Source organism: Pseudomonas reactans, from assembly GCF_013385825.1.
Lineage (GTDB): Bacteria > Pseudomonadota > Gammaproteobacteria > Pseudomonadales > Pseudomonadaceae > Aquipseudomonas > Aquipseudomonas reactans.
Map to the genome: position 1 here is coordinate 168,936 of NZ_JACAPG010000006.1, position 57,671 is coordinate 226,606.

Here is a 57,671-nt window from a genome sequence, read left to right on the forward strand (position 1 = left end):
AGCAACTGAGCGCCGACGTGCCAGACCACCCGGCGCTGATCCAGCTCACCGGCACCTACCACAACCTGTTGCGCCGCTGGGTCGAGGTCTGACATGGGCTTCTTGTTGCGTCGTGAAGAAGTGCTCAACGTCGAGCAACTGCAAAGCATGCTCGATGATTCCCCCGTGCGCGCCGCCCAGGCGATCCTGGTGGCGGCAAAGGAGGGCGTGGTCGATGCCCAGGCGCTGCTCGGGCAGATCCTGCTGGAAGGACGTGGCATTGCCCGCGATGAAGCGCTGGCATTGCGCTGGTTCCAGATTGCGGCAAAGGGCGGGCATTGGATGGCGCGCAATATGACCGGGCGGTGTTTGGAGCATGGCTGGGGGTGTGCGGCGGATGAAGCGGCAGCGGCGCGAGAATACCGTTTGGCCGCCGAAGCCGGCTTGGATTGGGCGCAATACAACTACGCCAATCTGCTGGCCACCGGGCGCGGTGTTGCCGAAGATCAGCCGCAAGCGTTGAACCTGTATCGCCAGGCCGCCGAGCAGGGCCATGCCAAGTCGATGAACCTGTTGGGCCGTTATCTGGAAGACGGTCAATGCTGCCCAAGAGATTTGGATGCCGCCGTGGATTGGTATCGACGCTCCGCCGAAGCCGGAGATTTTCGCGGGCAGTTCAGCTATGCGGCGGTGTTGGCTGACAGAGGTCAAATCGAAGCGGCGCTGGAGTGGTTGCGAGAGGCGTTGGCGGGCGGGAATTTGAAGTTTTTGCGCACGGCGCAGAAGGCGTTGGAGGCGGCAGACAATGCGCAAATCCGCGCGATGGCCGAAATATACAAAGATCGCGCTATGCACCTAAACCCGTAGGAGCCGGCTTGCCGGCGATGGCGATCTTAAGGACGCCATCGCCGGCAAGCCGGCTCCTACAAAGGTTGATCGCTCCCAGGAGGGATGATCAGACGTAGAAGGATTTCAGTGGCGGAAAGCCATTGAACTCAACCGCGCTGTAGCTGGTGGTGTAGGCACCGGTCGACAACCAGTACAGACGATCACCAATCGCCAGGTTCAGCGGCAGGCCGTACTTGTAGTTTTCGTACATGATATCGGCGCTGTCGCAGGTGGGACCTGCGATGACCACTTCTTCCATCTCGCCTTTCTTCTCGGTCCAGATCGGGAACTTGATGGCTTCGTCCATGGTTTCGATCAGGCCGGAGAACTTGCCCACATCCGTGTACACCCAACGCTCGACGGCGGTACGGGATTTACGCGCCACCAGCACCACTTCGCTGACCAGGATACCGGCGTTGGCGATCAACGAACGGCCCGGCTCCAAGATGATTTCCGGCAGGTCGTCGCCGAAATCTTCCTTGAGGAAGCGGATGATTTCTTCAGCGTAGGTTTCCAGGCTGTTGGTGCGGGTGATGTAGTTGGCCGGAAAGCCGCCGCCCATGTTGATCAGCTTGAGGTGGATGCCGTCTTCTTCCTTCAGGCGTTCGAAGATCACTTTGACCTTCGCGATCGCCGCGTCCCACACGCTGATGTCGCGCTGTTGCGAACCCACGTGGAACGAGATGCCGTACGGCACCAGGCCCAGGTCACGGGCGAGGATCAGCAGGTCCATGGCCATGTCGGTCTGGCAGCCGAATTTGCGCGACAAAGGCCAGTCAGCGGTGGTCGAGCCTTCGGTGAGAATACGTACATACACTTTCGAACCCGGTGCGGCCTTGGCGATGTTGCGCAGGTCGGCTTCGGAGTCGGTGGAGAACAGACGCACGCCCTTCTCATAGAAGTAGCGGATGTCCTTGGATTTCTTGATGGTGTTGCCGTAGCTGATACGGTCGGCGCTGACGCCACGGTCCATCACTTTGTCCAGCTCGTAGATCGAGGCGATGTCGAAGCTCGAACCCTTTTCTTTGAGCAGGTCGATGATCTCGACAGCCGGGTTGGCCTTGACCGCGTAATAGACCTTGGCGAATTCGAAACCGGCGCGCAGGTCATCGTAGGCCTGGCTGATCATCGCGGTGTCGATCACCACGAACGGGGTTTCTTGCTTGTCGGCGAACGCCTTCATTTTGTCAAAAGTGGCGCGCGCGAAATAATCTTCGACGTTGATCGACATGCTGGGAACTCCTAAGGGCAAACTAGATTGATCAATGGGTGCAAATGAACGTCCTCCGTATCCCCACTTTGGTTCGCCTACTTCCCAAGGCATGTCGCCGAAAGCAAAAAGGCCATGGGAATAACCGCTTCCCTTGGCCTTGCTGTCTCGTCGTCAGTACTTGAGCCGGATGGATCGTTTCCAGCATGGACGTTCGGCGCGAACTTTAGGGCGTGAGGGGCTTGAGATCAACTAAAAATGTCGCGTTTTTGCACGCGTTCGTCGCGCGAACCCGTGCAGCTACTTATGTAACCGACCGGTGTGACGGAATGATGTTCCCCGGATGGGGCAAATCAGCGGGAATTGTGGAGCCTTCATCGCCGGCAAGCCGGCTCCTACAGGGATCGGCGTCGTTGATGGCGACGCGTACAAATGTAGGAGCTGGCTTGCCGGCGATAGCGGTCTATCAGGCCAACGCAGTTTCCGCAGGCGAAACGATACTGGTCTTGCCCCCACGGGACTTACCCGAGCTCAGGTACTCGGCAATCGACTCCTGGGTCACTTCACCCAAGAACACCCGCTCCGCATCCATCACCGGCAACCACGACCGATTGAACTCGTACATGCGCGACAGCAGGATGCGCAGATGCTCGTCATACGCCGCCGTGGCGTTGAACTCGCGCAGGTACTGGCCGCAAGTCCCGGTCTGACGGTGCAGGTCGCGACGTCGTACGTAACCCAGCGCCTTGTTCTCGGCACAGGTGACCACCACGTAGCGACGGTCATGCTCGTCCATCAACTCCAGTGCATCGGCCACCGGCGTTTCAGGGCTCACCGACGGCGCGTTATCCGCCGCGTCTTCGGCCTTCACCAGCAGCAGTCGCTTGAGGGTGCTGTCCTGGCCCACGAAGTTGCTGACGAACTCGTCGGCCGGGTGCGCCAGCAGGGTATCCGGATGATCGATCTGCAACAGCTTGCCGGCGCGGAAAATCGCGATCTTGTCGCCCAGCTTGATCGCCTCGTCGATGTCGTGGCTGACCATAATCACAGTCTTGTTCAGCGCACGCTGCATCTCGAAGAACTCGTTCTGGATCATCTCGCGGTTGATCGGGTCGACTGCGCCGAACGGTTCATCCATCAGCAGTAACGGCGCGTCGGCCGCCAGGGCTCGGATCACGCCGATCCGCTGTTGCTGGCCACCCGACAATTCACGCGGATAGCGATGCAAATACTGCTTGGGTTCCAGCTTGATCATGCTCATCAATTCGCGGGCGCGGTCGTGGCATTTCTGTTTGTCCCAGCCGAGCAGCTTGGGCACCACCACGATGTTTTCCTCGATGGTCATGTTGGGGAACAGGCCGATCTGCTGGATCACATAACCGATGTTGCGACGCAGGGTCACTTCGTCGAGGTCGGTGGTGTCTTCGCCGTTGATCAAGATCTTGCCCGAGGTCGGCTTGATCAGGCGGTTGATCATCTTCAGCGTGGTGCTTTTGCCGCAGCCGGAGGGGCCGAGGAACACGCAAATCTCGCCTTCATTGACGGTCAGGCTTACATCGTTCACGGCGGTGACAGTCTTGCCGTTGCTTTGGAAGGTCTTGGACAGGTTTTGAAGTTCGATCATTTGAGCAATCCTTTTGGAGTCAGCGAGCGTTGCAGCCATTGCAAGAGCAGGTCGGCGAAGATGGCCAGGAGACTGACCAGCACGGCGCCAACGATCAGCATCGACATGTCGCTGCGGCTGATGGAAGCCAGAATAAGTACACCCAGGCCACCGGCGCCGATGGTGGCGGCGATGGTCATGACGCCGATGTTCATCACCACGGCGGTGCGCACACCGGCGAGGATCACTGGCACGGCGATGGGCAGCTCGACCATGCGCAGGCGCTGGCCGAAGGTCATGCCGATGCCGCGTGCGGCTTCGCGAATGCCCGGCTCCACGCCGGTCAAGGCGAGGTAGGTGTTACGCATGATCGGCAGCAGGGAGTAGAGGAACACGGCGGTGATCGCCGGCATCGGCCCCAGGCCCTGGCCGAACTTGGAGTAGAACGGCAGCAGCAGGCCGAACAGGGCGATGGACGGCACGGTCAGCAGCACCGTGGCGCTGGCTTGCAGCGGGCCGGCGAGCGTCGGGAAGCGCGTCATCAGGATGCCCAGGGGCACACCGATCAGGATCGCGAGGATCACGGCGATGCCGACCAGGGTGATGTGCTGCCCGGTCAGTTGTAGAACTTGGGCCCAATCAAGATGGGAAAAGGCGTTCAGGAATTCCATGTCTTCTCCTTATTGATTGATCGGATGTTGGCGCAGGAAGTCGGCGGCAACCGCGGAAGGGCTTTCGTGGTCGACGTCGACCCGCGCGTTCAACTGGCGCATGGTTTCGTCGTCGAACAGCTCGGCCAATGGCTTGAGGTCAGCGGCCAGTTCCGGGTGGGCGTCGAGATACACCTGACGCACCACGGGGGCGGCGGTGTAGTCCGGGAAATAGTGCTTGTCGTCTTCCAGCAGCTTCAATTTGAAGGCGTTCAGGCGACCGTCGGTGGTGTAGACCAGCCCGGCAAACACCTGGCCATTGCGCAGCGCGGTGTAGACCAGGCCCGCGTCCATCTGCCGGGTGTTTTTGCGCGTGAGGTTCATGTCGTACAGCTTGACCATGCCGGCCAGGCCGTCGGAGCGGTTGGCGAACTCGGTGTCCAAAGCCACCAGGCGGTTGCTCTTGGCGTCTTGCGCCACGGCTTGGGTCAGGTCGCTGATGCTGTTGATCTTGGGATGCTCAGCCGCAACCTTCTCCGGCAGCGCCAGGGCGTAGGTGTTGCTGAAGCGCGAAGGGGAGAGCCAGACCAGGCCTTTTTTCGCGTCGAGTTCTTTCACCCTTGCGTAGGACTGTTCGCTGTCGAGTTTCTCGTCGACGTGGTTGTAGGCCACCAGCGACACGCCGGTGTATTCCCAGATCAGGTCCAGTTGCCCGCTTTCCTGGGCACTGCGCGCCAGGTTGCTGCCCAGGCCACCGGTCACGCGGGTGTCATAGCCCTTGGTGCGCAGGTACTGGGAGGTGATTTCGGCCAGCAGGGTCTGTTCGGTGAACACCCGGGCGCCGATGCGGATCACGGGTTTTTCGGCGGCTTGCGCAATGCCTGCAAACAGCAGGACGCAGCTCAGTATCAAGGTCAGTTTTTTCATGTCGATTCCTTAAGACGCACGCAGCCCGCGTTCCAGCCAGAGGCGGCTGGCCAGGGTCACCAGGCCATCAAGCAGCAAGGCCAGCAGCGCGGTGCACGCGGCGCCAAGCAGCAATTGCGGCTGGTTGTTCAGGGCGATGCCGGGGAAGATCAGGCTACCCAGGCTGTTGGCGCCAATCAGGAAGGCCAATGGCGCGGTGCCGACGTTGATCGCCAGGGCCACGCGCACACCACCGATGATGATCGGCACGGCGTTGGGCAATTCCACGCGAAACAGCACCTGGCGCGGCGTCATGCCGATGCCGGTGGCGGCTTCTTTCAGAGAACCTTGAACGTTTTTAAGGCCTTCGTAGGTGTTGCGCACGATGGGCAGGAGGGAGGCGAGGAACAGCGCGAAGATGGCCGGGCCACTGCCAATGCCGAGGACGCCGAGGGCGATGGCCAGTACGGCCAGGGGAGGGACGGTGTTGCCGATGTTGAAGATCTGCATGAAGCGTTCTGCGCGCCCGACCATGTGCGGTCGGCTGAGCAGGATACCGGCGGGGATGCCCACAACGAGGGCCGCCAGCATGGAGACAAGAACGAGGATCAGATGAGCTTGCAGGTAAAACAACAAATCGTCGCGGTACAGTTCGATCGTGTTGATGCCGATCCAGTGGACCAGCAGGGCCAAGAGGGCGACGACAACCGCTCCTCCTATCAGCCCTTTGCCATAGCGAATAGCCACAGGCGGACTCCTTTTTTCTTCTGTCGGCGTCCACATTTCCGAGCGGCAATGCCATTCCTGGCTGTCGGCAAATGTGGTCGCGAAATGCAGCTCGTCGATACCGGCAACGCGGTAAAAATCCGAGCCATGAGCGCAGCCTCGTCAGGCTAACTTGCTGATTTATCAGCCCCTGTTCCGAGTGCGGTAGCAGGGGAGTGGACGTCTCGACCTTTTAAAAGGTTCCATACTTGGCAGCATTTAGCCACCCCTAATCGGGTGAACGGTGGTCCGGCCCCTGGGGTTTGCGCTATACTCGCCGCCCTTTTTTGACTCACCTGCCAGGCGATTTCCCATGACCCACCAGGCCGCCGAAGTCGCGAAACGCCGCACTTTCGCCATTATTTCCCACCCCGATGCCGGTAAAACCACCATCACCGAGAAACTCTTGCTGATGGGCAAGGCAATCGCGGTGGCCGGCACGGTGAAATCCCGCAAATCCGACCGCCATGCCACCTCTGACTGGATGGAAATGGAAAAACAACGGGGTATTTCCATTACCACGTCGGTCATGCAGTTCCCGTATCGCGACCACATGGTCAACCTGCTCGACACCCCCGGCCACGAAGACTTCTCCGAGGACACCTACCGCACCCTGACCGCGGTGGACTCGGCGCTGATGGTCCTCGACGGCGGTAAAGGCGTCGAGCCGCGCACCATCGCGTTGATGGACGTGTGCCGTCTGCGTGACACGCCCATCGTCAGCTTCATCAACAAACTCGACCGCGACATCCGCGACCCGATCGAGCTGTTGGATGAAATCGAAGCCGTCCTGAAGATCAAGGCTGCGCCTATCACCTGGCCGATCGGTTGCTACCGCGACTTCAAGGGCGTGTACCATCTGGCCGACGACTACATCATTGTCTACACCGCCGGTCACGGTCACGAGCGCACCGAAACCAAGATCATCGAGAAACTCGACTCCGACGAAGCTCGCGCCCACCTGGGTGACGAGTACGACCGCTTTGTCGACCAGCTGGAACTGGTGCAGGGCGCCTGCCATGAGTTCAACCAGCAGGAATTCCTCGATGGCCAACTGACCCCGGTGTTCTTCGGTACCGCCCTGGGCAACTTCGGTGTCGACCACGTGCTCGACGCCGTGGTGGATTGGGCCCCGCGCCCATTGGCCCGTGTCGCCAACGAACGCACCGTGGAACCGGTCGAAGAGAAATTCACCGGCTTCGTGTTCAAGATCCAAGCGAACATGGACCCAAAACACCGCGACCGTATCGCTTTCATGCGCATCTGCTCCGGCAAATACGAAAAAGGCATGAAGATGCGCCACGTGCGCACCGGCAAGGACGTACGCATCGGCGACGCCCTGACGTTCTTCTCCTCCGAGCGTGAACAGCTTGAAGAGGCCTACGCCGGCGACATCATCGGCCTGCACAACCACGGCACCATCCAGATCGGCGACACCTTCACCGAAGGCGAAGCCCTGGGCTTCACCGGTATCCCGCACTTCGCCCCGGAACTGTTCCGCCGCGTGCGCCTGCGTGACCCGCTGAAATCCAAGCAACTGCGCCAAGGCCTGCAGCAATTGGCGGAAGAGGGTGCCACCCAGGTGTTCTTCCCGGAGCGCAGCAACGACATCATCCTCGGCGCCGTCGGTGTGCTGCAGTTCGATGTGGTCGCCAGCCGCTTGAAAGAGGAATACAAGGTGGAGTGCTCGTATGAGCCGATCACCGTGTACTCCGCGCGCTGGATCGATTGCAGCGATAAGAAGAAGTTGGAAGAGTTTTCCAACAAGGCGGTGGAAAACCTGGCGGTCGACGGTGGTGGTCATCTGACTTACCTGGCGCCGACCCGGGTGAACCTGGCGTTGATGGAAGAGCGCTGGCCGGATGTGAAATTCCGTGCGACCCGTGAGCACCATTAAGGTCTGAGCGGTAAAGAAAAGGGCGAAGCTGTCATGGCTTCGCCCTTTTTTGTGGCGCCTTCTGGTGAATGCGTGTAGTGGATATATAGAATATTGCTTGTAGTTATTTTCCCAAATAAGCGTAGGCAAAAGCACTCAATGTAAGTGGTCAGATTCCGTTTTGCCGTTGGCTTTCATTTTTATGGCGACAAGGTCTATTCCTACGTCTAGCTTCCATATTGTATTTGAACTTTGTGGAGGTTAAGGATGGGGCAGGCTAATGAGTTAGGTGCGTTAAAAAAATTAGAAGAGCACGGCGATAAAAATAAAAGGGTCGCCATTCTCGATCGCTATTATGATCGCCTTGTGAAAAGTACTGCTGACTTTGAATTGTCTTGTCTCAATAGTGAGTTCGAGCCTTTAATGGAGCTTCCTATATTAGATGGGCGTATGCGTCAATTTCTTTCAGTGGCAACGGCACAGTTTTATGAGCTTGGAACGTATGGCGGCGTGCCCCTGCGGTTGCTTGACCTGAGGGGTAACCCAAATACTCAAACGACGAAAACGCTGGCGTCGACTTTAATTGTTGCCCGTGCAGTCCGGCATATTCAGAGGACAGGAGAAAGTATTCTACTGTTTTCACCGTCATCAGGGAATAAAGCTATTGCATTGCGTGATGCGGTATTGCGCGCACTACAAGCAAAGCTGGTTCATGAAGAACAGCTGCGAATTGTCACGCTAACTCCGATCCAGACAGTAGAAAAGCTTCGCTGCAACGAGCTATATGAAAATCCGAGGCTTCGGAAGTTAAATCCAATCTTTGTGCTCCATACGGATTCACCAGAGCGGGTGAAGGCTGTGGGTCAGGAATTTAAGGAGGGGTTTTCTGGTGTTGAGCGTACGGGAATAAGATTATGGCATTCACTACGCCTTGAAAATTACCGGTTCTCCGATCAGTCACGAGCTTTTTTTGATTTTGAATACGGAGACGCATGGGATGTAGATCGTAAGACAGTCCATGTGCATGCTGTCTCCAGTGCATATGGTCTATTAGGGTATTTGTCAGGAATAAAAGCCTTAAGGAAGAGCAATCATTCCGTGGCGTCTCCATTATTTATGTTAGTTCAACATTTGGCTACAAGTGACATGGTGCTGCACTTGTTGGACGGTGATTTCTCTGGCATGTCCACGCCTAACTATTCGCTTGTGTCGGGCGGATTGTGGGTGCAATCAGAGTCCCCGCATTTCCCTGCGACTACCTGGAACCCTAATGATGTTCTTGAGCCGACTTTTTACACGCATCATCCTGCCACTGCTGATGAGATGAGTGCAGCGATAAAACAAAGCGGCGGTTCAGGTATTGTTGTATCTCTTCATGAGTGCTTGCAGCGCTATAGCGAGTGCGTTCACCTCTTAGCCAAAACGCCGGTGAGATTGCCCTCTGATCCTAGGGACCTTAAGGAATGGTCGTTAGTTATGGCGATTAGTGGATGCTTGAACGCAATTGATCGAGGCCTTTTAACGGAAGTTGATGGATATACCATACATGCTTCGGGAACCTACTCGAGCCAAGATTACAAACCCGTTCCTGATGAGGGACTGATTTATGTAAATGCGGTCGAGGAAATGCTAGCGTATTTTCGCTAGTGATGGGCAAATTCGGCTATGAGTATATCGATAGTTACATTATGCCATTTTCGAGTCGTTAGAGGTCTTTCCAAAGTAGGGGAAGAGGTTGAGATCGCCTATGTAGGTGTCAGTGAGGGTTTAGTTTATGTCGAGCCTTTTATAGAAGGATGTTACTTCGAACGCTCGTCGATAGTAAGTCAGGGCACCTTCGAGTGGAAAGATCTTGAACGTTTTTTGAGGAAAACCAAAAGCGAGTTAGTGGTTATGATGGCTCCTGTACCGACCATAAGCCAATTTGTGTGTAAGGCTGATGTTGTTGGTGTATGTCGTATACACCAGGAGGTCGATGTCTCGCGAGGGTATGATCATATAAAGTGCCAGATATCCAGAAGAGAGGGCAGGCGTAGAAATCAATGTATTGCGCAGGGATTTTATTACAATGTCTCAGCTGAAGATCGTGATTTTTACGAGTTTTATCATTCGATGCATTTGCCAACGATGAGGAATCGTTATGGAGATCTTGCACGAAGTTTGAAGGAAACAGAGGCATATACCAACTTGTTCAAAAAAGGTGTGTTGTTTCGCGTGTACAGAGCTCAGGAGTGGGTCGCGGGGAGTGTTTCGCAAATTGATGAGCCTGGTAGAATACTTAATGCTCGGCTGATAGGCGTTAAAGAGGGGTGTGATATGTATCGCACTGATGGTTCTCAGGGCTTTGTTTATCACTCAATCATAGAGTGGGCGGCCGATAATTCAAATATTGACTGTGTTGACTTTCAAGGCTGCGAGCCATTTTTGACCAAGGGGACATTTCAATACAAAAAGCGTTTTGGCGCGCGCTCAGTTATTCCTAAAAATAAATTTGGTGATTGGCGTTTGCTTATCCGTGTTGCATCGTTAAGCCAATCGGCTCGACATTTTTTAATAAATAATCCTTTCTTGGTGGAAGATGAACGAGGAGGGTTGAACGCACAGTACTGCTTTGATGCAACTAATGGTCCGCGTAAAGATATTCCGTATGCCTCAGAGGGAATAAATGGCGCAGTATATCTCAATTTGGACAGTCTATATGACTAGATTAAAATTAATAATGACGCGGTGGGCAAGGTATTTCAGTCCAGTGGCTTGGGTGCTCGCATCGATTATTTTCATCAATCGAGTGAGTGCCATGGTCAAACTGTTCATGGCGCTGTATCTCCGTCAGGTGCTGGATTTGCCTATTGAGTGGGTCGGTTGGATGTTGTCTGGGTACGGCGCAGGTCTTTTGTTGGGGTCACTAGCGGGTGGGATATTGAGTGACTTTTTTCCAACTGCACGTCTTACTGTTCTGTTGTTATCAGCCTGTAGTATTGCGCTGGCTTCATTAGGGGTCGTGATCGACGTATATCTACTCGCTGGACTGTTGGTGTTGGGGGGGATTTTTGACGGTGCTGTTCGAACACTTCACCAACGTTTGATCATGGAGTATTGCGAAGTCTCGGATAGGCAACGGACGCAGGCGTTGAACCGCGTTGCAGCAAATTTGGGTATGGCAGTCGCCGGTTTGATGGGCGGTATGCTGGCGCAGATTGACTTTCGTTGGTTGTTCTTCATTAGCGCCATATTTATGGTTGTAGGACTTGTCTGGTTTGCACGTACAATTCTGCATCGCGCCGTACGGGTATATGCAAGCACTCCATCAAATAACGGCCAACAGAGCCCTCGCAACAAACAAGATTTTCGTTGGTTAATGGTGGCTACTATTTTTCTCGGGCTTGCCTTCGAACCTGTTTATAGCATGCTCGGCAACTACCTTGCAGACTACTATCAGTTTGGTACAAACGTCATTGGGTGGCAATTTGCACTGAATGCATTATTGATCGTAGTGCTGCAAGTTCCGATTTCTCACTGGACTGAACATTGGGGGGCGCGTCAGCAGATTTTAACAGGCTGCCTGCTTCTGGCATGCGGGCTCGGTATGCTGCCATTTGGATCCGGTCTTTTTTTTGTATCGCTCTCAACAATACTTTGGACTTTGGGAGAAATTTTATTTTTACCGGCGCTCAATATTCTTGTTATGCAATTCGCGCAATCAGGTAAAAGCGGACAGTACTTCGGCATTTTTTCGATGTGCTGGAGCGGTAGTGCTCTGGTATCGCCCACGTTGGGAGGGCAGATTTACGGTATGTTCGGTGGGCACGGTATTTGGATGATCACATCCTTATTGGCTTTGTTTTCAATACCCTTTGTCTATCTGGCCGTCCGTTTCGAACCTCGAGATGCAGAGGGCCTTGTTGTGCCGCATTCCGTGGGCCCAGTAGGAACCACTAAGCGTTGAACATTACAGGAGAAGGATGAAGCTTTTTTGTGGCGAGAGTGGCATATCGGGTCTAGCGTTTCGGGTGCGGGACTTGCCATTGATTGAGAAGGAGAACGCTGTGCCTCGTGTCAAACGCATCATCTGCTGGGTGCTGTTAGCCGGTCTGGGGCTGTCCACGGTCCCGGCCCTGGCGGGCGCTGGCGTTCCGCAATGGAAAGACACCGGCCCGGTCACCAAGAAAAAGCAACAAGAGGTCAACTCCGGCAGTTGGAAGCCCCAAGCCCAGCCCGCGCCGAAGGAAGACCAGGAAAACCCCTACAACGAGGGCGAGGACAGTGAAACCTATGACGACGGCGAAACCTGATGCCTGGCGCAAACCCGGCATCGGGACTAGCGTCAAGGCTGGCGGCGGTAAACGGCTGTCGCGTGGGATTTACCTACTGACTGGACGGAATCAACCATGAGTATTTTTCAACGCGTTGTGTTGTTGATAAAAGTGATGGTGTTGTTGTCGTTGGGAATGTCGTCGGCCTGGGCGCACAACCCGGTGCAGAGCGGTGTTGTGTCGTCGGGACATAGTCAGGATCTGCAACTGGCCAAGTCCGAGGCGGAGCCTGGCGACAAGGGGCAGGGTGGCAGCGAGGACGACGATGACTCCACCACCGACGAGCCGGACAGCGATGATCCGGACGCTGAAGGCGACAGCCAGACGTAGGCTACGTCCATAAGCACATCCGCCCGGCTAGCCGGGCGGAGTACGTTATGCGTTCCAATCGCTTCGATCAGAACGATGTGGTCACCGATGCAAAGTAAGCACGGCCGGGTTCGTTGTAGGTCTGGGCACCCGCGTCCTCGGCATTGCCTTTGCGATACAGGCGCTTGTCCAGCAAGTTGTTGATGCCGACGCGTACGCTGAGGTTTTTGTTGAACTCGTAACCGCTGCTCAAGCCCATCAACCCGTACGGGTCGACATCCTGTTGGGCGCTGCGATCGTAGCTGCTGGCGCTGCGCGAGTTGAGCGTCGGCGATTCCTGCTTGCCGTAATAAGTGCCGCTGACCTGGAACGAGAGTTTGTCGGTGGCTTGCCAGTCCAGCGTGGTGTTGACGGTGTACTTGGGAATGATGCTCAGCGGCTCGCCGGTGTCCTTGTCCTTGGAGTCGATCATGTAGGTCAGGTTGGTGTTCCAGTCCAGGTCGTTGCGCAGGCTCACGAACAGGTTGCCCTCGACCCCCTGCACCAGAGCCGGCCCGCTGTTTTCCCATTGCAGCACACGACGGCCATTGGCCAGGCGGAACGCCGCCTCGTTGCTGGCATTGATCTTGTTCTTGTAGTCATTGCGGAAGTAGGTCGCGCTGGTGCGCCAGGTGCCCTTGTCGTAGGCCAGGCCGATTTCCTTGTTGACGCTGATTTCCGGCTTCAGGTCCCGGTTACCCACCAGATAGCAACCGCCCAGGTTGGCTTCGCTGGCGTTGCACCCGTTGCCACGGCTGTACAGCAAGTAGTTCGGGTTCGACTGGTACAGGTTGGGCGTCTTGTACGCCCGGGCGATACCGCCCTTGAGGCTCAGTTCGTCCGTCAACTGGTGCGAAGCGTTGAGGCTGGGGCTCCAGTTGCCGCCGAACTCTTCATGATCGTCGAAGCGCAGGCCGGGGGTGACGATGGTCTTGCTGCCCACCTCGATGTTGTCTTCGGCAAACAGTGCGTAGCTCGACGCGGTAGTCTTGGTGCTGTTGCGATTGACACCCGGGATGCCCGGCACGCCGCCGGTGCCTGGGTCGTAGGTTTGTGGGCGCAACGAGCCAGGGTCGTTCATCGACTCGTAGAGGTACTCACTGCCCAGCGTCAGCACCTGCTCGGCGCCAAAGCTCAGTGGCAGGTTGACCTCGGCGGTGGCCCGGGTGTTACGCAGGCGCGATTCGAACCGGCCTGCCGTGGCGGAAGGCGCGCCTTCGCCGGAGCCGGCCAAGCCTTCATTGAGGCGCTCGTTGCGGGTCAGGTCGTGAGTCAGCGAGGCGAGGGTGGAACCCCAGTCAAATTCGCCGCGGTGAGTGGCGGAAAAGCTGCTGCGTTGGATCACACTGGTTTCCTTGCCCACCAGGCTGTTTACGAAGTTGCCACCGCCGTTGAGCATGGTGTCGCCGGCGAAGATATTGCCCTGGCGGCTGTAGCTGGCTTCCAGGTCGAGGGTCTGCTCCGGCGTGAATTGCCAACTCAGCAAGCCGTTGACGTCTTTGTTGCGCACGCCTTCGCGGCCGGCCACCAGCGAGTCGGCCGTCGCTTGCTCGGTGCGGTTGATGTCGGAATCGTCGGCGTCGGTCTTGCTCAGGCCGCCGTAGACGCGAAACGCCAGGGAGTCGGTCAACGGGCCGCTGAGGTTGAAGTTGGTGCGCTTGCTCGCGCCTTCGGCGTCGTCTTCGGGAAATGAGGTGTAGGCGGTCAGCGAGCCGTGCAACTGGTCGGTCGGTCGCTTGGTGATGATGTTGACCACCCCGCCCATGGCGCCCGAGCCGTAACGGGCGGCGGCCGGGCCGCGCAGGATTTCGATGCGTTCGACTTCTTCGGCCGGCACCCAGTTGGTTTCACCGCGGGTGTCACGGTCACCGCTCCAGCCGTAACGCACGGCGTTGCGTGAGGTCGACGGCTTGCCATCGATCAGGATCAGGGTGTTTTCCGGGCCCATGCCGCGCAGGTCGATCTGGCGGTTGTTGCCACGGCTGCCGCTGGAACTGTTGCCGGTCAGGTTGACGCCCGGCTCGCGACGGATGATGTCCGACAGGTCGTTGGTGGGCGGGCGCTTCTTGATGTCTTCGGCGGTGATGATCGACACGCCGGGGGCTTGTTTGAGTTCTTCAGCCGCCGTCCCGAGTACGCGGGTGACTTCCAGCTCCAAGGCCTGTGGCGTGCCGTCTACGGGAAGGTCTGTCGCTTCGATCGGTACTTTGTCGCGTTCTTTTTCCAGGGCATCCGCCAGCAGGGCAGGCGAGGAGAAGGCAGCGATAAACGCCAGGGAGAAATGGCTGAGCCTGAATCGAGACGACATGTCCACAAAGTCCTTTAGGGAGGGGCAGTTGAACGAGATGCGCCTGAGTCGCCGTCTTACAGCGAACGTGTATTCAGGCGCTCTCCTTGCGCCGTAATGGTATTGATTCTCAAATAAAAGTAAATTGCATTTACAATCTATACACTTTCAAAATACTGTTTTTCTCATGTTTTCAAGGCGCAAGCCCGCTATAACCAAGGGGTTTGAATGTGTATTTTTTGTTACAAATTGATCGGCAGGCCTCTGCGACGAGCACTGCCTGACGCTCTGTTTGCCCCCCAAAAAACAAAAAAGCCCCTCCGGCCAGACTGATGCGCAATCTGGCGGGAAGGGCTGTGGAACGCTGTGAAACTGAGCTTAAGCCACGAACTGCTCCGCATAGTGGCAAGCCACCTGGCGGTTATCCAAGGCGCGCAGTTGCGGCTCCTCGGTGCTGCACCGTGCTGTCGCATACGGGCAGCGCTTATGGAAGGCGCAGCCAGGCGGCGGGTTCAGCGGGTTGGGCAGTTCGCCGACGATCTTGATCTTCGGCTTGTTCGGGTCCGGGTGGATGGTCGGGGTGGCCGACAGCAACGCCTGGGTGTACGGGTGCAGCGGGCGTGCGTAGATGTCTTCCTTGGGGCCGACTTCCACCGGGCGACCGAGGTACATCACCATCACGTCATCGGCGACGTGCTGCACCACCGCCAGGTTGTGGGAGATGAACACGTAGGCGGTGTTGAACTCCTGCTGCAGGTCCATGAACAGGTTGAGCACCTGGGCCTGGATCGACACGTCCAGTGCGGAGGTGGGTTCATCCGCGACCAGCACTTTGGGTTGCAGCATCATGGCGCGGGCCAGGGCGATGCGCTGGCGCTGTCCACCGGAGAACATGTGCGGGTAGCGCTGATAGTGCTCGGGGCGCAGGCCCACTTGCTTCATCATCGCCTGCACTTTCTCGCGGCGTTCGGCGGCGGACAGGTTGGTGTTGATCAGCAGCGGCTCGCCGAGTTGATCACCGACTTTCTGGCGTGGGTTCAGCGAGGCGTACGGGCTCTGGAACACCATCTGCACGTCTTTGCGCAGTTGCTTGCGCTGGGCCTTGTCGGCGCCGGCGACTTCCTGGCCGGCGATTTTCAAGGAGCCGGAAGACGGCTCTTCAATCAATGTGAGCGCACGGGCCAAGGTGGATTTGCCGCAACCCGACTCGCCTACCACTGCGAGGGTCTTGCCGGCTTCCAGCTCAAAGGACACGCCATTGAGGGCACGCACCAACGCGTGGCCCTTGAACAGGCCACGGGACACTTCGTAGTGACGGGTCAGGTCGCGGGCGGTAAGAACGACGGCCATTACGCCACCTCCTGGTTCAAGGGGTAGAAGCAGCGCGCAAGGCTGTTGGTTTTTGGATCAAGCCCCGGACGCTGGGCACGGCAGGATTCCTGCACATACGGGCAACGCGGTGACAGGAGGCAACCTTGCGGGCGGTCGTAACGACCTGGAACGATACCTGGCAGCGTGGCCAGGCGGGTGGCGCCGAGGCTGTGCTCGGGGATCGCCTTGAGCAGCGCTTCGCTGTACGGGTGCGCCGGAATGTCGAACAGTTGCGGCACCTGGCCGACCTCAACCGCTTGGCCTGCGTACATCACGCACACACGCTGGGCGGTTTCCGCCACGACTGCAAGGTCGTGAGTGATCAGCACCAGGCCCATGTTCTGTTCTTTCTGCAAGGCCAGCAGCAGTTCCATGATCTGCGCCTGGATGGTCACGTCCAACGCCGTGGTCGGTTCGTCCGCGATCAGCAGTTTCGGCTCGCCGGCAATCGCCATGGCGATTGCCACACGCTGGCTCATGCCGCCGGACAGTTGGTGCGGGTAGGCATCCATACGGCTGGCAGCGCCTGGGATTTCTACTTTTTCCAACAGCTCAATGGCACGCTTGCGCGCTTGTTTGCCGGACATTTTCAGGTGCAGGCGCAGCACTTCTTCAATCTGGAAACCCACGGTGTAGCTGGGGTTCAGCGCGGTCATCGGGTCCTGGAACACCATCGCCAGGTCTTTGCCGACGATCTGGCGACGCTGGCGGTTGCTCAGCTTGAGCATGTCCTTGCCGTCGAAGTTCAGCGCGTCGGCGGTGACGATGCCGGGGTGCTCGATCAGGCCCATCAGCGCCATCATGGTCACGGATTTACCCGAACCCGACTCGCCAACGATCGCCAGGACTTCGCCTTTGTCGACCGAAATGTCGAGGCCATCGACCACCGGGACGGCGGTCTTGTCGCCGAAGCGCACGTTGAGATTCTTGATTTCTAACAGTGACATGGGAATCTCCTCAGGCGGCGTTCTTGAGTTTCGGGTCCAGCGCATCGCGCAAGCCGTCGCCCATCAAGTTGATTGCCAGCACGCTGAGCAAAATGGTCAAACCAGGCAAGCTCACTACCCACCAGGCGCGTTCGATGTAGTCACGGGCCGAAGCCAGCATGGTGCCCCACTCCGGGGTGGGCGGCTGTACGCCAAGGCCGAGGAAGCCCAGGGCTGCGGCATCGAGGATCGCCGAGGAGAAGCTCAGGGTGGCCTGTACGATCAGCGGTGCCATGCAGTTGGGCAGCACGGTGATGAACATCAGGCGGGGCAGGCCGGCGCCGGCGAGGCGGGCGGCGGTCACGTAGTCACGGTTCAGTTCGCCCATGACCGCAGCGCGGGTCAGACGGACGTAGGACGGCAGCGACACGATGGCGATGGCGATCACGGTGTTGATCAGGCCAGGGCCGAGGATCGCGACGATGGCAACGGCCAGCAGCAGCGAGGGCAAGGCCAGCATGATGTCCATCAGACGCATGATGGTCGGGCCAAGCAAGCGCGGGAAAAACCCGGCGAAGAGGCCCAGCAGGATGCCCGGAATCAGCGACATCACCACCGACGACAAACCGATCAGCAACGACAGGCGCGAGCCTTGGATAAGACGCGAGAGCAGGTCACGGCCGAGTTCGTCGGTGCCCAGCAGGAACTGGATTTGTCCACCTTCCAGCCACGACGGCGGGGTCAGCAGGAAGTCGCGGTACTGCTCGCTTGGGTTATGCGGTGCAACCCACGGGGCGAAGATCGCGCAGAACACGATCAGCACCATGAACAGCAGGCCGGCAACCGCGCCCTTGTTCTTGGAGAAGGCTTGCCAGAATTCTTTGTACGGGGACGGGTACAGCAGGCTTTGATCGACTGCTGACACTGGAGTAGGTGTGGTCATGGTCATGATCTCAGCGCTGGTGACGGATGCGTGGGTTGGCGAAGCCGTAGAGGATATCCACCACGAAGTTCACCAGGATCACCAGGCAGGCGATCAGCAGGATGCCGTTCTGCACCACCGGGTAGTCCCGCGCGCCAATGGCTTCGATCAGCCATTTGCCGATGCCGGGCCACGAGAAGATGGTTTCGGTCAAAACCGCACCGGCCAGCAGGGTGCCGACTTGCAGGCCGACTACGGTCAGTACCGGGATCAGCGCGTTACGCAGACCGTGCACGAACACCACGCGCGCCGGCGACAGGCCTTTGGCCTTGGCGGTGCGAATGTAGTCTTCACGCAAGACTTCGAGCATCGACGAACGGGTCATCCGCGCGATCACGGCCAGTGGGATGGTGCCGAGCACGATGGCCGGCAGGATCAGGTGGTGCAGGGCGTCGAAGAAAGCCTCCGGCTCGTCCGCCAACAGGGTGTCGATCAGCATGAAGCCGGTGCGCGGCTCGATGTCGTAGAGCAAGTCGATCCGCCCGGACACTGGGGTCCAGCCCAGGCTTACGGAGAAGAACATGATCAGGATCAGGCCCCACCAGAAGATCGGCATCGAATATCCCGCCAGGGAGATGCCCATCACCCCATGGTCGAACAGGGATCCTCGCTTCAAGGCCGCGATCACCCCAGCCAACAGGCCCAGGATACCGGCGAACAACAGGGCGGCCATGGACAGTTCCAGGGTCGCCGGGAAGAGGGCGGTGAATTCAGTCCACACGCTGGTGCGGGTACGCAGCGATTCGCCAAGGTCACCTTGGGCCAGTTTGCCGACGTAATCCAGGTATTGCGCATACAGCGGCTTGTTAAGGCCAAGGCGTTCCATTGCCTGTGCGTGCATCTCGGGGTCGACGCGCCGCTCGCCCATCATGACTTCAACGGGGTCGCCAGGGATCATGCGAATCAACGCAAACGTGAGCAACGTGATGCCGAAGAACGTGGGGATCAGTAACCCCAGTCGGCGGGCAATAAAACTAAACATCTTGTCGTGTACCTCAATCAGCCGGTTAGGCAGGTTCGGCACCGTCAGTGTCGACGGTGCCGAGTGTTTTTCTTATTTACTTCACCTGGGTAGTGGCGAAGTTATTTGTCGTCAGTGGGCTTTGGGTATAACCCTCTACGTTCTTGCGCATGGCGGTGAACATTTTCGGGTAAGCCATGGGAATCCACGGTTGGTCCTTGTCGAAAATGTCCAGTGCTTGTTCATAGAGTGCCGCGCGCTGGGTCGGTTCAGCATCAGCACGGGCCTTGTCGATCAAGTCTTGAAACTCTTTGTTACACCAACGGGCGTAGTTTTCGCCGTTTTTCGCTGCATCGCAACTCAGGTTCGGCGTGAGGAAGTTATCCGGGTCGCCGTTATCCCCCGCCCAACCGGCGGAAACCATGTCGTGCTCACCGTTTTTAGCACGCTTGAGCATTTCGCCCCATTCCATGACTTTGATATTCACCTTCAGGCCAATCTGCGCCAGGTCCGCTTGCATGCGCTGGGCGCCGAGCATCGGGTTAGGGTTGGTCGGGCCGCCGCCGTTACGGGTGAACAGGGTGAACTCGGTACCTTCCGGCACACCAGCTTCCTTGAGCAGGGCGCGGGCCTTATCGAGGTCACGTGGTGGGTTTTTCAGCTTGTCGCTGAAGCCCAGCAGGGTGTTTGGATAAGGGCCGGTGGCATCCACTGCATTGCCTTTGCCGTACAGGGATTCGTTATAGCCTTTCTTGTCGAACGCGATGTTGATCGCGTGGCGTACCCGTGCGTCGCTCATGTACTTGTGGGTGGTGTTCATCGCGGTGTAGGCGGTGGTCATCGCCGCCAGTTCCGACACCTTCAGGTTCGGGTCGGCCTTCATGCTCGGCACGTCATCCGGTTTCGGATACAGCGCGATCTGGCACTCGTTGGCCTTGAGCTTTTGCAGGCGCACGTTGTTGTCGGTGGTAATTGCCAGGATCAGCGGATCAGCCGGCGGCTTGCCACGGAAGTAATCCGGGTTGGCCTTGAAGCGCACCTGGGCGTCCTTGGCATAGCGGGTGAAGATGAACGGCCCAGTGCCGATCGGCTTGGCATTCAGGTCATCGGTCTTGCCGGACTTGAGCAACTGATTGGCGTATTCGGCGGAGTGGATCGAGGAGAACGCCATGGCCAGGTCGGCCAAAAACGGTGCTTCAGGACGGGTCAGGGTAAAGACGACAGTGTAATCGTCGGTCTTCTCTACGCTCTTGAGCAGTTCCTTGAAGCCCATGCTTTCAAAGTACGGGTAGCCCACAGCGGATTTTTTATGCCACGGGTGGTTAGGGTCCAGTTGGCGCTGGAAGCTCCAAAGCACGTCGTCGGCGTTCAGGTTGCGCGTGGGTTTGAAGTAGTCGGTGGTGTGGAACTTGATGTCGTCACGCAGGTGAAAGGTGTAGGTCAGGCCATCGGCGCTGATCTCGGGCAGGTCTTTGGCCAGCGCGGGGATCACTTCAGTGGTGCCGGGCTTGAAGTCCACCAGGCGGTTGAACATGGTCTCGGCGGCGGCGTCAGCGGTCACCGCCGTGGTGTACAGGACCGGGTCGAAACCTTCCGGGCTGGCTTCGGTGCAGACCACCAGTGGTTTGGCCGAAACGCCGATTGCCACGCTCAACAGCGCGGCAGCCATGGCGGCTTGTAGTGGGAGCAATTTCATTCGGAGCCCTCTGCAATCGATGGGACCAGACAAGCGTAGACGGCGGGCTCGTCCTGAGCCCGCCGTCTACCTGGCGCTGATTAAAGAATGTTGAACGGGATGGTGGTGACCAGGCGGAATTCGCGCAGGCTGCCGTCAGACTGGTTCTCGCTGGCGCGGTGCGTTACATAGGTGGCACGCACGGTGGAGGCTTTCAGAGGGCCGCTCTGAACGGCGTAGGAAGTACCAATGCCGTATTCCTGGTGGTGCTCGCCGTTCTGCTTCTGGATGCCGTTGTAAGCGAAGTCTTCTTTGCCGCCATCGCCACGGTAGTGAGTACCATCGATGCCCCAGCCACGGGCCGAGTAGATGTTGAACTTCAGGCCTGGCACGCCGTATTCGGCCATGTTGATGCCGTAGGCAACCTGGAAGGACTTCTCGTTCGGACCGTTAAAGTCGGAAGTCAGGGAGTTGGCCAGGTAGATGCCGTTTGTTTCATGCAGGTAGTCGAAGTACTCGTTACCGTTCACTGCCTGGTACGAGAAGGTCAGGCTGTGAGCCTGGTGGGTCAGGCCGAGCGACAGCGAGTAAGTATCGTTGTCGATGTCACCCATCAACTTTTTGCCTTCGTCGACGGTCTTGTAGTAGTTCAGGCCGGTGGTCAGGCTCAGTACTTGGCTGTCACCCAGCTCATGGGTGGCGCCGAAGTAGTACTGGTTCCAGAAGTCTTCCACGTTGGCGGCGAACAGGCTGGTCTTCAGGCTCTTGAATGGCTGGTAGTTGACGCCCAGGGTACTGACCTTGTCGGTTTCCTGCTTGCCATTGCCGTACTCGCTGCGGAATTTCGAAAGGCTCTGCTCAGTCCGTGGGGATACGCGGTCAAAGACGCCGCCCTGGAACGACAGGTTGCTGAACTCTTCGCTGTTGAAGCTCACACCTTCGAAGCTCGAAGGCAATGCACGGTTGCCGATGGTGTCGACGATGCCGCTGCTGAAGTTCTGGCGACCGGCGGTCAACGTGGTGTTCGACACACGGAACTTGACGTTGGCCAGGCCCAGTTTGCTCCACTGGTCAACGGCGTCGCCGTAGGAGTGGGCCAGGGTGCGGTTGGAGCCGCCGGCGATATCTTTTTGACCACGGATCAATGCAATGGCGTTGTATGCCGCGACTTCAGTCGATACGCCTACTGTGCCTTGGGTAAAGCCCGAGGTGTAGTTGAGAATGGTGCCTTGAGCCCAGTTGTAACGACGGGAGGTAGTGGTCTTGACCTTGTCGCCTTCGTTCTTGGTGTAGGAGAAGCGGTCACCACGGTACTTCATTTCGTTGGAGTACCAGTTACGGGTTGTACCGCCCAGGCTCTGACCGTCGATAAAGCCCTTGGCCTCGCTTTGGGCGCTGGTGCCGGCCAGTGTGGTAGGAACGAAGTCCTGGCTGGCGGATTCAGCATAGGCGGTTGCCGTGATGGTGCTGATGGCCAGGGCCAGAAGCGCTTTGCTGCTCAGTTTCATGGATGAAGCTCCTTTGGTTCTCTTTTTAATGCCGGTCTTTTTTGGTGATCCGGCTATTGGGTGTGTAACTCGTTCAAGCCATTGCAAACGTTTGGCGTAGGAAATTTCCCAACAAAAGGCCGCACGTTTGCAGCAGGGCAGCGTCCGCCCTGCGCAATCCGGTTATTTTCTTATGGGGTGATACTGACGCCCGAGAACACGTTGCGGCCGAAGGGGCTCACTTTGAAACCTTCGACTTTGGCGCTTAACGGCTGGTTGACCGTCGAGTGGGCGACTGGCGTGATCGGCACCTGCTGCTTGAGCAGTTGCTGCGCCTGTTTGTACAGAACAGTCCTTTGTTCGCGGTCGGTCACGACCTTGGCTTGCTTGATCAGCTTGTCGTACGCCGGGTCACACCACATGGAGTAGTTGTTCCCGCCGATGGCGTCGCAGCTGTAGAGGGTGCCCAGCCAGTTGTCCGGGTCACCGTTGTCGCCGGTCCAGCCGATCAGGCTTACATCGTGCTCACCGTTCTTGGTGCGCTTGATGTACTCGCCCCACTCGTAGCTGACGATCTTGACCTTGAGGCCGATCTTGGCCCAGTCGCTTTGCAGCATCTCGGCCATCAGCTTGGCATTGGGGTTGTACGGACGTTGTACCGGCATCGCCCACAGGGTGATCTCGGTGCCTTCTTTCACGCCGGCGGCCTTGAGCAGTTCCTTGGCTTTTTCCGGGTTGTAGGCGGCGTCCTTGATGCTGTCGTCGTAAGACCACTGCGTCGGCGGCATGGCGTTGACCGCCAATTGCCCCGCGCCCTGGTACACGGCGTTCAGAATGCTCTGCTTGTTCACCGCCATGTCCAGCGCCTGGCGTACTTCGAGCTGGTCGAACGGCTTGTGGCGCACGTTGTAGGCGATGTAGCCGAGGTTGAAACCAGGTTTGGTCAGCAGTTGCAGGTTCGGGTCGGCCTTGAGGGCATCGACGTCAGCCGGTCGCGGATGCAGGGTTACCTGGCATTCACCGGCCTTGAGTTTTTGGACCCGTACCGAGGCGTCGGTGTTGATGGCGAAAATCAGCTGGTCCAGCTTGACCTTGCTCGGGTCCCAGTACTGTTTGTTGGCCACATAGCGGATCTGCGAATCTTTCTGATACCGCTGGAATACGAAAGGACCGGTGCCGATCGGCTTCTGGTTGATATCGCTGGGCTTGCCATCCTTGAGCAACTGCTCGGCGTATTCGGCCGACAGGATTGCGGCGAAGCTCATGGCGATGTTCTGGATAAACGCGGCGTCAACCGTGTTCAGGGTCATCACCACGGTGTGCGGGTCGGTTTTTTCGACCTTGGCGATGTTCTTGTTCAGGCTCATCCCGTTGAAGTACGGAAACTCGGTGGGGTAGGCCTTGCGAAACGGGTGATCGGGGTCAAGCATGCGGTTGAAGGTGAACAGCACGTCGTCGGCGTTGAACTCCCGTGTCGGCTTGAATTCCTTGTTGCTGTGGAACTTCACCCCTTCACGCAGGTGAAAGGTGTAAGTCAGGCCGTCTGGCGAAATATCCCACTTGGTTGCCAAAGCAGGGACGACGCCGGTCTCGCCCTTTTCAAACTCAACCAGGCGGTTATACAGCGGCTCGGCCGCGTCGTTGTCGGTGGCGGTGGTGTATTGCGCGGTATCAAAACCGGCCGGGCTGCCTTCCGAGCAGAAGACCAGGCTCTGCTTGTCGGCGGCGTGGCCCATGGTGGCCACAGCCAGCAGGCTGGTGGCAAACATTGCGGATAGTACGGTGGTATGGCGCATGACGATCCCGATCCTTGTTTGTAGTTGTCATCAGCGAGCAACCACCCGGGCGTTCTGCCAGGGTGACATCGCTGATCCCACGCGCAGCAAGTGCCTTTCCGCATTAGGAGCCTCTGCTGTCCTACGACGTTATGGGTCGCGGACCTGGCAGTAAATGCGCCAAATCGGATTGACCTTGTAGGCAACGGCGTCACGCATCGCAGTTCGCTGCTGTAGGAAGCAACGATTGCGGGCGTGGTCTATTTCCTACGGTCCAGGCGGATGCAATAACGGCGACGTTAGGAAACGTCGCCGTCAATGATCCTTACTTGCCGCTGACGCTCACGCCGTAGAAGGAGTTCAAGCCAAACGGGCTGATCTTGAAGTCCTGCACGGTAGAACGCATGGGTTGATACACCGTCGAGTGCGCGATAGGTGTCATCGGGACAGCATCTTTGAGGATATGTTGCGCCTGCTTATACAGCTCGGTGCGTTTGGCGACGTCCGACGTAGCCTTGGCTTCTTTCACGATGCCGTCGAATTTCTTGTCGCACCATTTGGAGAAGTTGTTACCGGACAGCGAATCACAGCCGAACAGCACGTTCAGCCAGTTGTCCGGGTCACCATTGTCACCGCTCCAGCCAATGATCATGGCCTGGTTCTCGCCACCTTTGGAGCGTTTGATGTACTCGCCCCACTCGTAGCTGGTGATCTTCACGTTCAGACCGATCTTCTTCCAGTCGTTCTGCAGCATTTCAGCCATCAGCTTGGCGTTCGGGTTGTACGGACGCTGAACCGGCATGGCCCACAGAACGATTTCGGTACCTTCCTTGACGCCGGCTTCCTTGAGCAGCGACTTGGCTTTCTCAGGGTCGTACTTGGTGTCCTTGATGGTGGTGTCATAGGACCACTGGGTCGGAGGCATGGCGTTGACGGCCAATTGGCCGGCGCCCTGGTACACGGAGTCGATGATCTGCTGCTTGTTCACCGACATGTCCAGCGCCTGGCGTACGCGCAGGTCGGCCAGTGGGTTTGGCTGGTCGCTGCCCTTGACCTTGTCCATGACGTTGTAGGCGATGTAGCCCAGGTTGAAGCCGGCCTGGTTCGGCATTTTCAGGTCTTTGTCTTCGCCCAGCGCCTTCAGGTCGGCCGGACGTGGGAACAAGGTGATCTGGCATTCGTTTTTCTTGAGCTTCTGGATACGTACCGACGGGTCGGTGGTGATGGCGAAGATCAGGTTGTCGATCTTGACGTCTTCAGGTTTCCAGTAGTCTTTGTTGCCGGTGTAACGGATGTTCGAGTCTTTCTGGTAGCTCTTGAACACGAACGGGCCAGTGCCAATCGGCTTCTGGTTGATATCCGAGGCCTTGCCTGCTTTCAACAGCTGGGCGGCGTATTCCGCTGACTGGATCGAGGCGAAGCTCATTGCCATGTTCTGGATGAAAGCGGCGTCCACGGTGCCAAGGGTGAACTTGACGGTGTGATCATCGACTTTTTCGATGTTCTTGATGTTGGTGTCCATCCCCATGTCCGTGAAATACGGGAACTCGGTGGGGGCGGCTTTGCGGAATGGATCGTCCTTGTTGATCATGCGGTTGAACGTGAACAGCACGTCATCGGCATTGAAGGTACGGGTCGGCTTGAAGTACGGGGTGGTGTGGAACTTGACGCCATCACGCAGGTGGAAGGTGTAGGTCAAGCCATCCGGGGACACGTCCCAGCTGGTGGCCAGCCCAGGAACCACAGCAGTGCCGCCGCGTTCGAACTGGGTCAGGCGGTTGAACATGGTTTCGGCCGAGGCATCGAAGTCTGTTCCGGTGGTGTACTGGGCCGGGTCAAAACCCGCCGGGCTCCCTTCGGAGCAGAACACCAGGTTAGTCGCCGCTTGGGCGAAAGGAGCTGCGGCCATAAGGCCAGCGCTAACAATTAACGGAATGACTGCGTGTTTAAGCATGTTGGCCTCATGATTTGTTGTCATTTTTGGTGGTGAGGGCGACCTCGTGAGTCGGCCTGCGGATACTTATGCAGGCGCCATACCCATTGCAAGATGCGGAACCGTTACGAAGGTAAAACAGTGGTACGAACGTACAGGAATGTCGCAATTATGAAAGTTTGTACATATTTGCGCATATTTCGAGGGTTTTTTCGGTGCAGGAGGCGCACCAAAAATGACCAACCGAGGCGTCTAGCGCACTCGGTTGGGGCGTTGCTGTTACTTATCTAGACTCACGCCATAGAACGGCGTCAGGCCGAAGGGGCTGATCTTGAAGTCCTTGACTTCCTTGCGCAGTGGCTGGAAAACCGTCGAGTTCGCAATGGGTGTTATAGGTACTTGTTCCTTAAGGATTTTTTGTGCCTGCTGATACCACTTGATGCGTTGCTCGCGATCATTGCTGACCTTGGCTTGCTGCACCAGCTTGTCGTAGGTCGGGTTACACCATTTGGCGTAGTTGCTGCCCTTGACCGCAGCACAACTGTAGAGCACGCCGAGCCAGTTATCCGGGTCACCATTGTCACCGGTCCAGCCATAAATCATGGCGTCATGCTCGCCGTTTTTGGCGCGCTTGATGTATTCACCCCATTCATAACTGACGATATTGGCCTTGATGCCGACCTTTTCCCAATCCTGCTGGATCATTTGTGCCGACATGCGCGCGTTGGGGTTGGACGCGCGTTGTACGGTCATTGCCCACAGGTTGAGGGTGGTACCGGGTGCAACCCCTGCTTCTTTTAGTAGCGCTTTGGCCTTGGTCGGGTCGTAGGGCGCGTCCTTGATGCTCGGGTCATAAGACCACTGCGCAGGCGGCAGGGCGTTCTGCGCCAATTGTCCGGCGCTCTGGTACACGGCCTTGATGATCGCCGGCTTGTCGATGGCCATGTCCAACGCCTGCCGCACCTTGAGCTGGTCAAGCGGCGGGTGGGTCACGTTGTAGGCCAGGAAACCCAGGTTGAAACCCGCTTGTTGCAAGACGCGCAGGTTCGGGTCCTGTTTCATCACCTCGATATCCGCAGGGCGCGGGTAGCCGCTGACCTGGCATTCGCCGGCCTTGAGCTTTTGTAGGCGCGACGCAGCGTCCGGGGTAATGGCGAACACCAGGTTGTCGAGTTTCACATCCTCGGGTTTCCAATACTGTTGGTTGGCCACATAGCGGATCTGCGAATCCTTCTGGTAGCGCTTGAACACGAACGGCCCGGTGCCCACCGGTTTCTGGTTGATCTCTTCGGCCTTGCCCTGCTTGAGCAGTTGCGCAGCGTACTCTGCGGACTGCACCGAGGCGAAGCTCATGGCCAGGTTCTGCACGAACGACGCATCGACGTTATTCAGGCTGAAGCGCACGGTGTGTTCGTCGAGTTTGTCGACGCGCTTGATCGTGGTGTTCAAGCCCATGTCGGTGAAGTACGGCGACTCGGAAGGGTAGGCCTGGCGAAACGGGCTTTGCGCATCCAGCAGGCGATTGAAGGTAAACAGCACATCATCCGCGTTGAAGTCGCGGGTAGGGGTGAAGAAGTCGGTGGTGTGGAACTTGACGCCATCGCGCAGGTGGAAGGTGTAGGTCAGGCCGTCTTGGGAGATGTCCCAACTCGTCGCCAGGCCAGGTTCGACTTCGGTGCCGCCGCGCTTGAACTGCGTCAGGCGGTTGAACACGGTTTCGGCAGACGCATCAAAATCGGTGCCGCTGGTGTACTGGCTGGGGTCGAAACCAGCGGGGCTGGCTTCGGAGCAGTAGACCAGGGTGCTGGCGGCTTGGGTCATGGGCATAAAGGCTAGCAGGCCGGCGGCGAGGAGCAGCGGTTTTAAGGTGATTCTTTCCATGGAGACCCCTGAAGTGGCAGGCATACGTAACTGCCTAAACGAAAACGGCGGTCACCGAGGTTACCGCCGTTCAGGTGTGTCAGGTAAGGGGCGATTCGCCGGCTTTACGGCTTCTATGAGGCGGAGACCTCGACCGTAGTGGGAGCATCCTTGTCGATTTCATAGGCACTTTCCAACCCGTTACCCTCCCGAATCGTGAAGGTTCTCTTGATGGTTACCTGATAACCAGGGACGTGAGTGAGGTCTTGGTCCGGGTTGGAGAGGTGTCCTTCAGAAATGACATGGACTTTGGTCAGGCCCGTCGACGCGTCGTATTCAATCTGGAACTGGGTATTTTTGGCCCCGAAGTAGTAGCCCTCTTGCAGTTTCACTCCGTTCAAATCAATGACGCCGGGTCCGATAGCGCCTTGATGGGCCACTTCCGAGATGCGGGCCCGTAAATCGGCGTCAGGGATTACGGACTCGAACTGGGCTAACCTTCTTTGGCTGAGAGCGTCTGTCGTGTCTGCTGCGGCATCCAATCGCGTGGTCACGAGCACGCCATTTTCGGTAGTGGTGACGGTGTAAGGGTTGCGATTGAGATCCTTGATGAAGGGGGTCGAGTACTCACTTGTACTGTGTTCCGTAATGTGGGCTTTCTCTTCAGGCGCGACGGCAAATTCAGTGTCTTCGATCTTCCAGGACGCATTGAACTTTCTTTTAATGACCCCGTTTTCTTCAAAATTCGTGCTGGAGAGCTCGAACTGGTTTCCCTCGCTGGCTTTCAATACTTTATCGAGCTTTTCGGCGCCGGCCATTTTTGTACCATCAAGTTCGAGGAACTCACTGGAAAAAGTCGGGGAGACCTTTGGATCATCACTTGGGGTTGGCGAAACCGGGCGTTGCCATGGCCACTTTATGCCGCCATCTGCTGGGGCTCGCACCCATTCACCATTGCGACCAGGATGAACTTTCATCACTGCCCTTCCGGTGCTGGGATTAACAATTGAACTTGTTCCGTCGCCAGCCTTGTAACGGTTTTCGATTTCAAACACCTTGCTTCTGCCCGTTTCATCGGTATAGCGGACAAAGTTCCACCGCTCACCTTCGCTCCCTGTCAATCGATAAACACCCAAGGCATCGGGCTGGACATTGGCGATGTACTCCTCACCTCTAGGCACAACATAGTCGCTCATTTTGACTAGGCTCGACGAAGGCGTCCGGATGCGAGGTGCATCGGGTGCAGGCTGTTTTTCGGGGGGGGCTGATCGTGGTTCTTGAGGTGTGCTTTCCTCGACGTTGACTGAGGTATTTTCTGAAGGTGGCAGTTCTTCTGTAGGCAGTTCGAACGGATCTTTCGCCACCCCACTGGCGCCCGCCGAAAACAAAGTATTGAGCGTGCCATCAAATACTTTCCAAGTGCCGTCCTTGCGTTCTGCCTCGGTGTCGCCCGAAGCGGCTTTTCTCACCCCGAGGACGACTTCAGTGAGACCGGTGGCGACCGCTGCGGCGGCGAAGGGCCAACCTAGAGGCGCCAATTTGGCGAGAAGTTGAGCACCTACCGAGACGTCATTTAGAAAAGTGTCCCAGCGCACCTCGCCGTTGGATTTGATCGCAATGTCGGCATCGCTGCTCATGCGAGTCTTTGCTTCATCCTTCAGATGGGTAAAGACGTCTTCTTCGATTTTGATGTCGCCACGGTCAATGGTTTTACCTTCCCAGCTTTCCCAGTCGCCGCTGGCCAGGTGAGCCAAAGATGAGTCAACACCGTATTTGCCAAAAATGCCGCCCTCCTGGCGGTTATAGGAAGAAAAGTGCGATGCCAGGGCCTCGCGTTTTTGTGGGTCCTTGGCTTGATCGACCACCCACTCGTCCATTTTCTTCAGCGAATCAAAGCGCAAAAATGCTGGGTTGGCGCCAGGGATGTAGAGAATTTGCCTTCCGTCCCGGCGGTTGTTCAGATAGTTGTATTGGTTGTCATCCAGGTCGGCGAATCGAATGATATTGCTCGGGTACCCGTTGATGTCGAAGGCATGCGCCCGTAGTTTGCCTTTTGCAGGCGCCTCAGCCTGCAATTGCTCAAGGGTCACCGGAGCGTTTTCATCTACGGGAACGTTGGACACGGCCTCCATGATCAAACTGTAGTCATCGCGGGTGAATTTTTGTTCGTCGGGTTGCAGTGCCTGTTCGGTTTTCGATTTGGCCTCAAAAGCTTTTAATTGCTGGCGTGCCTTATCGACGAATGTGCCCTTCGCCACTGAGCGAAATTCACTTTCGTGGCTCGTCCAGAACTCGCTGATTTTCTTGTCCGCAATACCCTGGAAATTGGCAGCCTTTACGCCCTTCATAAAGACCGACGGGCTGAATGGGAATTCGTTGTGCGCACCGTATCCCTTGTTCTTGCTTTGGCCTGGGCCTTCGGTGTAGATCCCGCCGTTCACATCAAGCTCGCCAGGAAGCTGGTCATGCCATGAGAAATTACTCATCACAGCTTCTGTCAGCGTTCTGGACTGATGAGGTTCCTCATTGGGATGCTCCCACCCAGAGCGTGCACGGGACTCTGTGACGCCGCCGTGGAACTGATGTAGGTACAGTTTGTCGGCATCCAATGGTTCAAGTTTGGCCAACTGATCTGCGGACAAATGCTCCCTGAGGATTTTCTCAGCCAGTTGTTTTGCCTCTGCCCGCAGGTTTGGCATCGCTTCTGTCACGGCACTTGCCTGCTTTGTGTAAGCGAGTTTGGCAGGGGCCTGGGTATAGAACGTTTCGGCAGCAGCGCGTTGGGTTTCAAGGGCTTGAATCGATTGTGTTTCTTTTAGAGGGGCGCCGAAGGATTTCTGGCTGTTCAACTGCTCAATACGCTGCTTGCTCTGATCGGCATTGGCGGTATTGCGTTCACCATAAAACTTGGCGACCACCTTCATTGATGCCCCGATGAATCCAGTGCCGAAGGCCAGGCTAAGTAATTGATTGGGGGCGGGCGCAATGACTTTGGCCACGTCGAGCAAAGGCCCTGCAATTTGTCTCCAGCCTGATGTATCGGTCAACACAAACTGTTTCTCAACCCCGTCGACCTTCGCTGACAGTGTGCCCGTGGAGGGCACGATTTTCACCGTCGAGGGGTCGATTTTCTGCTCACGCATCCAGTTCTGGACAGCCGGGCCTTCAAACAGATTGCGATAGAGCTCCAGCCATTGGCCCAGGACGGTCTGGTGCGGTATCGAGATCAACGCCACGGGTTCGCCGGCGACCTTTTTCTGCCATTGGCGAGTAAACCCTTCTACCAGGTCCGCATCACCCGGCGCTGCGGGATAGGCGCTGGCATCATGGCGTTTGTAAACCTCTGCAACTGCACGCTGTTGCTCGGCCAGCGCCTGATCCCCACGTATGGAGGGGGATCGATAGGCATCCGTTTGCCCGACCTGCGGGAAGGTGCGGGTGCGTTCAAGTTCGTCCGTGGTAGCCCGTGTCAGGTCTGGCAAACCGTAGAAGTGTGCAACTTTCCCCAGTTCAAATGTAGTGCTGAAGGCATCGTTATAGTGAACGGTATCCCCGCCACCGCTGGCGAGCACTTTGCCTGCCGACAGTATGGGGCCCGCGACAGCCGCCCATCCGGAGTTGTCGGTGAGGTTGAAAGTCACGCGCTGGTGATTCAAACCCACCGAAATTGAGTTGCTGTCGGGAAGAATGACGATGCTCGCCGGGTTAATGCCCTTGCTTTTGATCCAGTCTTGAAAGTCAGGGGCTTTCAGCGCAATTGCCATTTGGGTTCGCCATTGCCCCAGGGTGGAGTTCGGGGGGATTTGAACCGGAGTGGCATACTCTCCTCTTGTGGACTTGAGGGCGCTGAGGAAGTTTTGTACCAACTGGCTATCGCCTTGAGTGCGAGAGTCAGGCGGTGTGGCGGAACTTGGCGAATTGTCTACGCGAGTTTCAGGTTCGGGGCGGAGGGTAGGAGATGGTTGCTGGGATACGATGGAGGGTGTCATCTTTGGAGTTCTCGTCATGGGTTTGAATACACGTCCGCAGATCACTCCTTGTCAGTCTGTGGCTATCCATGTGTGTCGCAAACTGGACGAATAATTCCATGATGAGGCGCTCTGTCAGTTACCGCTGATGACAGCGGATGAAAAACGGCGCGTACCTGAGGACGCGCCGTCTTTGTGTTCGTAGGACTTTTACTGAAGTACTTCAATGACCCCGTCTGCCGACATGCTGACCTGACTGGTGCCCGCTTCCACTTCAGGCGTGGGGGCTGAATCCGCCATGGCGGCTTTCATCATCATGCCGCCACGGGCGTAGGGCTGTGGATAACCATTGGTGTTGAAGTTCAGGTTGACGATCTTGTAGCCCTTGCCGCCGAGCGCATCGGTAGCCAGTTGCGCACGCGCCTTGAAGGCGGCGACCGCGTCCTTGAGCAGCGCATCTTCGCTGGCCTTGCGGGTGGTGTCGGCGATAGCGAAGTCCATGCTGTCCATTTTCAGGGTATTCAGCAGTTCGCCGGTGAGCTTGGACAGTGCTGGGAAGTCCGCGCTTTCCAGGCGCAGTTCAGCGCGTTCGCGCCAGCCGGTGATCTTCTGGTTCTTGTTGTCGTAGATCGGGTAGCTGTTGCGGCTGCCCTGGCGCAGGGTCACGCCTTTGACTTCTCGCGCCTGGCCGAGCGCCTTGTTCATGGTGGTGGTGATTTCAGCGGCGAGCTTGGCCGGGTCGCTGTTCTGGGATTCGGTGTACAGCGTCACGATCATCTTGTCGCGGGCCACCTCCTGGCTGACCTCGGCGCGCAGGGAAATCTGGTTGTAGTTCAGTGCGTCGGCGGCCAGTGCTGGCAGGCTGACCAGGGTGCCGACGCTGAGGGTGAGGGCCGCTGCACTGCGAGTGAAACGAGACATGGAAGCTCCTTGAGATAGTCGTGTTGGGTATGACTGTAGACGGTGGCATCGGGTTCTTCGGGTTTACACATTAGCTACAAGTTGTGGTGATGCCGACGAACGGTCGTTTGCCCGGCCTGCGGCAAAGAGCCACACGCGCCGTGCCGGCCCGCCTGCTTCGTTTATACTCCTGCCGATCCGCCTGCAGCGCTCACCGGGAGAGCACATGCTCGCCGCCGTAAAACTGACTTCCGCCACTCGCCAGAACCTCTGGCGCCTGACGTTCATCCGTACCCTGGTCCTGGCCGCACAGGCCGGCTCCGTCGGGCTCGCCTATTGGTTCGACCTGCTGCCGCTGCCGTGGCTGCAACTGGGTGTGACCCTCGGTTTCTCCACCGTGCTCTGTGTGTTCACCGCGATCCGGTTGCGCACTACCTGGCCGGTGACCGAGCTGGAATACGCCCTACAGTTGGCCTGCGATCTGTTTATCCACAGTGTGTTGCTGTATTTCTCCGGTGGTTCCACCAATCCGTTTGTTTCGTATTACCTAGTGCCACTGACCATCGCTGCCGTGACTTTGCCGTGGCGCTATTCGGTGGTGCTGTCGGGCATCGCCTTGACGCTCTATACCTTGCTGCTGGCGCGCTTCTACCCGCTGCAAACCTTCCCGATCGCCCGGGAAAACCTGCAGATCTACGGGATGTGGCTGAGTTTCGCCCTGTCCGCTGCGGTAATCACCTTCTTCGCCGCGCGCATGGCTGAAGAGCTGCGCCGCCAGGAAGAGCTGCGCGCCATCCGCCGTGAGGAAGGCCTGCGCGACCAACAACTATTGGCCGTCGCCACCCAAGCCGCCGGCGCCGCCCATGAGCTGGGCACACCCCTGGCCACCATGAGCGTGCTGCTCAACGAAATGACCCAGGACCACCACGACCCGGCGCTGCAAGAAGACCTAGGCGTGCTGCGCGAGCAGGTCAAGCAATGCAAGCAGACCTTGCAGCAACTGGTGCGCGCCGCCGAAGCCAATCGCCGCCTGGCGGTGGAGATGCAGGACGTGACCCAGTGGCTCGACGAAGCCCTGAACCGCTGGCATCTGATGCGGCCCGAAGCCAGTTATCGTTTCAACCTGCTGGGCCAGGGCACCGTGCCGCGCATGGCGCCGCCGCCGGACCTGACACAAGCGCTGCTCAACCTGTTGAACAACGCTGCCGACGCCTGCCCCGAAGGCCTGGGCGTACAGTTGGACTGGGACGCCGAAGACGTCACCATCAGCATTCGTGACCACGGCGCGGGCGTGCCGCTGGCCATTGCCGAGCAGATCGGCAAACCCTTCTTTACCACCAAGGGCAAAGGTTTCGGCCTCGGCCTGTTTTTGAGCAAAGCCAGCGTGACCCGCGCGGGCGGCTCAGTGAAGCTCTATAGTCATGAGGAAGGGGGTACGCTCACCGAGCTGCGCCTGCCCCGTGTCGCACGAGGAGATATCGATGAGTGACGAGATCCAAGTCGAAGGCGAAGAACTGCCGCACCTGTTGCTGGTAGATGACGACGCCACCTTTACCCGCGTGATGGCGCGCGCCATGAGCCGTCGCGGTTTTCGTGTTAGCACTGCCGGTTCCGCCGAGGAAGGCTTGACCATTGCCCTGGCCGACCTGCCGGACTACGCCGCGCTCGACCTGAAAATGGATGGTGACTCCGGCCTCGTGCTGCTGCCCAAGCTGCTGGAACTCGACCCGGAAATGCGCGTGGTGATCCTCACCGGTTACTCCAGCATCGCCACGGCCGTCGAGGCGATCAAGCGCGGCGCCTGTAACTACCTGTGCAAGCCGGCGGATGCCGACGACGTACTGGCCGCGTTGCTCTCCGAGCACGCCGATCTCGACACCTTGGTGCCGGAAAACCCGATGTCGGTGGACCGCTTGCAGTGGGAGCACATCCAGCGCGTGCTGACCGAACACGAAGGCAATATCTCCGCCACTGCCCGTGCCCTGGGCATGCACCGCCGTACCTTACAGCGCAAGCTGCAGAAGCGTCCGGTACGGCGCTGAACAGCGTCGTATCAAACCTGAGCGCGGTCGGTCAACGCCGACTGCGCCCGATCCCGCACACTTAATGCGGGCGAGCGATACTGCCGTTGAACAGGTTGTAGTGTTGTTTCGGCAGCTTGGTGGGCGCCTCAAAGTACACGTATAAGATGCCATCCTGTTCTTTAGTCGCGCGGACCTCCAGTAGCGTATTCGGTGTGATAGCGATATGGTCAGGTAATGTATCTGTCGACAGGTTTTTCTTGGAAATTGATTCGTCGAATACATAAATCACGGGCGTCTGGCCTTCTGGGGGAACAATATTTTCTGCCCATGTTTCCCATTCTTTTGCGTTGACGGGTTGAGTGGAGGCCGATTGCACGCCTGGATCGCTGAACACTTTGCCAACACCGCTTTTCAGTTTGCTGGTACCGTCTGATGTGACAAACGCATAGCGATATCCTTTGCCGCTGTAATCTGCTTGTGCATCCAAGTCTGATAGAAATTCCTTAACGTTCGGCGAACAGTGGCTTGGGTCTGTTTTCGTGCGCAGTTCACTATTTATTTCATCCGACCCGGCTTCGGTATATTCCTCGATACTTTCATAGTTTTCGGCTTTGGAGTTTTGTATCAGGCGTGTCATTTCATTGAGTGCTTGTTCACGCTCGGCAGTGCTGAATGTACGCTTGTCTTGGTTGATTTGTTTGATGGCCTCTTTCAGGTTTCTTTTTGCCAGCGCGGTGTTGGATTCCCATGGAAGCGTTATGCCTTCCGGCGCTTTGATAGGTACCCAGTCACTTTTGTTGGTTTGACTTGCAAACAGCACTTGCTCGCGTGTCTCTGGATCAATGATCTGCACATAGCGGTCGCTTGGTTTGAACGTGCTCTTGATTTCATACACGCTGGACTCAGCTGTTGAGTCGGGATACCGAATGAACCAACGGTCTGTCCCTGCGCCATCTTTGACCTGATAGATACCATGGGCGTTGTGCGCTGCTCCTTCAATCAACTGTTCGCCGTTCGGTACAGCATGCTCACTGATATCAAAGGCTTCTGGCGCCAAGATATCTGTGGTTCGGGGGATGACCTGCGGCGCCTGTATTTGGGGTTCAGGCGCTGCCGCCTCAGGAGTGCTTTCGGTGATTGCCGTTTCGACGGTTTCTGCGCCCTTGCCAAGCGGGGATGCGCCGCCGGTAATCCCCGGCACGGCGTTGAGCACGCCAAACACGAGCCGATCTGTTCCGCTTGACTTGCCATGGGTCAGATCATCAATGCCGACACCCACCTGCGTAAGACCCGCGCCCACGTAGATCACGTCCAGTGCTACGCCAACCTCCGGCATTACAAACGCCAGGGGCGTCATCATCAGTGCTGCGGCGGTAGCGGTCTCTGTCACTTTGATTACGGTTGCTTTGGTGACATCGCCGTCAGTGGTGATGTCGTGATCGGCGTCGGCATAGGAACGCTCTTTCTGGCGTTGGGTGAGGGTCTTGAAGGGGCCGCCGTTGACAGGCTCCAGGGTAATGTAACGCTGTGGGTCCCAGGCGCTGAAACCGGTGAAGCCCAGCCAGTTTGGTTTTTGTGATTCGGTCCAGCCCCCCAGGCCTTTCAGGGATTGCTCTACACCGTCGGAAAAAAAACCGTTGTCCTGATCGTTTCCTTTGAAATGAATAAGCAAGGCTGCCCGCTTGACCGGATCCGCAGCCTGATCCGCCAGCCAGGTCTTCATCTCTTCGGGGCTGTCGAATCGCTGGATGGGCGAGGAGTTGCCAGGGATATGCAGGAGGGTGGTTCTTATCTCTTTACCTTCTGCATCAAGGCGGACTTTTTTATCGATGACGTACAGCAAGTCAGTGGACTGGTTGCCGTTGATAGAGAGTAAGCCAACCTCAAGGCTCGGGTCCCTGGTATAGGTGGCTTCCAGGTTTTTCACGCTGGTTTCCAGCCAAGGTTTGCCAGGTGGCAGCCCCGCTGCTCGCATGACCAGTTGGGCGTCTTGTTCGCTCAGGCTACCCTCTTGAGTTTGTGTATAGGCGGCTTGGGCAAACGCTATCTTGCTGAGGTGCTCATATTTCTTTTCATGGGTTGACCAAAAGTTGTCCAAGTATTCTTTGTAGGGGGCAACCAATGCGGTATCCCATACAAGATCCCGGAAATGTTGGGGCGTGAGTGGGACTTTCGACGATAAGTCAGGGGCGGAGGAAGTGCCACGAACGATATATTCGTAAGCAGGGTCTGGATCGAAAATTTGTTTTATTTTGTCGTATATAAGTATGCCGCCGATCGTAGAGTGAAGGAATATTTTAAGATGGCTTTGCGCGGGAAGTGTTTCATCTTTTTTATTGATGTCTTGTTCGTTGGCGAGCGCGGCATTGGTCAGGCTGATTTTATTGAGGATTTTACCGTTGGGCGGCGCGGGTTTGGAAAGGTCGTAGTTGGTGGTGACGATATAGGTAGTGTCAGGATCGAGTGTGAGATTAAATTTCTTATGCAACGCGCCTGCAATTATTTTCGAGGTTTCCTGAGCGGGGGTTAACATCTGCTGGGCGGCGTTTTTTACAAAACGCTCTACGTCGGTGCTGTTCTGAGGGGGAGAGACTACTGTGTAAAACTCAGTCGGACGCCCGGGCGAAGCAGGTAAGTGTTCTTGCACGTCATTGGAAAGTTTGTTTTGTGATAATGGTGGACGCAGGCGAACAAACTCTATCGAAGCGTGCAGGGTCATTTATAGTTCTCTCAATTGTCATGTTGTCAGTTGAGAGTGAATTGGTGTTTTCGTGTTTTTAAGTTCCGGGTGATATATGTCGCTTATTGTCAGGTGCCGATTGTTTTTTGCCGGGTTACGAGGATCGGGTTCCGCGACGTAGCCTCCAGGGGCATGAGGCGCCGCTGGATGGACACTGAACGATGACTGAACGATCTCCCTCAGGCTGTGCGAAGCCCTGAACCGATCGTCTATGATCGGCTCAAACGCCTGACACATTTTCTTACAGAGCCTGAACGATGAACCAGAATGCTGAGTACTCCGCGGTCAACGACGCGGTGCGTGGGCAATTCTTTCGCCGCACCTGGGCGATGATCACGCCCTATTGGCGCAGTGAAGAGAAGGGCAAGGCCTGGTTGTTGCTGGCGGTGGTGATCGGCCTGTCGCTGTTCAGCGTGGCGATTTCAGTATGGCTCAACCACTGGTACAAGGACTTTTACAACGCTCTGGAGAACAAGGACACCGCCGCCTTCTGGCAACAGATCGGCTATTTCTGCGGCATCGCCATCGTGGCCATTCTCGGCGCGGTGTACCGTCTCTATTTGACCCAGATGCTGACGATACGCTGGCGGGCGTGGTTGACCGAAAAGTATTTCGCACGGTGGCTTGGCCACAAGAATTACTACCAGCTGGAGCAGGGTGGCTACACCGATAACCCGGATCAGCGGATTTCCGAAGACCTCAACAGCTTTACTTCGAACACCTTGAGCCTTGGCCTTGGCCTGCTGCGCAATGTGGTGAGCCTGGTGTCGTTCTCGATCATCCTGTGGGGTGTTTCAGGCAGTATCGAAGTGTTCGGTATCACGGTTCCAGGCTACATGTTCTGGTGTGCCTTGGTTTACGCGGCCGTCGGCAGCTGGTTGACCCATCTGATCGGTCGCCGTTTGATCAGCTTGAGCAACCAACAACAACGTTTCGAAGCGGACCTGCGTTTCTCTATGGTGCGGGTACGGGAGAACGCCGAGAGTATCGCCCTGTACAACGGTGAGCCCAACGAGAATCAGCGTTTGAGTGCGCGGTTCGGGAAGGTCTGGCGCAACTACTGGGACATCATGAAGGTGTCCAAGCGCCTGACGTTTTTCACCGCTGGCTACGAACAGATTGCCACTGTGTTTGCGTTTATCGTGGCCGCTCCGCGATACTTCTCCGGCAAAATCGAGTTGGGCGAGCTGATGCAAATCAACTCAGCGTTCGGCAACGTGCAGGGCAACTTCAGCTGGTTTATCAGCGCGTACTCGGACCTGGCGGGTTGGCGCGCGACCAGTGACCGTCTACTGAGCTTTCAGCAGGCGATGCGTGACAATGAGCAACGCCCAGCGGCTATCGATGTAAGTGCCGAGGGCGAACGGTTGGTGGTGCAGGGGTTGGGCATGGACCTGGTTGATGGTCGCCACCTGCTCACCAACGCCGATATGGTCGTTGAACCGGGCCAGCGCGTCATGCTCAGCGGCCGTTCCGGCAGCGGCAAAAGTACCTTGCTGCGTGCGATGGGGCATCTCTGGCCTGCGGGGCACGGCAGCATTCGGTTACCGGCCAAACGGTATCTGTTCCTGCCGCAAAAACCTTACCTGCCGATTGGCACGCTAAAGGCGGTGTTGAGTTATCCACAGGATGACAGCGTCTACCCGGCAGAACGTTATGCACAGGTCCTGGAAACCTGCCGCCTGCCGCATCTGGTTGGCCGGCTGGAGGAAGCCAATCACTGGCAACGCATGCTCTCGCCGGGCGAACAGCAACGCCTGGCCTTCGCCCGCGCGTTGCTGTTCGCGCCGCAATGGCTGTACATGGACGAAGCCACGTCGGCCATGGATGAAGAGGATGAAGCGACGCTGTATCAGGTGCTGATCGATCAGTTGCCGGGGCTGAGCATCGTCAGCGTCGGCCATCGCAGCAGCCTCAAGCGTTTCCATGGGCGGCATGTGCGGATTGAGGGGGGGATGTTGCAAGAACAGCCGATGGCCTGACGAGGTCCTTGTAGGAGCCGGCTTGCCGGCGATAGCGGTAGATAGGGCAGAAAATCGGTTGCCTGACACGCCGCCATCGCCGGCAAGCCGGCTCCTACAGTAGGGCGGTGGTGTATGAGGGATCGTGACCCAACAAAAAGCCCGGCTGATCATCGATCAGCCGGGCTTTTTAGTGTTTGAGGATCAGTTACTTCTTCAAACCGTAATGCTCATCCAGCATGCCTGGGGCGTTCGGCGTTTTTGGCGCGTAGTCCCGTGGTGGCTCCTGGTTTTCCCGTGGCGGGGTCAGGCGTTCCCGTGGGGTTTGCGGTGCATCGGAATGCAACGCGGCCAGCAGGCGCTGGCGGGTGATGTCGTCGAGGGCCAGGCGGTTTGCGCCATCGGCGAGGTGATCCTGTACTTCCTGGTAGCTCTGGGTGAGCTTCTTGACCAGGGTCGCGGTGCTGTTGAAGTGGGTAACAACCTCGTTCTGATAACTGTCAAAACGTTCCTGAATGTCATCCAGCTGACGCTGCGTGCGGTTAGGCGCGGCATTCGGCAGCAAGCGAGCAACCAGGAAACCAATGGCGACACCGGCAACCAGGGCAAGAGTCGGCAACAACCAAACTAAGAGCGAGTGTTCCACGAGTCCTTCCTCTATAAACGGCTTTGCTTTACGTTAACGGCTCAAACCTGCGCTGTATACCGCGATTAAGCTCGCAATGATGCCATGCACAGACTTTTAGCTAGACGAGTCGACCCATTGAGAGGTCACGGAGTTCATCTCTTGCTCATGCGTGAAACCCCTGTTTTGATCGATGGCCCGGTAGGCCAATTGGAAGCCCTGTACCTGGATCACCCCGAGCCACGTGGCCTGGCGCTGATCTGCCACCCCAACCCGGTGCAGGGTGGGACCATGCTCAATAAAGTGGTATCGACCCTGCAACGCACCGCCCGCGATGCCGGTTTGATTACCTTGCGTTTCAATTACCGTGGCGTTGGCGCGAGTGCCGGCACCCACGACATGAGCACCGGTGAAGTGGACGATGCCGAGGCGGCCGCTACCTGGCTGCGGGAAAAACACCCGGACTTGCCGATCACCTTGCTCGGCTTTTCCTTCGGTGGCTACGTGGCGGCCAGCCTCGGTGGGCGCCTGGAAGCCAAGGGCGAAAAACTGTCACATCTGTTCATGGTTGCCGCAGCGGTGATGCGCCTGCGCGATACCGATGTGCTGCCGCAGGGCTGCCCATTGACCCTGATCCAGCCGGAAACCGACGAAGTGGTCGACCCACAGACCGTCTACGACTGGTCCGCGGCCTTGAATCGCCCCCATGAGCTGCTGAAAGTGGCAGAATGCGGACACTTTTTTCACGGCAAGCTCACCGATCTGAAGGATCTGGTGCTGCCGCGCCTCTCGAATTGATAGCAGTCTGATAAGCGATTACCCATGACGACTCGTACCCGTATCCTCACCGGCATCACCACCACCGGCACGCCGCACCTGGGCAACTACGCCGGTGCGATCCGCCCGGCGATCCTCGCCAGCCAGGACGCCAATGCCGACTCTTTCTACTTTCTGGCCGACTACCACGCCCTGATCAAGTGCGATGACCCGCAGCGCATCCAGCGCTCGCGCATGGAAATCGCCGCGACCTGGCTGGCCGGTGGCCTGGATGTGAACCGGGTGACCTTCTACCGCCAGTCGGACATCCCGGAAATCCCCGAGCTGACCTGGCTCCTCACCTGCGTGGCTGCCAAGGGCCTGCTCAACCGCGCCCATGCGTACAAGGCCTCGGTGGACAAGAACGTGGAAGCCGGCGAAGACCCGGATGCGGGCATCAGCATGGGCCTGTACAGCTACCCGGTGCTGATGGCGGCGGACATCCTGATGTTCAACGCACACAAGGTGCCGGTCGGTCGCGACCAGATCCAGCACGTGGAAATGGCCCGCGATATCGGCCAGCGTTTCAACCATCTGTTCGGCAACGGTAAAGAATTCTTCACCATGCCCGAGGCGCTGATCGAAGAAAGCGTCGCGACCTTGCCGGGCCTGGATGGTCGCAAGATGTCGAAAAGCTACGACAACACCATCCCGTTGTTCACCAGCGCCAAGGACATGAAGGACGCGATTTCTCGCATCGTCACCGACTCCCGCGCGCCGGGCGAAGCCAAGGACCCGGACAATTCGCACTTGTTTACCCTGTACCAGGCGTTTGCCAGCAAGGCCCAGGAAGAAGAATTCCGCGCCGAACTGCTGCAAGGGCTGGGCTGGGGCGAGGCGAAGAACCGTCTGTTCCAACTGCTGGATGGCCAATTGGGCGAGGCCCGCGAGCGTTACCATCAATTGATGTCGCGTCCGTCGGACATGGAAGACCTGCTGCTGGTCGGTGCCAACAAGGCCCGTGCCGTGGCGGCGCCGTTCCTGGCCGAGCTGCGTGAGGCGGTGGGCCTGCGTTCGTTCGTCAATCAAGCCGCAGCGCCAGTCGCGACCAAGAAGAAAGCCGCAAAAGCCGCGCGCTTCGTGAGCTTTCGCGAGGACGACGGCAGCTTCCGCTTCCGCCTGCTGGCGGCCGATGGCGAGCAACTGCTGCTGTCGCGCAGTTTTGTTGATGGAAAAATGGCAGGTACTTTTACCAAGCTCCTCCAGTCGGGTAAGCCGATGGAAGTGCGCGTCGAAGGCTTGAGCTTTAGCGTATGGCTCAATAACACTGCCGTCGCTGACAGCCCGCAGTTCGCCGACGCCGCTTCCCGCGATGCGGCCATCGAAGCCCTGCGCATCGCGTTGACCCCCCTCGAGGATTAACCCGACCAAGGGTTGATTGCCATTATCCAGGGCCGTCGTTACAGTGACGGCCCGTTTTTGTTGCCTTGCTAACGAAATTATGACGCCCCTAGAACGATATCAAGCTGATCTGAAACGCCCTGAATTCTTCCATGACGCGGCCCAGGAAAATGCGGTGCGTCATTTGCAGCGCCTGTACGACGACCTGCTCGCGGCCTCGCAAAGCAAGCCAGGGATGTTCAGCAAGCTGTTTGGCAAGAAAGACCACACGCCGGTCAAAGGCCTGTACTTCTGGGGCGGTGTGGGGCGTGGCAAGACTTACCTGGTCGACACTTTCTTCGAAGCGCTGCCATTCAAGGAAAAGGTTCGGACGCACTTCCACCGCTTCATGAAGCGCGTGCACGAAGAGATGAAGACCCTGCCGGGCGAGAAAAACCCGCTGACCATCATCGCCAAGCGTTTCTCCGAAGAGGCGCGGGTGATCTGCTTCGATGAATTCTTCGTTTCCGACATCACCGACGCCATGATCCTCGGCACCCTGATGGAAGAGCTGTTCAAGAACGGTGTGACCCTGGTCGCCACCTCGAACATCGTGCCCGACGGTTTGTACAAGGATGGCCTGCAACGCGCGCGTTTCCTGCCGGCCATCGCGCTGATCAAGCAGAACACCGAAATCGTCAACGTCGACAGTGGCGTCGACTACCGTCTGCGCCATCTGGAGCAAGCGGAGCTGTTCCACTTCCCGCTGAACGAAGCGGCCCACGAAAGCCTGAAAAAGAGCTTCCGCGCCCTCACGCCGGAATGCACCCAGGCGGTGGAAAACGACAAGCTGATGATCGAGAACCGCGAAATCATCGCGTTGCGTACTTGCGATGATGTGGCCTGGTTCGAATTCCGCCAACTGTGCGACGGCCCGCGTAGCCAGAACGACTACATCGAGCTGGGCAAAATCTTCCACGCGGTGATCTTGAGCGGTGTGGAACAGATGAGCGTCACCACCGACGACATAGCGCGACGTTTCATCAACATGGTCGACGAGTTCTACGACCGTAACGTGAAGCTGATCATCTCGGCGGAAGTCGAGTTGAAGGACCTGTACACCGGCGGGCGCCTGAACTTCGAGTTCCAGCGCACATTGAGCCGCTTGCTGGAAATGCAGTCCCACGAATTCCTGTCGCGCGGTCACAAGCCTTAAGCACTGCCTCACTGTAGGAGCGAGCTTGCTCGCGAAGATCGTTAACGATGACACGGGGAATCTGATTCCCCGCGTTGCCCTTGAGTTCTTCGCGAGCAAGCTCGCTCCTACAGGGGTGTTTCAGGCGGCCTGCTGGAATTGCTGGCGATACTGGTTCGGCGACAACTCCGTGTGCTGCCGGAACAACCGCGCAAAGAAACTCGCATCGTCATACCCCACCTCATAACTGATGGTCTTGATGCTCTTGCGGCTGCCCGAGAGCAATCCCTTGGCCGTCTCGATACGCAGGCGTTGCAGGTAATGCAGCGGCTTGTCACCGGTAGCGGTCTGGAAGCGGCGCATGAAGTTGCGGATGCTCATGCCGTGTTCCCGGGCCACATCTTCGAAGCGGAACTTGTCGGCGAAGTGCTCCTCCAGCCAATGCTGGATCTGCAGGATGATCACATCCTGGTGCAGCTTCTGTCCGCCAAACCCGATGCGACCCGGTGAATAGCTGCGCTGCACCTCGTAGAGGATGTCGCGGGCCACGGCCTGGGCGATGTTGGCGCCGCAGAAGCGTTCGATCAGGTAGATATAGAGGTCGCACGCCGAAGTGGTGCCGCCGGCGCAATACAGGTTGTCAGCGTCGGTAAGGTGTTTGTCCTGGTTGAGCTGAACCTTGGGGAAGCGTTCGCTGAAGGCATTGAAGAAACGCCAGTAGGTGGTCGCTTCCTTGCCATCGAGCAAGCCGGCTTCGGCCAGCCAGAACACCCCGGTGGCTTCGCCGCACAACACGGCGCCGCGTGCATGTTGCTCACGCAACCATGGCAGCACTTGTGGGTAGCGAGTGCACAAGGCGTCGAAGTCATCCCAGAAGGCCGGTAGCACGATGATGTCGGCGTCTTCCAGGCCGCCGTCCACCGGCATGATCACATCGCTGAAGCTGCGTACCGATTGCCCGTCGGGGCTGACCAGGCGCGTTTCAAACGCGGGGGTCAGGCCCAGGCCTTGTTGCTTGCCGTAACGCAGGCTGGCGAGGTGGAAGAAATCCTTGGCTTGCATGAGGGTTGAAGCGAACACCCGATCAATGGCCAAAATGCTGACGCGCCGCAACGGCGTGGAGATTTGGTTAGACATAATTTCATTTATTCTTATAGGGGAAAGTGGTCACCAGACGGCTGGATCGTCTTATTTTTTGTCGCATGTGTCCAGTGTCCCGTGCTGCCTTCGCGGCATAGTCTCTGTGGGCTCGTCCTTGTCCGACAATCCACGCAGGTGACCCATGATTCCCAGAACCTTGTTCAGCCCGGAACACGAACTCTTCCGCGAGAGCGTGCGCACCTTCCTCGAAAAAGACGCCGTGCCGTTCCATGGGCAATGGGAGAAACAGGGCTACATCGACCGTGGTTTGTGGACCAAGGCAGGGGAGGCGGGGATGCTGTGCTCCCACCTGCCAGAAGAATATGGCGGGCTGGGCGCGGACTTTTTGTACAGCGCGGTGGTGATCGAGGAGATCAGCCGGCTGGGGCTGACCGGCATCGGTTTTTCACTGCATTCGGATATTGTTGCGCCATATATCCTGCATTACGGCAGTGAGGCGTTGAAACACAAATACCTGCCCAAGCTGATCTCCGGTGAGATGGTCACGGCCATTGCCATGACCGAGCCGGGCGCTGGTTCCGATCTGCAGGGGGTGAAGACCACCGCAGTGCTGGACGGTGATGAGTACGTGATCAACGGCTCCAAGACCTTCATCACCAACGGTTACCTGGCTGAGCTGGTGATCGTCGTCGCCAAGACCGATCCCAAGGCCGGCGCCAAGGGCACCAGCCTGTTCCTCGTGGAAGCCGACACGCCGGGCTTCGACAAGGGCAAGCGCTTGGAGAAGGTCGGCATGAAAGCCCAGGACACATCAGAGCTGTTCTTCCAGGATGTGCGGGTGCCCAAGGAAAACCTGTTGGGCCAAGCGGGGGCGGGCTTCGCGTATCTGATGCAGGAGTTGCCTCAGGAGCGGCTGACGGTTGCGATCGGGGCGCTGTCATCCGCCGAGGCGGCGCTGGAATGGACCCTGGAATACACCCGAGAGCGCAAGGCGTTTGGCAAGGCGATTGCGGACTTCCAAAACACCCGCTTCAAGCTGGCGGAGATGGCCACCGAGATTCAGATCGGCCGCGTATTCGTCGACAAATGCATGGCGCTTCATCTGGAAGGCAAGCTGGATGTGCCCACGGCGGCGATGGCCAAGTACTGGGCCACGGACCTGCAATGCAAGGTGCTCGATGAGTGCGTGCAGTTGCACGGCGGCTACGGTTTTATGTGGGAATACCCGATTGCACGGGCGTGGGCGGATGCGCGGGTGCAGCGCATTTATGCGGGGACCAATGAGATCATGAAGGAGATTATTGCGCGGGCGCTTTGATCCAGGGTACGGCTGATGACGCCATCGCCGGCAAGCCGGCTCCTACATTGGCAACGCATTCCCCTGTAGGAGCCGGCTTGCCGGCGATAGCTATCTAAAGATCAATCAAGGCGCTGGATTTGGGTGATCCTTCTGAATCGCCTCAATCCCTTCCAATACCTCTTTCGACAGTTTCAGATCCGCACTGGCAATGTTGCTATCCAGTTGCTCCAGCGACGTAGCGCCAATGATATTGCTGGTCACAAACGGCTGCTGCGTTACAAACGCCAATGCCATCTGCGCCGGGTCCAGGCCGTGCTCCCGTGCCAACGCCACATAACGGCTGCACGCCGCTTCCGACTGCGGGTTGAAGTAGCGGCTGAAGCGGCTGTATTCGGTCAGCCGCGCCTTGGCTGGGCGTGCGCCGTTTTCATACTTGCCGCTGAGCATGCCGAACGCCAGTGGCGAATACGCCAGCAAACCGCACTGTTCACGGATTGCAACTTCCGCCAGGCCGACTTCAAAGCTGCGGTTGAGCAGGTTGTAGGGGTTCTGGATCGACACCGCGCGGGTCCAGCCACGGGCTTCAGCCAGGGCCAGGAATTTCATGGTGCCCCACGGCGTTTCGTTGGACAGGCCGATGTGGCGGATTTTGCCGGCCTTCACTTGCTCGTCCAGCGCTTCGAGGGTTTCTTCCAGCGGGGTGAGGTCGTCTTCGTCCTTGTGCTTGTAGCTCAGTTGGCCGAAGAAGTTGGTGCTGCGTTCCGGCCAATGCAGTTGGTAGAGGTCGATCCAGTCGGTCTGCAGGCGTTTGAGGCTGGCATCCAGGGCGTCGACGATGTGCTTGCGGTTGTGGCGCAGGTGGCCATCGCGGATGTAGTCGATGGTGTTGCCGGGGCCGGCGATCTTGCTGGCCAGGATCCAGTCGGCGCGGTCGCCACGGCTTTTGAAGTAATTGCCGATGTAGCGCTCGGTGGTGGCATAGGTGTCGGCCTTGGGCGGCACCGGGTACATTTCGGCCGTGTCGAGGAAGTTGATCCCCGCCGCCTTGGCCCGCTCGATCTGCGCGAAGGCCTCTGCCTCGCTGTTCTGCTCGCCCCAGGTCATGGTGCCCAAGGCTATCGCGCTCACGTTCAGATCCGTACGGCCCAGCTGTCGATAATCCATCGGGTACTCCTTCAGGGAAAACAATCATAAAAGCAGGTTGAATTTTTTTTCGCAATCTGCATAATTGCCCACCTCTTTCTGCAGTGGAAGTGATGCGCCGCCTGCCGAAGAATCTTGCCGTTGAACGGACGTGCCGACCCGAGCCCCCGATAGCGTCTGTATCCGGCTGCCTTTGACTTGTCAAAGTACGCACTATTCAGTAAGATCCGCCGTCTAATTTACAGGGCGGCCCCTGAGGCTATTAAAGAATGACAACTTTTACTGCAAAACCGGAAACAGTTCAGCGCGACTGGTTTGTCGTCGACGCCGCTGGTCAGACCCTGGGTCGTCTGGCCACTGAAGTCGCCAGCCGTCTGCGTGGCAAGCACAAGCCTGAGTACACCCCTCACGTTGATACCGGTGACTACATTGTCATCATCAACGCTGAGCAGGTTCGTGTAACCGGCAACAAAGCAAGCGACAAAATGTACTACCGTCACTCCGGTTTCCCAGGCGGTATCAAGTCTTCCAACTTCGAAGGCCTGATTGCCAAGAAGCCTGAAGCCCCGATCGAAATCGCGGTCAAAGGCATGCTGCCTAAGGGCCCACTGGGTCGCGATATGTTTCGCAAGCTGAAAGTCTATGCGGGCGCTGTACACCCTCATGCTGCTCAGCAGCCCCAAGAACTGAAGTTTTAACGGAATAGTTCATTATGTCGGCGACTCAAAATTACGGCACTGGCCGTCGCAAAACCGCAACCGCTCGCGTTTTCCTGCGTCCGGGTACTGGTAACATCTCGATCAACAACCGCTCCCTGGACAACTTCTTCGGTCGCGAAACTGCCCGCATGGTAGTTCGTCAGCCGCTGGAACTGACCGAGACCGTTGAAAAGTTCGACATCTACGTCACCGTTATCGGTGGCGGTGTAAGTGGTCAAGCTGGCGCAATCCGCCACGGTATCACTCGCGCTCTGATGCAGTACGACGAAACCCTGCGTGGCGCTCTGCGCAAAGCTGGCTTCGTGACTCGCGATGCTCGTGAAGTTGAACGTAAGAAAGTCGGTCTGCGTAAAGCGCGTAAGCGTCCGCAGTACTCGAAGCGTTAATTCGCTTTACGTTCCACAAAAACGCCCAGCCTCCTCACGGAGCTGGGCGTTTTTTATTGCCTTCGATTTATACATAAAAATCGCCGTGACAACTTGCCACATCCGTAGACCCCCTATACTACAAGGCCTGGAGGCTGAGCTCCGGGCAATTCCCTTGTCAGACGTGGGGCTTTTCATTACCATTCGGCAAAATTTTTATAAGTAAAGATTCAACACTTAGTAGACGCCTGATTTAACAGGCCAAAAAGCTGATGGGAGAGGACTGAATGAGCAATGACGGCGTGAATGCAGGCCGGCGTCGCTTCTTGGTAGCAGCCACATCCGTGGTGGGTGCTGCAGGAGCGGTGGGGGCTGCGGTCCCGTTCGTGGGGTCATGGTTTCCCAGTGCCAAGGCGAAAGCCGCAGGTGCACCGGTGAAGGTGAATATCAGCAAGATCGAGCCAGGGCAGCAGATGATTGCTGAATGGCGCGGCCAGCCGGTCTTCATTGTTCGTCGTACTGAGGAAATCCTGGGGAATCTCAAAAAGATTGAAGGCCAGTTGTCTGACCCCAAATCCGAGAAGTCCGACCAACCCGCCTACGCCAAGAACGAAGTGCGTTCGATCAAGCCAGAGATCCTGCTGCTGGTCGGTCTCTGTACCCACTTGGGTTGCTCGCCTACCTTCCGCCCGGAAGTGGCCCCTGTCGATCTGGGCAAGGATTGGGTCGGCGGTTATTTTTGCCCGTGCCACGGCTCGCACTACGACCTTGCTGGCCGCGTCTACAAGTCCCAGCCTGCTCCTTTGAACCTGCCGGTTCCTCCGCACACCTACGAAACTGACGACCTCATTGTCATTGGCCTCGATAAGGAGAACGCGTGATGAGCAAGTTCATGGATTGGGTGGATGCGCGCTTCCCCGCCACTAAAATGTGGGAAGACCATCTCAGCAAATATTACGCGCCGAAAAACTTCAACTTCTTCTACTTCTTCGGCTCCCTGGCATTGCTGGTGCTGGTCAACCAGATCGTCACCGGCGTGTGGTTGACGATGAGCTACACCCCGTCGGCGGAAGAGGCGTTTGCGTCCGTCGAGTACATCATGCGTGACGTCGAGTACGGCTCGATCCTGCGCCTGCTTCACTCCACCGGCGCGTCAGCGTTCTTTATCGTCGTCTATATGCACATGTTCCGTGGCCTGCTCTACGGCTCGTACCAGAAGCCTCGCGAGCTGGTGTGGGTGTTCGGCATGCTGATCTACCTGGCGCTGATGGCCGAAGCCTTCATGGGTTACCTGCTGCCGTGGGGCCAGATGTCGTACTGGGGCGCCCAGGTGATCATCTCGCTGTTCGGTGCCATTCCGGTGATCGGCAACGACCTGACCCAGTGGATCCGTGGTGACTACCTGATCTCGGGCATCACCCTGAACCGCTTCTTCGCCCTGCACGTGGTGGCCTTGCCGATCGTGATCCTGGGCTTGGTGGTGCTGCACATCCTGGCGCTGCATGAAGTGGGTTCCAACAACCCGGATGGCGTGGACATCAAGAAGCACAAGGACGAAAACGGCATCCCGCTGGATGGCATTCCGTTCCACCCTTACTACACCGTGAAAGACATTGTCGGCGTGGTGGTGTTCTTGTTCGTGTTCTGCTCGATCGTGTTCTTTTTCCCGGAGATGGGCGGGTATTTCCTGGAGAAGCCTAACTTCGAACAGGCCAACGCCTTCAAGACACCTGAGCACATTGCCCCAGTCTGGTACTTCACGCCGTTCTACGCGATCTTGCGGGCGATCCCCGACAAACTCATGGGCGTGATCGCCATGGGCGCGGCCATCGCGGTGCTGTTCGTGCTGCCTTGGCTTGACCGAAGCCCGGTCAAGTCCATGCGCTACAAGGGCTGGCTGAGCAAGATCTGGCTGTGGGTGTTCTGCATCTCCTTCGTGATCCTGGGCGTACTCGGTGTATTGGCGCCGACCCCAGAGCGCACGTTGCTGTCGCAGGTCTGCACCTTCCTGTACTTCGCCTACTTCATTCTGATGCCGTTCTACACCCGGCTCGAGAAGACCAAACCGGTTCCGGAAAGGGTGACTGGCTGATGAAAAAGTTATTCGTTGCATTGATGCTTGCGGCCTTGCCGCTACTGTCCTTCGCTGCCGAGCACGGCGGACCGGAACTGGAAAAAGTCGATATCGACGTGTCCGACAAGGCTGCCATGCAGGATGGCGCACGCACCTTCGCCAACTACTGCATGGGCTGTCACAGCGCCAAGTTCCAGCGTTACGAACGGGTTGCCGATGACCTCGGCATCCCCCATGAAATGATGCTGGAGAAGCTGGTGTTCACCGGCGCCAAGATCGGCGACCACATGACCATAGGCATGAAGCCTGCGGACGCCAAGACCTGGTTCGGCGCAGCACCGCCAGACTTGACCCTGGTGGCTCGTGTACGCGGCACCGACTGGCTCTACGGCTACCTGAAATCCTTCTACGAAGACCCGGCGCGTCCGTATGGCGTGAACAACCGTGTGTTCCCGAACGTCGGCATGCCTAACGTTCTGGTCGGCCTGCAAGGCAAGCAAGTGGTAGGATGCAAGCAGATCCAGGTCGTTGAAGACGGCAAGAAGCAATACGATCCGTTGACCGGCACGCCTTTGACTCATGAAGCGTGCGATCAACTGAAGATAGAAACCCCAGGTTCGTTGACAGACGAGCAGTTCGACGAGAAGGTCAAGAACCTCGTGACCTTCCTGGCCTACTCGGCCAACCCGGTCAAACTGGAGCATCAGCGCATTGGTACCTATGTGCTGCTGTACCTGGCCTTCTTCTTCGTATTCGCCTATCTGCTCAAACGCGAATACTGGAAGGATGTGCATTGATCCAACCGTAAGCAATTGCTGTTAATCTTGCGCGCCCAGCGGCATCTCTGAATACGTAGCGACCTGGTTTAACCGGTTGCTACAGGGATGCTCTCTGGGCGCGCTCGTTTTTGAGCTTTCGATAATTTCAACAAGCGAGGAGGACCGCCATGGGCGTGACCAATCGGTTGGCCTGTTACTCCGACCCCGCCGACCACTATTCCCACCGAGTGCGCATCGTGCTCGCAGAGAAGGGTGTCAGCGCCGAGATCATCAGTGTGGAGGCGGGCCGTCAGCCGCCAAAACTGATCGAAGTGAACCCTTACGGCAGCTTGCCCACCCTGGTCGATCGTGACCTGGCGCTGTGGGAGTCGACCGTGGTGATGGAATACCTGGATGAGCGTTACCCGCATCCGCCTTTGCTGCCGGTGTACCCGGTGGCGCGTGCCAACAGCCGTTTGCTGATCCATCGGATCCAGCGTGACTGGTGCGGGCTGGTGGATGTGATTCTGGATTCGCGTACAAAAGAAGCGGTTCGGGTGCAGGCGCGTAAGGAATTGCGCGAGAGCCTGACCGGCGTTTCGCCATTGTTCGCCGATAAGCCTTTTTTCCTCAGTGAGGAACAAAGCTTGGTGGATTGCTGCCTATTACCGATACTCTGGCGCTTGCCGATTCTCGGTATTGAACTGCCGCGGCCTGCCAAGCCGCTGCTTGATTACATGGAGCGCCAGTTTGCGCGTGAGGCTTTCCAGGCAAGTCTGTCTGGTGTCGAACGCGATATGCGCTAAGGCTTAAGGAGCCGCTGATGAACTCCAGTCGACCCTACCTGGTCCGCGCGCTCTATGAGTGGATTGTGGACAACGATTGCACCCCGCACATGCTGGTCAATTCCGAATTTCCTGCGGTTCAGGTACCGGAGGGTTTTGCCAGTGATGGGCAGATTGTGTTGAACGTATCGCCGAGTGCCGTGCGCCACCTGCACATGGACAACGAAGCCGTGAGCTTCGAAGGGCGTTTTGGCGGCGTGCCGCATACGCTGTTCGTGCCGATTGGCGCCATCCTCGGCATCTATGCCCGGGAGAACGGCCAAGGCATGGTGTTCGATCTGGAGTCGCCTTTCGAGGGTGACGAATCGATCGAAAACGAAGACGGCGATGATCAGCCGCCACCGGATTCCGAGCCACCGCGCCCTAGCGGCCGGCCGAGCCTGAAGGTGGTGAAATAACGCGCTTCCCTCTCGGGATGAGCTGAGAAAATGCCTCGACCTGTGTCGGGGTATTTTTTTGCGCGAAGGATAGGGATGAAAGTCGCGCCTGGACGGTGATCGTACAACCACCATGGGCTATGATGCGTGCTCAAGCTCACCGAGAAAGATGATCCATCATGGAAAACGCCAACACCGCCCCTCGTCTTCCCCGCAAGCGCCGCAGCCTTGCCCAGGAATTGGTCACGGTGTTGTCCGAGCAAATCCGCGACGGCCAGCTCAAGCGAGGCGACAAGTTGCCCACCGAGTCGGCGATCATGGATGCCCATGGTGTCAGCCGCACGGTGGTGCGTGAAGCCATTTCACGCTTGCAGGCGGCGGGGCAGGTCGAGACCCGTCATGGTATCGGCACCTTTGTGCTGGATACGCCAAGCCCGAGCGGTTTCCGTATCGACCCGGCCACCGTGGTGACCCTGCGTGATGTGCTGGCGATCCTGGAACTGCGGATCAGTCTGGAAGTCGAGTCTGCTGGATTGGCCGCGTTGCGCCGCAGCGATGAGCAACTGGCCGCCATGCGCGCGGCGCTCGATGCCCTGAATGAAAGCGCGGCTCACGCCGGCGATGCGGTGGCGTCCGATTTTGCATTCCACCTGGAAATTGCCCTGTCCACCGGCAACCGCTACTTCACCGACATCATGACCCACCTGGGCACCAGCATCATTCCGCGCACCCGCCTGAATTCGGCGCGCCTGGCCCATGATGACCAGCAGCACTACATGGGGCGCTTGAGTCGTGAGCATGAAGAGATTTATGAAGCGATTGCACGTCAGGACTCGGACGCGGCGCGGGCGGCGATGCGGTTGCATTTGACCAATAGCCGGGAGCGGCTGCGCCATGCCCATGAAGAGGCAGAGCGGGCAGGCTGATCAAGCGGCCGGCGGGCGAATGGTAGTGGGCGGGTCAGTAGGTAGGGCATCGAGCACGATAGTGCTGCCTTCAACCTCTACAGCCATGAAAATGTACTTGGCTCTTACAACCACCCAAAGCTTGGCTAGCTCGTAATATACGAAATCTCCTACCTGAGCATCCCGTTCCAGTTCGAAATAACTGGGGTTGTGGGCGCGACCTGACGATTGTGGCTGGATATGGCAGTAAATACGCATATGAACCTCGTGGCTTGCAGGGGATAGGAAAGTTAAATGCACAAGCGGGTGCATCAAAAAGCCCCAAGGACCCACCTATGGGCTCTTGAGGCAATTTATGAGCGTTTGATGGCCTGGACGTAACTGTTAGAAATCACAGTTGCGACAGTCGGCAGTGATCAAGTTGGCGTGTTGGGCTTATAGTCCTTGAGCAACAAATACGTACTCCACCCCCACCAATCATTCGTCCAGTGCTTGTCGTTCAGGTCATTCACGTCCTTGCGACGCAATACCTTGTCTCCCTCCGCCTTGAATAGCGGCGAAAAATTATTCGCCGGGTTCTGCGCCGCGTTCAGGTCCGGCACATACAACGGCGCCTTGAAATTGGCCGGGGAGGGCGCGACACCACTCATAAAAGTGTCGAAAATCTCATCCGCCGAAGCTTGCACCGCACGTTTGACCTGCACCCGATTGTCCGCATCAATCGCGTCGAAGTAGCGCTTGTCCCCATACGCGTGCCACTGATCGCCCATGGCGTTACGTACCTTGAGCCCGAACTTGCTGTCTTCGTCGTGCATGAAACGGCTGATCAGCGAGCCCAACTCACCTGGCGTCACCACAGCTGCCAGTTGTTTACGCGGTACACGCAGATGGCCGGCCGAGAACAGATCGGTCAAAAAGTGATCAGCAAAACTGTTCATGGCGTACGCCAGTTCCAGCGCCTGGTCGGTGCCGGTCTGGTGCGCCACGACGGCTTGTTGCAGCGCCGCCGTGTGCCCCGCCAGATAGGCCGACAGCGCCCATTCGCCGAAGTGGTCGGCATTGTCCGCCGCCAGTTTCAGGTAACGTCCCAATGGAATCAGCGCCGAAACCGCGCTGCCGCCGCCAGTGATGCGGTTCCATTCCTCGGACAACGTATCACCCAAGGCGTCATAGGCTTCATGAGCTTGTTTGCCATCTTTGATCGCCTGCTTGACCGCAGTGATCTCCTTTTGCATCACCGCGAGGATCTTGTGCGCTTCTTCCCGCGAGGCGGGCATTACTGCCAGGCTGTTGAAGGCGGCGGTAAAGCGTTGGACGCGCTCGGCAGGGGAGGCGCCATCGCTGATCGGTTGACCGGGGATGCCATAGAAATCACCGCCCAGGGCGATCACTTGGCCATAGGTCAGCGCCAGCCCGTTGGGCAGGTGCAACTCGACTTGATGGGCGGGAATCGCCGGGGCGTCCTTGACGAAGCGCAACAGGGTTTCATCGCCGATGGCCGTGTGTTCACCGCCTTCGAAACGCAAGGTAGGTGGGTTCTTTTCGGGTGCTGCGAGTTCAAGACCTGACATGTTAGCTCCTTGCTATGTCGTAGGAATCTTCCTTGGTAACTGTATACATATACAGTTAAATCGAGAATAGAGGAAAAATTTCCTACGTCAAGAAGGCGCGCATTCAAAGCGCCCACAATGAAGTCTGATGAATTGCAGTTGACGAATCTTTTTATAGTTGTACGATGACGTACGACATCATCAAAACCAACAACAACCTTTCGATAGAAAGTCTTCGCCCAGGGTGTTCGAATAATGAATCCACAAGAACTGAAGTCCATCCTCTCCCACGGTCTGCTGTCTTTCCCGGTGACCGATTTCAACGCCCAGGGTGACTTCCACCAGGCGGGTTACATCAAGCGTCTGGAATGGCTGGCCCCGTACGGCGCTACCGCCTTGTTCGCTGCCGGCGGCACCGGTGAGTTTTTCTCCCTCGCTGCCAGCGAATATTCCCAAGTGGTGAAAACCGCGGTTGATACCTGCGCCACCAGCGTGCCGATCCTGGCCGGTGTCGGCGGCTCGACTCGCCAAGCCATCGAATACGCCCAGGAAGCCGAGCGCCTCGGCGCCAAAGGCCTGCTGCTGCTGCCGCACTACCTCACCGAAGCCAGCCAGGACGGCGTTGCCGCCCACGTTGAGGCTGTGTGCAAATCGGTCAAGATTGGTGTGGTGGTCTACAACCGTAACGTCTGCCGCCTGACTGCGCCGCTGCTGGAACGCCTGGCCGAGCGCTGCCCGAACCTGATCGGCTACAAGGATGGCCTGGGCGATATCGAGTTGATGGTGTCGATCCGTCGCCGCCTCGGTGATCGTTTCAGTTACCTCGGCGGCCTGCCGACGGCAGAGGTTTACGCCGCTGCCTACAAGGCCCTGGGCGTACCGGTGTACTCCTCGGCGGTGTTCAACTTCATCCCGAAAACCGCGATGGACTTCTACCACGCGATTGCCAAGGACGATCACGCCACCGTTTCCAAAATCATCGACGATTTCTTCCTGCCGTACCTGGACATCCGTAACCGCAAGTCCGGTTATGCCGTGAGCATCGTCAAGGCCGGTGCAAAAATCGCCGGCTACGACGCAGGCCCGGTGCGGACGCCGCTGACCGACCTGTTGCCGGAAGAATATGAAGCCCTGGCCGCGCTGATCGACAAGCAAGGTCCGCAATAAATTATCCACAAGGCCGCTGAGAGATCAGCGGCCTTTTGCGTCAGGAGAAGATTCGTGTCTCAAGTCCAACGTTTTGATAACTACATCAATGGCCAGTGGGTGGCCGGCGCTGACTATTGCGTCAACCTCAACCCGTCGGAGTTGTCCGATGTCATTGGCGAATACGCCAAGGCTGACGTTGCCCAAGTCAACACTGCCATCGACGCGGCCCGCGCCGCATTCCCGGCCTGGTCCACGTCCGGGATTCAGGCACGCCACGATGCCTTGGATAAAGTCGGCAGCGAAATCCTCGCGCGCCGCGAAGAACTCGGCACCCTGCTGGCCCGTGAAGAGGGCAAGACCCTGCCTGAAGCCATCGGCGAAGTGACTCGCGCCGGTAACATTTTCAAGTTCTTTGCCGGTGAATGCCTGCGTCTTTCCGGCGACTACGTGCCGTCGGTACGTCCGGGCGTGAACGTCGAAGTCACCCGAGAAGCCTTGGGTGTGGTCGGCCTGATCACGCCGTGGAACTTCCCGATTGCCATCCCCGCCTGGAAAATCGCCCCGGCCCTGGCCTACGGCAACTGCGTGGTGATCAAGCCGGCTGAACTGGTGCCGGGCTGCGCTTGGGCACTGGCGGAAATCATTTCCCGTGCGGGCTTCCCGGCCGGCGTGTTCAACCTGGTAATGGGCAGCGGTCGCGTGGTCGGTGACGTGCTGGTCAACAGCCCGAAGGTCGATGGCATCAGCTTCACCGGTTCTGTCGGTGTGGGTCGTCAGATCGCCGTCAGCTGTGTGTCGCGCCAGGCCAAAGTGCAGTTGGAAATGGGCGGCAAGAACCCGCAGATCATCCTTGATGACGCCGACCTCAAGCAGGCTGTCGAGCTGTCGGTGCAGAGCGCGTTCTACTCCACCGGCCAGCGTTGCACCGCTTCCAGCCGCTTGATTGTCACCGCTGGTATCCATGACCAGTTCGTCGCGGCCATGGCCGAACGCATGAAGTCGATCAAGGTCGGCCACGCGCTGAAAAGTGGCACCGACATCGGCCCAGTGGTTTCCCAGGCGCAGTTGGATCAAGACCTCAAGTACATCGACATCGGCCAAAGCGAAGGTGCGCGGTTGGTCAGCGGTGGCGGCCTGGTCACCTGTGACACCGAAGGCTACTACCTGGCCCCAACGTTGTTTGCCGACAGCGAAGCGGCCATGCGCATCAGCCGTGAAGAGATCTTCGGGCCGGTGGCCAACGTTGTGCGCGTGGCGGATTACGAAGCGGCGCTGGCCATGGCCAACGACACCGAGTTCGGTTTGTCGGCGGGCATTGCCACCACCTCGCTCAAATACGCCAACCATTTCAAGCGCCACTCCCAAGCCGGGATGGTGATGGTCAACCTGCCGACTGCCGGTGTGGACTACCACGTTCCGTTCGGTGGCCGTAAGGGCTCATCCTATGGTTCGCGTGAGCAAGGTCGCTATGCGCAAGAGTTCTACACCGTGGTGAAGACCAGCTACATCGGTTCGTAACTCGCAGCCCCCTATGACGGGGGCTGATTCCCTGTAGGAGCGAGCTTGCTCGCGAAAAACGTCAACGAATACGCGGACATTCAGGATGCGCGTGGTGCTTTTGAGGTTTTCGCGAGCAAGCTCGCTCCTACAGTGGGCAGCAACACACCACCATTACCCGCAAAAAAAATAATTAGTGGGAGTACTTCTACATGCAAGCGACCAAGCCGACCCACGTCCGCTATTTGATCCTGCTCATGCTGTTCCTGGTGACCACGATCAACTACGCCGACCGGGCCACCATCGCCATCGCGGGCTCCAGCCTGCAAAAAGACCTCGGCATCGACGCGGTCACCCTCGGTTATATCTTCTCTGCATTCGGTTGGGCCTACGTGGCCGGGCAAATTCCCGGTGGCTGGTTGCTGGACCGGTTCGGCTCGAAGAAAGTCTATGCCCTGAGCATCTTCACCTGGTCACTGTTCACCGTGCTGCAAGGCTATGTCGGTGAGTTTGGTGTCTCCACCGCAGTGGTTGCGCTGTTTAT

At 57.7% G+C, this 57,671-nt stretch carries 48 protein-coding genes (2 of these 48 cut by a window edge); 26 read left to right on the forward strand and 22 right to left on the reverse strand.

Annotated elements, in window-relative coordinates; all coding sequences use genetic code 11:
* Positions 1-92, forward strand: partial view of a Fe2+-dependent dioxygenase gene (locus HX868_RS06905; protein WP_016976258.1) — the final stretch only. 589 nt of this gene lie to the left of the window's left edge; the window shows 92 of its 681 coding nt (coding positions 590-681); its start codon lies off the left edge, out of view; it ends in the stop codon at positions 90-92.
* A gap of 1 nt (position 93) precedes the next feature.
* Positions 94-846, forward strand: coding sequence for a tetratricopeptide repeat protein (locus HX868_RS06910; RefSeq protein WP_177002372.1), 753 nt, complete (start codon positions 94-96; stop codon positions 844-846).
* Between the two features lie 88 nt (positions 847-934).
* Here the strand turns inward: HX868_RS06910 and HX868_RS06915 are convergent, their stop codons facing one another.
* The 5 genes from HX868_RS06915 to HX868_RS06935 all read right to left on the reverse strand — a co-directional run bounded on the left by HX868_RS06915 (position 935) and on the right by HX868_RS06935 (position 5,983).
* Positions 935-2,098, reverse strand: a complete 1,164-nt coding sequence (locus tag HX868_RS06915; RefSeq protein WP_010213203.1) for a type III PLP-dependent enzyme — start codon at positions 2,096-2,098, stop codon at positions 935-937.
* A 445-nt stretch (positions 2,099-2,543) separates the two neighbouring features.
* The gene (locus HX868_RS06920; RefSeq protein ID WP_003171711.1) at positions 2,544-3,701 is read right to left on the reverse strand and encodes an osmoprotectant ABC transporter ATP-binding protein OsmV; all 1,158 of its coding nucleotides are present in this window, start codon (positions 3,699-3,701) and stop codon (positions 2,544-2,546) included.
* On the reverse strand, positions 3,698-4,351 hold the full coding sequence (locus HX868_RS06925; RefSeq protein WP_010213201.1) for an ABC transporter permease: 654 nt from the start codon (positions 4,349-4,351) through the stop codon (positions 3,698-3,700). The genes HX868_RS06920 and HX868_RS06925 overlap by 4 nt, the downstream gene beginning before the upstream one ends.
* 9 nt (positions 4,352-4,360) lie before the next feature.
* Positions 4,361-5,257: a glycine betaine ABC transporter substrate-binding protein gene (locus HX868_RS06930; protein ID WP_177002373.1), complete on the reverse strand. Its 897-nt coding sequence runs from the start codon at positions 5,255-5,257 to the stop codon at positions 4,361-4,363.
* Between the two features lie 9 nt (positions 5,258-5,266).
* Complete coding sequence (locus HX868_RS06935) at positions 5,267-5,983, reverse strand: ABC transporter permease (RefSeq protein WP_033903365.1); 717 nt, start codon at positions 5,981-5,983, stop codon at positions 5,267-5,269.
* Between the two features lie 331 nt (positions 5,984-6,314).
* Between HX868_RS06935 and HX868_RS06940 the strand changes: the two genes are divergently transcribed.
* From HX868_RS06940 to HX868_RS06965, 6 genes are all read left to right on the forward strand, one after another.
* Positions 6,315-7,898, forward strand: a complete 1,584-nt coding sequence (locus HX868_RS06940) for a peptide chain release factor 3 (protein WP_010213196.1) — start codon at positions 6,315-6,317, stop codon at positions 7,896-7,898.
* Positions 7,899-8,144: 246 nt separating this feature from the next.
* Positions 8,145-9,524 carry a DUF6002 family protein gene (locus tag HX868_RS06945; protein WP_218168589.1) on the forward strand — a complete coding sequence of 460 codons (1,380 nt, stop codon included), beginning with the start codon at positions 8,145-8,147 and terminating at the stop codon, positions 9,522-9,524.
* 18 nt (positions 9,525-9,542) lie between these two features.
* Positions 9,543-10,583: a hypothetical protein gene (locus tag HX868_RS06950; protein ID WP_177002374.1), complete on the forward strand. Its 1,041-nt coding sequence runs from the start codon at positions 9,543-9,545 to the stop codon at positions 10,581-10,583.
* Positions 10,576-11,823, forward strand: coding sequence for an MFS transporter (locus HX868_RS06955; RefSeq protein WP_177002375.1), 1,248 nt, complete (start codon positions 10,576-10,578; stop codon positions 11,821-11,823). The genes HX868_RS06950 and HX868_RS06955 overlap by 8 nt, the downstream gene beginning before the upstream one ends.
* Positions 11,824-11,923: 100 nt before the next feature.
* Entirely contained in the window at positions 11,924-12,169 is a 246-nt protein-coding gene (locus tag HX868_RS06960; protein WP_177002376.1) for a hypothetical protein, read from the forward strand.
* 96 nt (positions 12,170-12,265) lie between these two features.
* Complete coding sequence (locus tag HX868_RS06965; protein WP_177002377.1) at positions 12,266-12,520, forward strand: hypothetical protein; 255 nt, start codon at positions 12,266-12,268, stop codon at positions 12,518-12,520.
* Between the two features lie 67 nt (positions 12,521-12,587).
* Here HX868_RS06965 and HX868_RS06970 read toward each other — a convergent pair whose 3' ends face one another.
* The 12 genes from HX868_RS06970 to HX868_RS07025 form a co-directional block, all read right to left on the reverse strand.
* Positions 12,588-14,846: a TonB-dependent siderophore receptor gene (locus HX868_RS06970; protein ID WP_177002378.1), complete on the reverse strand. Its 2,259-nt coding sequence runs from the start codon at positions 14,844-14,846 to the stop codon at positions 12,588-12,590.
* 357 nt (positions 14,847-15,203) lie between these two features.
* Positions 15,204-16,175, reverse strand: a complete 972-nt coding sequence (locus HX868_RS06975) for a peptide ABC transporter ATP-binding protein (protein WP_016976250.1) — start codon at positions 16,173-16,175, stop codon at positions 15,204-15,206.
* Positions 16,175-17,143 (reverse strand): ABC transporter ATP-binding protein, encoded by a 969-nt coding sequence (locus HX868_RS06980; RefSeq protein ID WP_017739469.1) that lies wholly within the window; start codon positions 17,141-17,143, stop codon positions 16,175-16,177. Before HX868_RS06980 ends, HX868_RS06975 begins: the two co-directional genes overlap by 1 nt.
* 10 nt (positions 17,144-17,153) lie before the next feature.
* Positions 17,154-18,065, reverse strand: coding sequence for an ABC transporter permease subunit (locus HX868_RS06985; RefSeq protein WP_033903370.1), 912 nt, complete (start codon positions 18,063-18,065; stop codon positions 17,154-17,156).
* 10 nt (positions 18,066-18,075) lie between these two features.
* Positions 18,076-19,086, reverse strand: coding sequence for an ABC transporter permease subunit (locus tag HX868_RS06990; protein WP_016976247.1), 1,011 nt, complete (start codon positions 19,084-19,086; stop codon positions 18,076-18,078).
* 76 nt (positions 19,087-19,162) lie between these two features.
* Positions 19,163-20,761: an ABC transporter substrate-binding protein gene (locus HX868_RS06995; RefSeq protein WP_177002379.1), complete on the reverse strand. Its 1,599-nt coding sequence runs from the start codon at positions 20,759-20,761 to the stop codon at positions 19,163-19,165.
* An 80-nt stretch (positions 20,762-20,841) separates the two neighbouring features.
* Positions 20,842-22,248, reverse strand: coding sequence for an OprD family porin (locus HX868_RS07000; protein WP_177002380.1), 1,407 nt, complete (start codon positions 22,246-22,248; stop codon positions 20,842-20,844).
* A gap of 170 nt (positions 22,249-22,418) precedes the next feature.
* The gene (locus HX868_RS07005) at positions 22,419-23,996 is read right to left on the reverse strand and encodes an ABC transporter substrate-binding protein (RefSeq protein ID WP_371858003.1); all 1,578 of its coding nucleotides are present in this window, start codon (positions 23,994-23,996) and stop codon (positions 22,419-22,421) included.
* 331 nt (positions 23,997-24,327) lie between these two features.
* Positions 24,328-25,956, reverse strand: coding sequence for an ABC transporter substrate-binding protein (locus tag HX868_RS07010; RefSeq protein ID WP_177002381.1), 1,629 nt, complete (start codon positions 25,954-25,956; stop codon positions 24,328-24,330).
* A gap of 258 nt (positions 25,957-26,214) precedes the next feature.
* Positions 26,215-27,816 carry an ABC transporter substrate-binding protein gene (locus HX868_RS07015; protein WP_177002382.1) on the reverse strand — a complete coding sequence of 534 codons (1,602 nt, stop codon included), beginning with the start codon at positions 27,814-27,816 and terminating at the stop codon, positions 26,215-26,217.
* Positions 27,817-27,929: 113 nt separating this feature from the next.
* Positions 27,930-31,559 carry a dermonecrotic toxin domain-containing protein gene (locus HX868_RS07020; RefSeq protein WP_177002383.1) on the reverse strand — a complete coding sequence of 1,210 codons (3,630 nt, stop codon included), beginning with the start codon at positions 31,557-31,559 and terminating at the stop codon, positions 27,930-27,932.
* A gap of 414 nt (positions 31,560-31,973) precedes the next feature.
* On the reverse strand, positions 31,974-32,684 hold the full coding sequence (locus tag HX868_RS07025; RefSeq protein WP_177002384.1) for an SIMPL domain-containing protein: 711 nt from the start codon (positions 32,682-32,684) through the stop codon (positions 31,974-31,976).
* Between the two features lie 205 nt (positions 32,685-32,889).
* Here HX868_RS07025 and HX868_RS07030 point away from each other — a divergent pair, with 205 nt between their 5' ends.
* Both HX868_RS07030 and HX868_RS07035 read left to right on the forward strand, forming a co-directional pair.
* Positions 32,890-34,152: an ATP-binding protein gene (locus HX868_RS07030; RefSeq protein WP_177002385.1), complete on the forward strand. Its 1,263-nt coding sequence runs from the start codon at positions 32,890-32,892 to the stop codon at positions 34,150-34,152.
* Positions 34,145-34,705, forward strand: coding sequence for a response regulator transcription factor (locus HX868_RS07035; RefSeq protein ID WP_177002386.1), 561 nt, complete (start codon positions 34,145-34,147; stop codon positions 34,703-34,705). Before HX868_RS07030 ends, HX868_RS07035 begins: the two co-directional genes overlap by 8 nt.
* Positions 34,706-34,766: 61 nt before the next feature.
* Here HX868_RS07035 and HX868_RS07040 read toward each other — a convergent pair whose 3' ends face one another.
* Positions 34,767-37,406 carry a dermonecrotic toxin domain-containing protein gene (locus HX868_RS07040; protein WP_177002387.1) on the reverse strand — a complete coding sequence of 880 codons (2,640 nt, stop codon included), beginning with the start codon at positions 37,404-37,406 and terminating at the stop codon, positions 34,767-34,769.
* A 278-nt stretch (positions 37,407-37,684) separates the two neighbouring features.
* Between HX868_RS07040 and HX868_RS07045 the strand changes: the two genes are divergently transcribed.
* Positions 37,685-39,409: an ABC transporter ATP-binding protein/permease gene (locus tag HX868_RS07045; protein WP_177002388.1), complete on the forward strand. Its 1,725-nt coding sequence runs from the start codon at positions 37,685-37,687 to the stop codon at positions 39,407-39,409.
* Positions 39,410-39,596: 187 nt separating this feature from the next.
* Here HX868_RS07045 and HX868_RS07050 read toward each other — a convergent pair whose 3' ends face one another.
* Positions 39,597-40,034, reverse strand: coding sequence for a Z-ring associated ZapG family protein (locus HX868_RS07050; RefSeq protein ID WP_003171734.1), 438 nt, complete (start codon positions 40,032-40,034; stop codon positions 39,597-39,599).
* 147 nt (positions 40,035-40,181) lie between these two features.
* Here HX868_RS07050 and HX868_RS07055 point away from each other — a divergent pair, with 147 nt between their 5' ends.
* From HX868_RS07055 to zapE, 3 genes are all read left to right on the forward strand, one after another.
* Entirely contained in the window at positions 40,182-40,811 is a 630-nt protein-coding gene (locus tag HX868_RS07055; protein WP_177002389.1) for an alpha/beta hydrolase, read from the forward strand.
* A gap of 24 nt (positions 40,812-40,835) precedes the next feature.
* Entirely contained in the window at positions 40,836-42,191 is a 1,356-nt protein-coding gene (locus tag HX868_RS07060) for a tryptophan--tRNA ligase (RefSeq protein ID WP_177002390.1), read from the forward strand.
* Between the two features lie 79 nt (positions 42,192-42,270).
* Positions 42,271-43,365, forward strand: coding sequence for a cell division protein ZapE (zapE, locus tag HX868_RS07065; protein WP_016976236.1), 1,095 nt, complete (start codon positions 42,271-42,273; stop codon positions 43,363-43,365).
* A gap of 120 nt (positions 43,366-43,485) precedes the next feature.
* On the opposite strand, the gene HX868_RS07070 is transcribed toward zapE, so the two are convergent.
* On the reverse strand, positions 43,486-44,406 hold the full coding sequence (locus tag HX868_RS07070) for a GlxA family transcriptional regulator (protein ID WP_174555873.1): 921 nt from the start codon (positions 44,404-44,406) through the stop codon (positions 43,486-43,488).
* Between the two features lie 220 nt (positions 44,407-44,626).
* On the opposite strand from HX868_RS07070, the gene HX868_RS07075 reads away from it, so the two are divergent.
* On the forward strand, positions 44,627-45,763 hold the full coding sequence (locus HX868_RS07075; protein ID WP_177002391.1) for an acyl-CoA dehydrogenase family protein: 1,137 nt from the start codon (positions 44,627-44,629) through the stop codon (positions 45,761-45,763).
* Between the two features lie 105 nt (positions 45,764-45,868).
* Here HX868_RS07075 and HX868_RS07080 read toward each other — a convergent pair whose 3' ends face one another.
* On the reverse strand, positions 45,869-46,909 hold the full coding sequence (locus HX868_RS07080) for an NADP(H)-dependent aldo-keto reductase (RefSeq protein WP_017138269.1): 1,041 nt from the start codon (positions 46,907-46,909) through the stop codon (positions 45,869-45,871).
* A gap of 248 nt (positions 46,910-47,157) precedes the next feature.
* Between HX868_RS07080 and rplM the strand changes: the two genes are divergently transcribed.
* The 8 genes from rplM to HX868_RS07120 all read left to right on the forward strand — a co-directional run bounded on the left by rplM (position 47,158) and on the right by HX868_RS07120 (position 52,952).
* Positions 47,158-47,586, forward strand: coding sequence for a 50S ribosomal protein L13 (rplM, locus tag HX868_RS07085; protein WP_003188508.1), 429 nt, complete (start codon positions 47,158-47,160; stop codon positions 47,584-47,586).
* Between the two features lie 14 nt (positions 47,587-47,600).
* On the forward strand, positions 47,601-47,993 hold the full coding sequence (rpsI, locus tag HX868_RS07090) for a 30S ribosomal protein S9 (RefSeq protein WP_002555064.1): 393 nt from the start codon (positions 47,601-47,603) through the stop codon (positions 47,991-47,993).
* Between the two features lie 266 nt (positions 47,994-48,259).
* A complete protein-coding gene (petA, locus tag HX868_RS07095; protein ID WP_016976232.1) occupies positions 48,260-48,853 on the forward strand; it encodes a ubiquinol-cytochrome c reductase iron-sulfur subunit in 594 nt (197 codons plus the stop codon).
* Positions 48,853-50,064 (forward strand): cytochrome b, encoded by a 1,212-nt coding sequence (locus tag HX868_RS07100; protein WP_032877803.1) that lies wholly within the window; start codon positions 48,853-48,855, stop codon positions 50,062-50,064. The genes petA and HX868_RS07100 overlap by 1 nt, the downstream gene beginning before the upstream one ends.
* On the forward strand, positions 50,064-50,843 hold the full coding sequence (locus HX868_RS07105) for a cytochrome c1 (RefSeq protein ID WP_010213166.1): 780 nt from the start codon (positions 50,064-50,066) through the stop codon (positions 50,841-50,843). Before HX868_RS07100 ends, HX868_RS07105 begins: the two co-directional genes overlap by 1 nt.
* A gap of 149 nt (positions 50,844-50,992) precedes the next feature.
* The gene (locus HX868_RS07110) at positions 50,993-51,610 is read left to right on the forward strand and encodes a glutathione S-transferase N-terminal domain-containing protein (RefSeq protein ID WP_016971566.1); all 618 of its coding nucleotides are present in this window, start codon (positions 50,993-50,995) and stop codon (positions 51,608-51,610) included.
* A gap of 17 nt (positions 51,611-51,627) precedes the next feature.
* The gene (locus HX868_RS07115; protein WP_016976231.1) at positions 51,628-52,047 is read left to right on the forward strand and encodes a ClpXP protease specificity-enhancing factor; all 420 of its coding nucleotides are present in this window, start codon (positions 51,628-51,630) and stop codon (positions 52,045-52,047) included.
* A gap of 158 nt (positions 52,048-52,205) precedes the next feature.
* Positions 52,206-52,952 carry a FadR/GntR family transcriptional regulator gene (locus tag HX868_RS07120; RefSeq protein WP_177002392.1) on the forward strand — a complete coding sequence of 249 codons (747 nt, stop codon included), beginning with the start codon at positions 52,206-52,208 and terminating at the stop codon, positions 52,950-52,952.
* A 395-nt stretch (positions 52,953-53,347) separates the two neighbouring features.
* Here HX868_RS07120 and HX868_RS07125 read toward each other — a convergent pair whose 3' ends face one another.
* Positions 53,348-54,502: a phospholipase gene (locus HX868_RS07125; protein ID WP_177002393.1), complete on the reverse strand. Its 1,155-nt coding sequence runs from the start codon at positions 54,500-54,502 to the stop codon at positions 53,348-53,350.
* Between the two features lie 234 nt (positions 54,503-54,736).
* On the opposite strand from HX868_RS07125, the gene kdgD reads away from it, so the two are divergent.
* From kdgD to HX868_RS07140, 3 genes are all read left to right on the forward strand, one after another.
* Positions 54,737-55,648 (forward strand): 5-dehydro-4-deoxyglucarate dehydratase, encoded by a 912-nt coding sequence (gene kdgD / locus HX868_RS07130; RefSeq protein WP_177002394.1) that lies wholly within the window; start codon positions 54,737-54,739, stop codon positions 55,646-55,648.
* A 54-nt stretch (positions 55,649-55,702) separates the two neighbouring features.
* Complete coding sequence (locus tag HX868_RS07135; protein ID WP_177002395.1) at positions 55,703-57,148, forward strand: aldehyde dehydrogenase family protein; 1,446 nt, start codon at positions 55,703-55,705, stop codon at positions 57,146-57,148.
* Between the two features lie 191 nt (positions 57,149-57,339).
* Positions 57,340-57,671 carry the 5' end (the start) of an MFS transporter gene (locus tag HX868_RS07140; RefSeq protein WP_058423015.1) on the forward strand. 1,033 nt of this gene lie beyond the right edge of the window, so 332 of the gene's 1,365 nt are visible here — the first part of the coding sequence; it begins with the start codon at positions 57,340-57,342; the stop codon falls past the right edge of the window.

Excerpts from the sequence above, each read along its gene's own strand:
- HX868_RS06910 (WP_177002372.1), top strand. The coding sequence starts at position 94 with ATGGGCTTCTTGTTGCGTCGTGAAGAAGTGCTCAACGTCGAGCAACTG.
- HX868_RS06915 (WP_010213203.1), bottom strand. The coding sequence starts at position 2,098 with ATGTCGATCAACGTCGAAGATTATTTCGCGCGCGCCACTTTTGACAAA.
- HX868_RS06920 (WP_003171711.1), bottom strand. The coding sequence starts at position 3,701 with ATGATCGAACTTCAAAACCTGTCCAAGACCTTCCAAAGCAACGGCAAG.
- HX868_RS06925 (WP_010213201.1), bottom strand. The coding sequence starts at position 4,351 with ATGGAATTCCTGAACGCCTTTTCCCATCTTGATTGGGCCCAAGTTCTA.
- HX868_RS06930 (WP_177002373.1), bottom strand. The coding sequence starts at position 5,257 with ATGAAAAAACTGACCTTGATACTGAGCTGCGTCCTGCTGTTTGCAGGC.
- HX868_RS06940 (WP_010213196.1), top strand. The coding sequence starts at position 6,315 with ATGACCCACCAGGCCGCCGAAGTCGCGAAACGCCGCACTTTCGCCATT.
- HX868_RS06945 (WP_218168589.1), top strand. The coding sequence starts at position 8,145 with ATGGGGCAGGCTAATGAGTTAGGTGCGTTAAAAAAATTAGAAGAGCAC.
- HX868_RS06950 (WP_177002374.1), top strand. The coding sequence starts at position 9,543 with ATGAGTATATCGATAGTTACATTATGCCATTTTCGAGTCGTTAGAGGT.
- HX868_RS06955 (WP_177002375.1), top strand. The coding sequence starts at position 10,576 with ATGACTAGATTAAAATTAATAATGACGCGGTGGGCAAGGTATTTCAGT.
- HX868_RS06965 (WP_177002377.1), top strand. The coding sequence starts at position 12,266 with ATGAGTATTTTTCAACGCGTTGTGTTGTTGATAAAAGTGATGGTGTTG.
- HX868_RS06970 (WP_177002378.1), bottom strand. The coding sequence starts at position 14,846 with ATGTCGTCTCGATTCAGGCTCAGCCATTTCTCCCTGGCGTTTATCGCT.
- HX868_RS06975 (WP_016976250.1), bottom strand. The coding sequence starts at position 16,175 with ATGGCCGTCGTTCTTACCGCCCGCGACCTGACCCGTCACTACGAAGTG.
- HX868_RS06980 (WP_017739469.1), bottom strand. The coding sequence starts at position 17,143 with ATGTCACTGTTAGAAATCAAGAATCTCAACGTGCGCTTCGGCGACAAG.
- HX868_RS06985 (WP_033903370.1), bottom strand. The coding sequence starts at position 18,065 with ATGACCACACCTACTCCAGTGTCAGCAGTCGATCAAAGCCTGCTGTAC.
- HX868_RS06990 (WP_016976247.1), bottom strand. The coding sequence starts at position 19,086 with ATGTTTAGTTTTATTGCCCGCCGACTGGGGTTACTGATCCCCACGTTC.
- HX868_RS06995 (WP_177002379.1), bottom strand. The coding sequence starts at position 20,761 with ATGAAATTGCTCCCACTACAAGCCGCCATGGCTGCCGCGCTGTTGAGC.
- HX868_RS07000 (WP_177002380.1), bottom strand. The coding sequence starts at position 22,248 with ATGAAACTGAGCAGCAAAGCGCTTCTGGCCCTGGCCATCAGCACCATC.
- HX868_RS07005 (WP_371858003.1), bottom strand. The coding sequence starts at position 23,996 with ATGTTTGCCACCAGCCTGCTGGCTGTGGCCACCATGGGCCACGCCGCC.
- HX868_RS07010 (WP_177002381.1), bottom strand. The coding sequence starts at position 25,956 with ATGCTTAAACACGCAGTCATTCCGTTAATTGTTAGCGCTGGCCTTATG.
- HX868_RS07015 (WP_177002382.1), bottom strand. The coding sequence starts at position 27,816 with ATGGAAAGAATCACCTTAAAACCGCTGCTCCTCGCCGCCGGCCTGCTA.
- HX868_RS07020 (WP_177002383.1), bottom strand. The coding sequence starts at position 31,559 with ATGGCAATTGCGCTGAAAGCCCCTGACTTTCAAGACTGGATCAAAAGC.
- HX868_RS07025 (WP_177002384.1), bottom strand. The coding sequence starts at position 32,684 with ATGTCTCGTTTCACTCGCAGTGCAGCGGCCCTCACCCTCAGCGTCGGC.
- HX868_RS07030 (WP_177002385.1), top strand. The coding sequence starts at position 32,890 with ATGCTCGCCGCCGTAAAACTGACTTCCGCCACTCGCCAGAACCTCTGG.
- HX868_RS07035 (WP_177002386.1), top strand. The coding sequence starts at position 34,145 with ATGAGTGACGAGATCCAAGTCGAAGGCGAAGAACTGCCGCACCTGTTG.
- HX868_RS07040 (WP_177002387.1), bottom strand. The coding sequence starts at position 37,406 with ATGACCCTGCACGCTTCGATAGAGTTTGTTCGCCTGCGTCCACCATTA.
- HX868_RS07045 (WP_177002388.1), top strand. The coding sequence starts at position 37,685 with ATGAACCAGAATGCTGAGTACTCCGCGGTCAACGACGCGGTGCGTGGG.
- HX868_RS07055 (WP_177002389.1), top strand. The coding sequence starts at position 40,182 with ATGCGTGAAACCCCTGTTTTGATCGATGGCCCGGTAGGCCAATTGGAA.
- HX868_RS07060 (WP_177002390.1), top strand. The coding sequence starts at position 40,836 with ATGACGACTCGTACCCGTATCCTCACCGGCATCACCACCACCGGCACG.
- zapE (WP_016976236.1), top strand. The coding sequence starts at position 42,271 with ATGACGCCCCTAGAACGATATCAAGCTGATCTGAAACGCCCTGAATTC.
- HX868_RS07070 (WP_174555873.1), bottom strand. The coding sequence starts at position 44,406 with ATGCAAGCCAAGGATTTCTTCCACCTCGCCAGCCTGCGTTACGGCAAG.
- HX868_RS07075 (WP_177002391.1), top strand. The coding sequence starts at position 44,627 with ATGATTCCCAGAACCTTGTTCAGCCCGGAACACGAACTCTTCCGCGAG.
- HX868_RS07080 (WP_017138269.1), bottom strand. The coding sequence starts at position 46,909 with ATGGATTATCGACAGCTGGGCCGTACGGATCTGAACGTGAGCGCGATA.
- rplM (WP_003188508.1), top strand. The coding sequence starts at position 47,158 with ATGACAACTTTTACTGCAAAACCGGAAACAGTTCAGCGCGACTGGTTT.
- rpsI (WP_002555064.1), top strand. The coding sequence starts at position 47,601 with ATGTCGGCGACTCAAAATTACGGCACTGGCCGTCGCAAAACCGCAACC.
- petA (WP_016976232.1), top strand. The coding sequence starts at position 48,260 with ATGAGCAATGACGGCGTGAATGCAGGCCGGCGTCGCTTCTTGGTAGCA.
- HX868_RS07100 (WP_032877803.1), top strand. The coding sequence starts at position 48,853 with ATGAGCAAGTTCATGGATTGGGTGGATGCGCGCTTCCCCGCCACTAAA.
- HX868_RS07105 (WP_010213166.1), top strand. The coding sequence starts at position 50,064 with ATGAAAAAGTTATTCGTTGCATTGATGCTTGCGGCCTTGCCGCTACTG.
- HX868_RS07110 (WP_016971566.1), top strand. The coding sequence starts at position 50,993 with ATGGGCGTGACCAATCGGTTGGCCTGTTACTCCGACCCCGCCGACCAC.
- HX868_RS07115 (WP_016976231.1), top strand. The coding sequence starts at position 51,628 with ATGAACTCCAGTCGACCCTACCTGGTCCGCGCGCTCTATGAGTGGATT.
- HX868_RS07120 (WP_177002392.1), top strand. The coding sequence starts at position 52,206 with ATGGAAAACGCCAACACCGCCCCTCGTCTTCCCCGCAAGCGCCGCAGC.
- HX868_RS07125 (WP_177002393.1), bottom strand. The coding sequence starts at position 54,502 with ATGTCAGGTCTTGAACTCGCAGCACCCGAAAAGAACCCACCTACCTTG.
- kdgD (WP_177002394.1), top strand. The coding sequence starts at position 54,737 with ATGAATCCACAAGAACTGAAGTCCATCCTCTCCCACGGTCTGCTGTCT.